The following is a 55,945-nucleotide window of genomic DNA, read 5'->3' as shown; positions in this document are numbered from 1 at the left end:
GTTCCTTGGTGAGGGTGGCTACGGCGTCCACGCCGCCGTCGCGAATGGCGGCCACCAGGGCGGTACCGACGATCACGCCTTCTGCGTATTCAGCGATCTCACGGACCTGCGCGGCGGTGGACACACCCAGGCCAACGCAGACGCGTTCGGCGCCAGCGGCGTGGGCTGCTGCCACAACGTCCTTGGCGGCGGTGCTGACGGTGGACCGGGCACCGGTGACGCCCATGATGGACACGGCGTAGACAAAGCCGCGGCTCGCGTCCACTGTCCGCTGCATCCGCTCGGGGGTGGAGGACGGTGCCACCAGGAACACGCGGTCCAGGCCGTACTTGTCCGAGGCTGCCAGCCATTCGGCGGCTTCATCCGGGATCAGGTCCGGGGTGATGAGCCCGGCGCCGCCGGCCTCGGCCAGTCGGCGGGAGAACTCGTCCACGCCCATCCGGACCACGGGGTTCCAGTACGTCATGACCAGGACGGCGGCATCGGTTTTGCTGGTGATGCCGGCGACGACGTCAAAGACCTGGCGGACCGTGAAGCCCTTGGCCAGCGCTTCGGTGGTGGCAGCCTGGATGACCTGCCCGTCCATCACCGGATCGGAGTAGGGAATCCCGATTTCGATCAGGTCGGCGCCGTTTTCGGCCAGGGCAATGCCGGCCGCAATGGTTGCCTCAACGCTGGGGTAACCCGCGGGAAGGTAGCCGATCAGGGCGGCCCGGCCTTCGGCGCGGGCCTTGTCAATGGCTGCCGCCGCTTTGCTGGTGGCTTGTGCGGTGCTCACAGCTGTTCCCCCTCTTTGCCGATTTCCGACTCGGCGGAATTCTTGTCCAACAGGTCAAACCATTCAGCGGCGGTGGCCACGTCCTTGTCGCCGCGGCCGGACAGGTTCACAATCACGATCCTGTCCTGGGCCGTGCCGTTGCCGGTCTCAGCGACCTCGGCGGCCAGCCGCTGGCCCACCTTGATGGCGCCGGCCAGGGCGTGCGCTGACTCGATGGCCGGGATGATGCCCTCGGTCCGGCACAGGATGCGGAACGCTTCCATGGCTTCGGTGTCGGTGATGGGTTCGTAGCTCACCCGGCCGATGTCGGAGAGGTAGGAGTGCTCCGGGCCAACACCCGGATAGTCCAGTCCGGCGGAGATGGAGTGCGATTCGATGGTCTGGCCGTCGTCGTCCTGCATCAGGTAGGACCGGGCGCCGTGCAGCACGCCGGGCTTGCCCAGGGTGATGGTGGCTGCGTGCCGGCCGGTCTCCACACCGTCGCCGCCGGCTTCGAAGCCGTAAATCTTGACGGAGGGGTCATCCAGGAAGCCGTGGAAGATGCCAATGGCGTTGGAGCCACCGCCGATGCAGGCGACGACGGCGTCCGGCAGCCGGCCCACCTGGTCGAGGATCTGCGCGCGGGCTTCCTCGCCGATCACCTCGTGGAAGTAGCGGACCATCGCGGGGAACGGGTGCGCCCCCGCGGCGGTGCCCAGTAAATAGTGGGTATTGTCCACGTTGGCCACCCAGTCGCGGAGGGCGTCGTTAATGGCGTCCTTGAGCGTCTGGGATCCGCTGGTGACGGGGATGACGGTGGCGCCCAGCAGTTCCATCCTGGCCACGTTCAGGGCCTGCCGGCGGCAGTCCTCGGCGCCCATGTAGACCACACATTCCAGACCCATCAGTGCCGCGGCGGTGGCGCTGGCCACGCCGTGCTGGCCGGCGCCGGTTTCGGCGATCACGCGGGTCTTGCCCATGCGCTTGGCGAGCAGCGCCTGGCCCAGGACGTTGTTGATTTTGTGCGAGCCGGTGTGGTTCAGGTCTTCCCGCTTGAGGAACACCCGCACTCCCCCGGCGTGCTCGGCAAAGCGCTTGGCTTCGGTGAGCAGCGAGGGCCGGCCGGAGTAGTTTTTGTTCAGGTCCGCGATCTGGGCCCGGAAGTCAGGATCGTTTTTGGCCTTCTCGAACGTCTCCTCCAGTTCGTCCAGGGCGGCGATGAGGGATTCGGGCATCCAGCGTCCGCCGAAACTGCCGAAGTACGGCCCCGGGGCGTGGCGCAGGGAACCGCCCTGAAGGAAGGCTTCCGTGGCATTGTTATCAGCGTTGCCTGAGGGTGCGTGGGCCATCAGTCCCGTCCTGTTCAAATTGGTGGGTCAAGGGAAGTGTGGTGCGCCGGGCTGACCCGGCGGCGGGGTGCCGCACCCGGAGGGCACGGCGGCCTGGGGCTCAGCGGCGCGAAGCAATCGCTGCGGCGCCGGCCGCGGTGAATTCCGCGATCCGTTCCTGGGGCGTGGCGTGGCTGACCAGCGCCTCACCCACCAGGATGGCGTTGGCACCGTTGGCGGCGTAGTGGGTGACGTCGGCGGCATCGCGGACACCGGATTCGGCCACCACCACTGCCCCGGCCGGGATGCGGCCGGCAAGCGACGCAAACACGGAACGGTCGACGTCAAGCGTCTTCAGGTTGCGCACGTTCACGCCGATGATGCGTGCGTTTGCCGCGGCGGCCCGCTCGATCTCCGCTTCGGTATGCGTCTCCACGAGCACATTCATGCCCAGTTCGGCGCTGAGGGCGCTGAACTCGGCAAGCTGGGCATCGGACAGGGCTGCGACGATGAGCAGGACCAGGTCCGCGCCGTGGGCGCGGGCTTCCCAGATCTGGTACTCGTCCAGGGTGAAGTCCTTGCGGAGCAGCGGCACGTCCACGGCGGCACGGACAGCATCGAGGTCCGCGAGGGACCCGTTGAAGCGGCGCTGTTCGGTCAGGACGCTGATGACGGCGGCGCCGCCGTCGGCGTACTGCCGGGCCAGCGAGGCAGGGTCGGCGATGCTGGCGAGGTCACCCTTTGAGGGGCTGCGGCGTTTGATTTCCGCAATGACCTTGAGCTGTTCCCGGGACGTCGAGGTGCCGCCGAGGGCCTGCCAGGCGTCCCGGACGGGCGGCGCCTGACGGGCCCGGTCCTGCAGTTCGGACAGGGACACCAGGCGTTTGCGGCTGTCCATGTCCTCCCTGACACCGGCGTTGATGTCGTCGAGAACAGTTGCCATCAGTGGCCGGAGTTCTTCAGCTTGCTGCCTTCGACGCCGTAGCCGGCCTTGCGCATGGCGTAGCCCAGGATCAGGCCAACCACCATGACTGCTGCGCCGGCGATGAAGATGGGGGTGCTGGCAATAACGAAGGCGATCGAGGCGATGAGCGCGCCAACCAGCATCACGATGACGCAGGTCCAGGCGGCGGGGCTGTTGCCGTGGCCGAGTTCCTGGCTGTGGTCGACGGCGCCGGGGGCCACCACTCGGGTGCCGGACGGGGAAACGGACGCGGGTGCTTTGCTCATGGAAATCTCCTCAGGGTGAATACTGCTTACATTCTGCCATTTTTTGGCGGCCCACCGCGTATCGGCAGGCCGCCGTATGCCGTCCGGCGCATGCCCGCTGGCTTACTGGGCCCCCGCCGGCGTGGTTCAGGTGGGGTCGTCGCCCCGGGACAGCCGGTCCCAGCTGTCGATCTCGTCGACGGGCCCGGCCGGCGCCGCAGTTCCGGCTGCAGCGGGCTGGTCATATTTGGTGCGCGCCTTCCAGTGCCGGCTGGCGGGCAGCACCAGGAGCCCGGCCACGGCCAGCAGGCACCCGGCCACCACGGCCAGGATGGGGAAGACTGTCAGGTCCACCTGCGCCTGGCTGCCGGTGACGCCGGTGGCGGCGGCAATGGAACCCTGCGACGCGGCAAGCGGGTCGGCCAGGACGGTGGCCGCCGCGGCGACGATGCCGGCCGAGGCCAGGACGATGATGGCGGTGATGATCCACCGGGCGATCCTGCCGGCAATCGACGCTGCCAGTCCTCCGGCCAGGGCCACCAGGGCCAGGGCCGTGACGGTGGTGGCCGCCTTGCTGCCCTGGACCGCCAGCGCTTCCAGGGAGCCGCCGGCCTGGCCCACCGTGCTGGGATCCAGGGTGACGGTCATCCACGTTTGGGTTGTAGTGCCGAAAACGCCAAGGGCGAGGACCGCGATGAGCAGCACCAGCGTGGACTTCCGGGCCCAGGCCGGAGCACGGGTGGCCTTGGTGCTGGTGGCGGGTGCGGCGCCGGCCATCAGGAATCAGCTCCGTCGGCCAGGGTCTCCGCCGAGATGTTCCGCAGCGATCCTGCCGTGTGCACGGCGCGCAGCGGGGCCGCCGCCTTGTTCACCGTTTCGAGGGCCTCAGTGGCGTTGACGGAGTCCGCCACGATGCCGCCGCCGGCCTGGACGTAAGCGCGGCCTTCCCGGACCAGGGCCGAGCGGATGGCGATGGCCATGTCCATGTCGCCGGCGAAGTCCAGGTAGCCCACCACGCCGCCGTAGATGCCGCGGCGGTGCGGTTCGAGTTCGTCCAGCAGGCGCAGGGCGCGGGGCTTGGGCGCGCCGGACAGCGTGCCGGCAGGGAATGTGGCCTTGAGGACGTCGTAGGCCTTGGCCTGCGGGGAAAGTTTGCCCACCACGGTGGAAACCAGGTGCATGATGTGGCTGAACCTCTCCACCTCCATGAACTGGGTGACGTCCACGGTCCCGGCCACACAGACCTTGGACAGGTCGTTGCGGGACAGGTCCACCAGCATCAGGTGCTCGGCCCGTTCCTTTTGGTCTGCCAGCAGCTCCTCGGCCAGGGCCTTGTCCGCTTCAACGTTTTTGCCCCGTGGCCGGGAACCGGCAATGGGGTGCGTGATGACGTCCTCGCCGGTGACGGTGACCAGCGCCTCGGGTGAGGAACCCACAATCGAGTATTCCCGGCCGTCAGCATCCTCAAGGCTGAAGATGTACATGTAGGGGCTGGGGTTGGTGTTGCGCAGCACGCGGTACACGTCCAGGGCGGAGGCGTTGCATTCCATTTCAAAGCGTCGCGAGATCACCACCTGGAAAACCTCACCATCCACGATGGCTTCCTTGCCGCGGTCCAGGGCGGCAAGGTATTCGGATTCGTCCCAGCGTTCCTGCACGCTGGCGGCGAAATCGAGCGCGGCCGGTTCCAGGACGGTGACGGGCTGTGCCACGGGGGTGCTGACCTTCGCGAGCAGCGCCTTCACCCGGGCAACAGCGTCATGCCAGGCGTCGTCGACGCGCTCGGAGCTGTCGTCGAAGTTGATGGCATTGGCGATCAGCAGCACGGTGCCGTCCACGTTGTCGTGCACGGCCATGTCGGTAACCAGGTTCAACGCCATTTCCGGCAGGTGCAGGTCATCCTCCGGCGGGCTCACCAGGCGTTCCCAGTGCCGCACGGTTTCCCAGCCCAGGAAGCCCACCAGGCCGGAGGTGAAGGGCGGCAGACCATCAAAGCGGTCGGTACGCAGCGCCTCGATGGTGTCCCGGACCGCGTCCACGGGGTTGCCGTCCACGGGCACACCGGCCGGGGGCTCACCCAGCCAGTGGGCGCTGCCGTCCTTGGTGGTCAGCGTGGCACGGGACCTGGCGCCGATGAACGAGTAACGGGACCAGGCCCCGCCCACGGCCGCGGACTCCATCAAAAAGGTTCCGGGCTGGCCCTGGGCCAGCTTGCGGTACAGGCCAATGGGCGTTTCGGCGTCGGCAAGGACTTTGAGCCGGACGGGAATGACACGGCTGTGGCCGGCGAGTTCGCGGAACTCCGCCAGGCTGGGGCTGATGGTTCCAAGATCCTGCATGGCTATGGGTTCCGCCTGTTCTTGTGCGGGCCGGATGCGCCGGCCCTTGGAGGTGGGGTGCAGAGGGGGTGCCGTGGTTCCGGGGAACGGCCCCGGAGCGTCAGTTGGCGGTGCCGGTTTCGACGGCGAGGTCCCTGCCGTCGAAGCAGGTGCGGGTGCCCGTGTGGCAGGCCGCGCCCACCTGGTCCACGCGGACCAGCAGGGCATCGCCATCGCAGTCCATCGCCACCGATTTGACCCATTGCACGTGGCCGGACGTATCGCCCTTGCGCCAGTATTCCTGCCGGGACCGGGAGTAGAACGTGACCCGGCCGCTGGTCATGGTGCGGTGCAGGGCTTCATCGTCCATCCAGCCCAGCATCAGCACCTCATTGGTGTCGTACTGCTGGACAATGGCGGCCACCAGGCCCGCGCTGTCGCGCTTCAGGGCGCCGGCGAGGGAAGCGGGCAGCGGGCTGCCGGCAGGGACCGGCGCCGGGTCCGCGGAAGGGGCTTCGGGCGTGGCGGAACCGGGGAACGGGGCGGGGGCGGGCTGCTCAGACATCAGGTCAAGTCTAGTGCCTTCGCCGTTGCCGGATCGGATGTGAACGGCGGCACGCCAGCGGCGGGGCCGGCGGTGCCCAAGTACGCGCGTCTCGTGCTAGTTTTCCAAGTGATGCATTTCGTCGAACCGTCCCGAGAAGTCCTGGCCGAGACCCTGCTTGCGGCCGGCCCTGATGCGCCCACCCTCTGTGCTGGCTGGCGCACCAGGGATCTTGCCGCGCACCTTTACCTGCGCGAACGCAAGGCCGCTGTGGGGCTGGGCCTGATCATCAAGCGCCTGGCCAAGGCGTCAGATGCGGCCACGTCCCGGCTGGCTTCGAAGCTAACGTCCGCCGAGGACTACGCCGGACTGGTCAACACCTTCCGCGCCGGCCCGCCGGCGCTCTCTCCCATGAAGATCCGGGCGCTGGACGAAAGCTCCAACCTGATCGAATACTTTGTCCACACCGAGGACGTCCGCCGCGCCGTGGACCGCTGGGCGCCCCGCGCGCTGGACGAGGCCTACTCGGACGCCCTCTGGGATGACCTGGTGAAGCGTGCCGCCATCCTGTACCGCGGCGTGGACCTCGGGATCGTCCTGGTCCGTCCGTCCGGTCCCCGGCACGTGGCCAAGCGTGCACCCGTGTCGGTGGCCATTGTTGGCGAGCCGGGCGAACTGCTGATGCACGCCCACGGCCGGACGCGCCATGCCCTGGTCACCTTCGAAGGCCAGCCGGACGCCGTCGCGCTCCTGCAGTCAGCCGAAGTAGGCCTCTAGCCTTACGTTGCGCTATCACTTAGGGTCGCTAAAACGGCCTTTTGGGGACCAAAAGTGATAGCGCAACGGGTTAGCGGACCTCGAAGCCTGCCGCGCGGATGGCGTCCTTGACCTGGGACATCATGTTGTCCGGTCCCCAGTGGAAGATCGAGGCGGCCAGGACAGCATCGGCACCGGCAGCAACCGCAGGCGGGAAATGTGCGGGCTCCCCCGCGCCGCCGGAGGCAATGATGGGCACCTTGACGGCGGCCCGGACCAGCCGAATGAGCTCCAGGTCGAAGCCGTCCTTGGTGCCGTCCGCGTCGATGGAGTTGAGCAGGATCTCCCCCACCCCGCGGTGCGCAGCCTCACGCGCCCATTCGATGGCATCGATGCCGGTTCCGGTGCGGCCGCCGTGGGTGGTTACTTCAAAACCCGAGGGCGTGGGCTGCGAGCCGGGACGGGTGCGGCGGGCGTCGACGGACAGGACCAGGACCTGGGAACCGAAGTGCCGGGTGATTTCGTCGATCACTTCCGGGCGGGCCACGGCAGCAGTGTTGATGGCGGCCTTGTCTGCCCCATAGCGCAGGAGCTTGTCCACCTCGGCGACGCCGCGGACGCCGCCGCCGACGCACAGCGGGATGAAGACTTCCTCGGCGGTGCGGCGGACCACGTCAAAGGTGGTTTCGCGGTTGCCGGAGGAGGCCGTGACGTCCAGGAACGTCAGTTCGTCGGCGCCGGCGTTGTCGTAGCGGTGGGCCAGCTCCACGGGGTCGCCGGCGTCGCGGAGGCCCTCGAAGTTGATCCCCTTGACGACGCGCCCGGCGTCCACGTCAAGGCAGGGAATGACACGTACTGCTACCGCCATGGGAGGCTCCTGGGGTTCGCTGGTGGGTGCTGCTGCGCGGAAGGATCAGATGCGGCAGGCGTGGATGCTGCTGACCAGGATGGCGCGGGCGCCGAGGTCGTAGAGCTCATCCATAATCCGGTTGGTGACCTTCTTTGGCACCATGGACCGGACAGCCACCCATTCGGAGTCCCGCAGCGGCGAAACGGTGGGTGACTCCAGGCCGGGGGTCAGCGCTGCGGCCTGCTCCACCAGTTCCTTGCGGATGTCGTAGTCCATCAGCACGTACTGCCGGGCCACCAGGACGCCCTGGAGGCGCCGGATCAGGACCTCGATTTCCTTGGCGGTGCCGTTGGCGGCGCCACCGTCGCCGGTCCGGCGGATCAGGACGGCCTCGGACTTGAGGATGGGCTCGCCGAAGATTTCCATCCCGGCGGCCTTGAGGGTGTTTCCGGTTTCCACAACGTCAGCGATCGCATCGGCCACGCCCAGGCGCACGGAGGATTCCACGGCGCCGTCCAGGCGGACCACCTTGGCGTCGATCCCGCGTTCGGCGAGGTAGTTGCGGAGCAGGCCGTCGTAGCTGGTGGCCAGGCGTTTGCCGGCCAGCTGCTCAGCCGAGGCGAAGTCGCCCACGGGACCGGCAAACCGGAACGTGGAGGCCGCGAAACCCAACGGAAGCAGTTCTTCGGCTTCCACCTCCGCGTCCAGCAGGAGGTCGCGGCCGGTGATGCCGACGTCGAGCGTTCCCTGCCCCACGTACACGGCGATGTCGCGGGGGCGGAGGAAAAAGAACTCGATGTCGTTGTCCGGGTCCATCATGACCAGCTCGCGGCTGTCGCGCCGCTGCCGGTAACCGGCCTCGGCGAGCATGGCGGACGCGGCTTCGGACAGGGAGCCCTTATTGGGGACGGCTACTCGCAGCATGGGAATCTTTCTGGATCAACGGGTCTTGGGGTTCAGGCAATGCAGGCCACAGCAGGCACGGCGGCAGGGTGATGCGCGCCGGGCAGGTGGCTACAGATGCTTGTAGACGTCTTCCAGGGTCAGGCCTTTGGCGAGCATCAGGACCTGCAGGTGGTACAGCAGCTGGGAGATTTCCTCGGCCGCGGCTTCATCGGATTCATATTCGGCAGCCATCCAGACTTCGGCTGCTTCCTCAACGACTTTTTTGCCGATGCCGTGAACACCGGACTCCAATTCAGCGACGGTGCGGGAGCCTTCCGGGCGGGTGGCTGCCTTCTCGCTGAGCTCAGCGAACAGCGTCTCGAAATTCTTCACGCCCACCAGCCTACTTGCTGCGGCCCGCACGGCGCGTCCCGGGCCGTTGCATGACGGGCGCGATGTGAGCGAATACACACCGCGCCCGGAGATCTGCTACGTGTACTGCTTCAGGACCAGGGCGGTGGCCAGGGCAGCGGTGACGGCCTCGTGGCCCTTGTCTTCCTTGGAGCCGGCCAGGCCGGCGCGGTCCAGGCCCTGCTGTTCCGTATCGCAGGTCAGCACGCCGAAGCCCACCGGAACCCCCGTGGCGACGCTGACGTCGGTGAGTCCCGACGTGGCGGCCTGGCAGACGTAATCAAAGTGCGGGGTACCGCCGCGGATTACGACGCCGAGCGCCACCACCGCGTCAAAGTGCGGCGCCAGCCGCGCGGCAGCCACGGGCAGCTCGAAGCTGCCGGGTACACGCAGCACCGTGGGCTCTGCGATGCCGGCGTCCTTGGCGGCGCGCAGGGCACCGTCCAGGAGGCCGTCCATGATGGTGGTGTGCCAGCTGGCGGCAACAATCGCAAGCCGGAGCTGCGACGTTTCCGCCGGGTTGAGTGTGGTCAGGTCGATTTCGGGGGCGCCGTGTCCGCTCATGGGTAAGTGCTTTTCCGTTCAGTTCGTTGCGTCGGTGGGGTCGTTGAAAGGGGTGCCGGGGCTGGTGACAGGCAGCGGGACAACTGTGGTGTCCAGCAGCAGCCGGTGTTCCATCCGGTCTTTTTTGGTGCGCAGGTAGCGGATGTTCTGCTCCCGTGAAGGTACTTCGGTGGGGACCATCTCCACCACGTTGACGCCTGCGTGGGCCAGCCGGTGCTGCTTGTCCGGGTTGTTGCTCAGGAGCCGGACCTCATGCAGGCCCATCTCCGCCAGGACCTGCGCGGCGGCGTTATAGGACCGGGCATCCACGGGCAGGCCAAGCTGTTCGTTGGCTTCCACGGTGTCGAAGCCGGCTTCCTGCAGCGCGTAGGCCTTGATTTTGTTGGCCAGGCCAATGCCGCGGCCTTCCTGGCCGCGGAGGTAGAGAAGGGTGCCGCCCTGTTCGTGGATCATTTCCAGGGCGTAGGCAAGCTGTTCGCCGCAGTCGCACCGGTAGGAGCCGAAGACGTCGCCCGTGAGGCATTCGGAGTGGAGGCGCACCAGGGGGGCTTTGCCGTCGCTGGGCGGGGTGGGTGAGCTGACGGCGAGGTGCTCCACGCCGGTCACCAGGTCGGTCCAGGCCTGCGCCACAAAGTCACCGTAGGCGGTGGGCAGCTGCACTATGGGCCCGCCGCTGACCGGATGGGCCATGGCTGTTCTGCCGGTCCGTCCGCGGTGGCCGTCACTGCTGGCTGCGGATGCCGTCATCGTTTCTCCTTTGCTCCGCCCGGAACATCCCGGACGTTGTGTGCGGGGGCGTCCCCGGCCCCTGCTTCAAGATATGCCACCAGGTCAGCGATGGAGACCAGGGGGCAGCCGTGCTCTGCCGCGAAGGCACGGAGTCCGTCCAGGCGCATCATTTCGCCGTCGTCGTACACCACTTCCGCGATCACGCCCACCGGAGCGAGTCCGGCCAGGCGGCACAGGTCCACCGCGGCCTCGGTGTGGCCGGGGCGTTCCCGCACACCTCCCTCAACGGCCCGGAGCGGGAAAATATGCCCGGGACGGGTCACCGATTCCGGTGCGGACTGCACATCCGCCAGCACCCGGGCGGTCAGGGCCCGGTCAGTGGCGGAGATTCCTGTGCTGACACCGAGGGCAGCGTCGCAGGACACCGTGTACGCGGTACCTTTGGCGTCCTCGTTGACGGCCACCATGGGCGGCAGCGCCAGGGCGTCGGCCCGTTCGCCGCTCAGCGGGACGCAGATGACGCCGGAGCTGTACCGGATGGTCCAGCCCATCAGGGCGGGAGTGGCGAACTCGGCCGCGAAAATGATGTCTCCCTCGTTTTCGCGGTCCTCGTTATCCACCACCAGGACGGGTTTCCCGGCGGCCATGGCCGCCACGGCGTCCACAATGGCGGACAGGCCCTGCGGCGGAACCGGTGCCAGCCCGGGGGCGGCCAGTGCCGACGGGGCAGCGGCCGGGGTGCCGGCCGGATCCACGTGGACGACGGCGCTCATCGGGTTTCCCCGGTGGCGTCGCCGTCAGTGGTGGTCCGGAAAGCCAGGAGGCGTTCGGTGTACTTGGCCAGCACGTCCACCTCCAGGTTCACCGGGCTGCCGGTGGACTTGGCGCCGAGGCCGGTTTCGGCCAGCGTGGTGGGAATCAGTCCCACCTCGAACCACGGGTCCGGGTGGTTTGCTTCGCTGACGGCCGTAACGGTGAGCGAGACGCCGTCAATCGCGATGGATCCTTTTTCCGCGATGTAGCGGGCCAGGTTGCCCGGCACGCCGAAGCGGAGCCGTTCCCAGTTGCCCAGGGCCTCGCGTTCGCGCAGGCTGCCGACGCCGTCAACGTGGCCCTGGACCACATGGCCGTCCAGCCGCCCGCCGGCCGGGACGCAGCGTTCGAGGTTCACGGCGTCGCCGGCGGCCAGGCCGCCGATGGTGCTGCGGATGAGGGTCTCCCCCATCACGTCGACGCTGAAGTCCTTGCCGTCGATGGCCGTGGCGGTGAGGCACACCCCGTTGACGGCGATGGACCCGCCGAGGGCCAGTCCTTCGGTGGTGCCGGGGGCATGCAGCCGCACGGTGGCGCTAATGTCGCCGTTGCGGTCGACTGAGAGCACATGTCCCTGCTCGGCGATAATTCCGGTAAACATCAGTTGCCTCCCTGGGCTTGCTCCGCGGAAGTGCGGGCGTTCTCTGGTGCAGCGGTGCGCTGCGGTCGTAAATGCAAACGGAGGTCCCGGCCCAGCGTCCGGACGGATCCGCCGTCGGCCTGGTCCCATTCCCAGTGCTGGGCGTCCGCCAGCGTGCCAATGCCCAGTCCGGCCAGGGCGGGGGTGCCCGATCCGAGCAGGGTGGGGGCCAGGTAGACGATCAACTCGTCCACCAGGCCGGCGGTGAGGAAAGCACTCAGGATCCGCGAGCCGCCTTCCACCATCACGTGGCGGGCGCCACCTCCGTACAGCAGCCCAAGGGCCTCGGCCGGATCGCGGGTGGGCAGATGGACTGCCAACCCGTCGGCGCCGTGGATCGCAGCGCCGGCCGGGACGCCGCGAAGGCCCATCACGGCGCGGACCGGCTGCCTGGCCGCAGGTTCCCCCTGGCTGTCCCTCGCGGTGAGGCGGGGATTGTCCACCAGGACCGTTTCGGTGCCCACCAGGATGGCGTCGATGCGGCTGCGGATGGCGTGGTTGTCCGCCAGGGAGGCCGGGCTGGAGATCCACTGGCTGGTGCCGTCGTCGGCCGCGATCCGGCTGTCCAGCGTCTGCGCAATATGCAGCGTCACGAAGGGCCGCTGGGCTGCCACCGCTTCGAACCACTGCCGGTTCAACTCAAACGCTTCCACGCCGGCCAGTCCGCTGCGGACGCTGATGCCGGCGGCGCGGAGGGTTGCGGCGCCACCGGCGGCCGGATCATGGGGATCGTCCACGGCGTACACCACGTCCGTGATGCCGGCCGCGATGATGGCCTCGGTGCAGGGTCCGGTGCGGCCCACATGGTTGCACGGTTCCAGCGTGATCACCATGGTGCAGCCGGCCAGGTCCACGCCCGCCGCCGAAGCCCGTGCGATGGCGTCGGCTTCGGCGTGCGCGGTTCCGGCGCCCCGGTGGTACCCGGTTGCCAGCGTGGTTCCGTCCGGACCGACGACGACGGCCCCCACCAGGGGGTTGGCGCCCCTCGGGCCCAGCAGCGCGGCGTCCAGGGCCTGCGCCATGGCCTGGGCCTCCGCAGCCCGGAAGGGCGCGGCGACGGCGTTTTCGGCGGGCATCAGAGCTTCACCCTGGGGTCCGGGAAGCCTGTTTCAACCGAGGCCGCGGGCGTGCCGCCTGCGCTGGCGGAGGACGTGGCGTTCCGGGATGCCTTCCACCAGACAAAAAATCCGGTCAGCGTGAAGAACCCGTAGAACAGGTACATAAACGCGCTGGCGTAATAGCCGGCGCTGAACAGGAGGGGCACGCCCACGATGTCCACGGCCACCCAGACCAGCCAGAATTCGGTCCAGCCGCGGGCCATCCCGTAGGTGGCCAGCAGGGAACCGGCGAAGGTCCACGCGTCTGCCCACACCGGCGGGTAGGAGCCCAGCCGGTCAAACAGCGGCGTCAGGGCCAGGGTCCCGGCCACCATCGCGGCGCCCAGAATCCACCGGGTGCGGGTGCTGGCCCATTGGGGCACGACGGCGGTGTTCCCGCCGCCGGCGTCGCGGCGTTGCTTCCAGCGGTGCCAGCCGTACGCTGCCACCACGATGAACATCACCTGCCGGCCGGCCTGGCCCCACAGCGTGGCGGGTGTCGCGGAGCCAAAGACGTTGCCCAGGAAAACCGTGAGCAGCAGGAGGTTGCCGGCGATGCCCACCGGCCAGGCCCAGACTTTGCGGCGCATGCCGCCAAAGGCGCTTGCCAGGCCAAAAATGTTGCCCAGCACTTCTCTCAGAATCAGGACAGATCCCCCAACGGGGATCTGAGCGTCAAAGAGCCATCGCAGGAGGTCCATGTGTGTGTCGTTCCTTCCCGTTCGAACCGCGATGGCTCCGGGGGTATACGACAGCAGAGGGCTGCGGCGCCCCAAAAAAGGACACCACAGTACAGCTGTACGTGCTTCTCTCATCCAGACTTTAACTGTCGGTACCGGAATTTCACCAGTTCAACCGTCCGCCGGGATTTTCCGAAGAAAAGCACCGGCTCGCGGGTCGCGGACTATCACCGCCGGTTCGGACTTACACCGACCCCGGAGCACGTATGTGTGTTGCTATTGTGCCATAACAGCAGGGCGCCGCCGGCTATTCCGTCGCTCCGCGTAACGAACGGCTGCCCCGCTCCCGCAGCCGCGTGATGGCTGCCTCCGGGTCCGCTGCACCGTACACGGCGGAGCCTGCCACAAAGACGTTGGCGCCGGCTTCCGCGGCTCGGATGATTGTTTCTTCGGTGATGCCGCCGTCCACCTGGATGGCCACGCCGATCCCCGAACCATCGATCGCGGCCCGGGCACGCCGGATCTTGGGCAGGGTCAGGTCAAGGAAGGCCTGGCCGCCGAATCCGGGCTCAACGGTCATGATCAGGAGCATGTCCAGCTCTTCGAGCATGTCCAGGTAGGGCTCCACCGGGGTGGCAGGACGGAGGGCCATGCCGGCCTTCGCACCCCTGCTGCGCAGCTCGCGGGCCAGCTTGACCGGCGCAATGGATGCCTCCGCGTGGAAGGTGACCGAGGCCAGGCCGGCATCGGCGAACCCCGGCGCCCAGCGGTCGGCGTCGGCGATCATCAGGTGGGCATCCAGCGGAACCGGGCTGACGGCCTGGATCCGCTGCACCACCGGCAGCCCCAGCGTCAGGTTGGGCACAAAATGGTTGTCCATCACGTCCACGTGCACAGCGTCAGCCGTGCTGATGCGCTGCAGTTCCGCCTCGAGGTTCACGAAATCTGCGGAGAGGATGCTCGGGTTGATGCAGCATTGCGTCACGGGGGCGCCTTTCAGTGGCTGGCTGGGAGGAGGGGGTGCCGTAAAGCCGGCGGTCAGGCCTTTTTGCGGATCAGCGCCAGGAACATGGCGTCCGTGCCGTGCACGTGCGGCCAGAGCTGGGCGGTGGATTCGTGGCCTGCACCGAGGTTGCCGGTGAGGCTGACGGCATCCAGCGCAGACCCTGCGTCGAGCAGTTCCAGGTCGTCCCGCTTACGCATGGCGTCGGCCACCACGGCTTTGGTCTCTGCCGGGTGCGGCGAGCAGGTGACATAGGCAACCACTCCCCCGGGACGGACCGCGGCCAGTGCCGAGGCCAGCAGTTCCCGCTGCAGCGAACCTAGGTCCGCCAGGTCCTTGGGTGTGCGCCGCCATCGGGACTCGGGCCGGCGGCGCAGGGCGCCAAGGCCGCTGCACGGCACGTCCACCAGAACACGGTCAAAAGTTTCCGGCTGTTCGGTGCCCACGTCGCGGCCATCACCGGTGCGGACCTGCCAGGTCTCCCGGGGTACGGCGGACAGTGCCTGGCTGACCAGTTTGGCCCGGTGCGGTGCGGGTTCGTTGGCCAGCAGGGTGGCCCCACGCTGGCCGGCAAGGGCGGCCAGAAGGGCGGCTTTCCCACCGGGTCCGGCGCAAAGGTCCAGCCATCGCTCGCCGTCGGCGCCCGTCCCTTCCTTGTGTTGAGCGTCCGGCAGGTCCAGATCCACGGCGGCCATGGCGCGGGCCACCAGCTGGGACCCCACGTCCTGGACGCGGGTGGTGCCTTCCCGCACAGAGGTCAGCCGGCCAAGGTCACCGCCGCTGGAGAGGGCAGAGCCTTCCACCAGTTCGCCGGGTGTGGCGCCGCCTTCAAGCGCTTCGGCCAGGCTTCCCAGGCCGGGCAGCGCCACCAGGTTGACCACCGGTGCTGCGTTGTCGGCTTCGAGCAGGCCGGTGATTTCCGACGCCGGCCTGCCGTGGATCACCAGGGACTGCCGCATGGCGCGCACGATCCATTCCGGGTGGGCGTGCCGGAGCGAGGCGATTTTGGTCTCGTCGGTTTCGCCGGCCACGAGGAGGTCCAGCCAGCCGTCAAGGGTGTGCGCCGTGACCTTCCGGAGCACGGCGTTGATGAGCGCTGATGGTCCGGCGCCGATCACTGCGCGGGCCAGGCCCACTGTCTGGTCAAGTGCCGCGTGCGCCGGAACACGCATGGCCAGGAGTTGGTGGACACCGATGCGCAGGGCATCGAGGATGGCGGGATCCAGCTGGTCGAGGGGCCGGTCCACGCACCGTGCCAGGATGGCGTCGTAGGTGCCCTGGCTGCGGAGCGCGCCGTAGCTCAGCTCGGTGGCGAACCCGGCGTCACGCTTCTCCAGCTTGTGCTGGCGGATCCTGGCCGGCAGCACCAGGTTGGCGTACGCGTCCTCGGCTGCCACCGCCCGCAGGACTTCGAAGGCCACCAGCCGGGCGGGATCGGCCCGGCGGGTGCGCTGGGCCGGTGCGTTTTCGGTAAAGCTGCGCTGCGGTCCGCGGTTGCGTTCGCGGCCCTGGGCGTTGCGCCTGTTGGCGTCGCGCGGACCGCCGTTGCCGCGGCCGCCGCGCGGGACACCCTGCCCGGCGTTGCCGCCGCCTCCTGGATTGCCGCCGGAGCCGCTCATTCAAACACCACGCTTTCAAGGGAAGCCATACCGCGTGCCCAGTCGGCAGCGGCCATCATCTTTTTGCCCGCAGGCTGGATCCGGGTCAGTTCAACGGCGTGCGAACCGGTTCCCACCAGCACCGACTTGCCGTGGAGCGCCACGGCACCCGGGGCCAAGGCCGTCACGTCGGGGCGGAGCAGGACCGGCTCGAGCTTGATGCGCTGCCCGTCCAGGAGGGTCCAGGCCCCGGGTTCCGGCGCGACGCCGCGCGCCTGCCGGTTCAGCGCCAAGGCAGGGTGGCGCCAGTCGAGGTGCCCATCCTCGAGCGTCAGCTTGGGTGCCAGGGTGACCTCACCGGCCTGCGGCCGGGGCGACGCAGTGCCGGCGTAGATGGCGGAGAGCGTCTGGGCCAGCAGGACTGAGCCGCTGTGGGACAGCCGTGCCAGCAGTTCGCCGGCCGTGTCTGCGGGAGCTACGGCCTCGGTGAGGGTGCCGAACACCGGTCCCGTGTCCAGGCCCTGTTCCAGCTGGAACGTGACCGCCCCGGTGATGTCGTCCCCTGCCATCACGGACCGCTGCACGGGCGCGGCTCCCCGCCACGCGGGCAGCAGGGAGAAGTGCAGGTTGACCCAGCCGTGCCGGGGAATGGTGAGGGCTGCGGGCGGCACCAAGCCGCCGTAGGCCACGATGGCCGCCACATCGGGGGCCACGGCAGTGATGGCGGCAATGGCGTGTGCGTCCACCCGGGCTGCGCGGATGACGTCGATGCCCAGCTCAGCGGCGCGCGCCGCAACGGGGGAAGGGGTGAGGACGCGTTTCCGGCCGATCGGGGCGTCCGGCCGCGTCAGGACCGCAACAACGTCAAAGCCCGCGCCCACCAGGGCCTCGAGGGACGGGACGGCGACGGCAGGGGTGCCCGCAAAAAGGACCCTCACCCTTTGGTGCCCGCGGCGCCGGCGCCAAAGGCGGCCCCGCCGAAACTGGATCCGACGGTTTTGGCGCGCTTGGCTGTGGTCCGCTCCGTCACGGCGTCGTAGTTGGCGTTGCGGATGGACCGGAGGGCCGCCTTGCGGTCCTCACCCTCGAGCCTGTCCGTAAAGAGGACCCCGTCCAGGTGGTCGTTTTCATGCTGGAAGCAGCGCGCCAGCAGGTCCTCGGCGGCCACCTCCACCGGATTGTTGTCCTTGTCCACGCCCGTGATGCGGGTGGTCCGGAACCGCTTGACCGGGAATCCCAGGCCGGGGATGGACAGGCAGCCTTCCACGTGGTCCGCTTGGAAGTCCTCGCTGTTTTCGAGGACGGGATTGACGATGTGCCCCTCCACGCCGTTGATGCGGTACGTGAAGACCCTTTTACTGACGCCGACCTGGGGTGCGGCCAGCCCTGCGCCGTCCACATCCTCCATGGTCTCGGTCATGTCCGCCACGAGTTTGGCCAGCTCCGGCCCGAAATCCGTCACGGGATCGGCAACTGTGCGCAGCACAGGATCGCCGATGATGCGGATATTCAGAATAGCCATGCGCTGTTTTTCCTCACGTTGAGCGGCAAAGGGAACCCATCCAGTTTAGGTGCTCGCGCCTGGCTAGCCGGTGCGGGCGTGGGCCAGCGCCGGCGGGGCGATGGTGAGCAGTGCCGTGCCGGCGCTGACGGTGTCCGCGTTCAGCTCCCAGACGCGGCGCAGCGCGCAGAATTTCCACCAGTGGTGCTTCAGGACCTCGGGGTTGGCCCGGACGGGCCGGACCTCGGTTTCCCCGATGGCCACGGCCAGCAGGATGGGGTCGTCGCCGTGCTGCCACGGCTCCCAGGTGCCGGCTTGGGCGTCCAGCAGGCTTTCCTCGGCCTTCATGCCGGCCACCAGCTGCATCACCACTTTGTCGTCCAGGGGTTTGACCTGCCCGTCCCGGGTGGTGCCTTTGGTTTTGTAGTCGATCAGGCAGACCCGGCCGTTGATGCGGGCCACGAGGTCCAGCGTCCCGGCGTAGCCCACGGTGCTGTTCCACACCGTGATCTCCGGTGCGATGGGTTCCACCTTGAACAGTTCCCACCATTCATCGAACCGGACGGCGAAGGATTCCTCGCCGTTGGCTGCCAGCGCCTCCCGGGTTTCCTTCATGGTGTGCGGCCGGCCCAGTGCCCGCAGGGCCACCTGCTCGCAGTAGTTGTGCACCCTGTCCCCGCGGCGGGCGGCGTCATCACGGTACGTTTCGGCTGCCTTGGCTGCACGGTTCACGGCCTGCCGGATCTTTGCCGGACTGCCCAGGCTGTCTGCCAGCAGCGGGTCCTTGGCCAGGCTGCTTGCCCCCATGTAGCCAAACCAGCCATCGAGGCCGTGCGGCTGCTGACCGATGACATTGGTGATGGACGGCACGGCAAACTGCTCCGAGGTGGACCGCGCATACATCCGCCCGTATTCGGTGGCGTGGGCGAGGAGTGGATCTGTCATACAGGAAACTCTTTCACAGGGGGCCGACAATATCTCCGGGGTCTGGCACCGGGCACAAAAAAGGTCCGTCCCCGCTCTCAACGAGCGGAAACGGACCTTCTGCGGTGGGCGATACTGGGTTCGAACCAGTGACCTCTTCGGTGTGAACGAAGCGCGCTACCACTGCGCCAATCGCCCTGATGCACTTGAATGCTAGCCGACGCCGGGGGCATTTGAAAAATCGGCCGACGGCGGCCGGTTCCGCACTCCCCTCACGGTACCAATGAGAGGTGGCGCGTCAGGCCAAAGCAGTCCCGACTGGTCGTCGCCACCCTCTTTGCGCTGTGAACGGCGTCGGGAATTACATGACTGTAATTTTCAAGTTCCGCGCCATTACTGGGAAGGAAGGCTGCCACCGCCGGAAGCTGACCCGCGATTTGGAGAATCCCGGAACCTCCTATATTGTTTTTACTCGTTGGAACGCGAGGAAATGCCGGGAACGGCAGCGAATCATGCCTCCAAAATGCGGACGTAGCTCAGCTGGTAGAGCACCACCTTGCCAAGGTGGATGTCGCGAGTTCGAATCTCGTCGTCCGCTCGCAGGACACTGTCATGGCAATCATTCTTCGGAATGGGCGCCTACACGGTGGGTTGGCCGAGAGGCGAGGCAGCGGCCTGCAAAGCCGTTCACACGGGTTCGAATCCCGTACCCACCTCGGTTAAAAACCATGGCTTTCCAGGTCACACTGGAAGCAATGGGCGATTGGCGCAGCGGTAGCGCGCTTCCCTGACACGGAAGAGGTCACTGGTTCGATCCCAGTATCGCCCACTCGGCAAGGTAACTTGCCTCCTTGCAGTTGGAACGGTTCCGGCCGGAAAACTGCAGACGCGGACGTAGCTCAGCTGGTAGAGCACCACCTTGCCAAGGTGGATGTCGCGAGTTCGAATCTCGTCGTCCGCTCTGAAATCCCATTGACCGGTTTTCCCGGTTCCGGGCGATTGGCGCAGCGGTAGCGCGCTTCCCTGACACGGAAGAGGTCACTGGTTCGATCCCAGTATCGCCCACACTTGCAGCAGCTCTTCCGGAGCTGCTTTTTTTGTGCCCTTTCGACACCCGCCAGCCACTGGCATCCGCTGCGGGCGAACAGCTAAACCCACTGTTTTCCTTGGCACCTGCTGGTTCCGGGGCTAGGATCGAAGGCGGAGGAGCGACCTGGCTCCGCGATTGAAGGGAGGTGCTCGTGGGACTGATTGACGATCTAAAGGGCAAGGCTCAGGGTCTTATCCATGGAAACGAGCAGGCCATCAAGAACGGCATCACCAAGGCCGGCGATTTTGTTGATACCAAGACGGGCGGAAAGTACGCCGGTCATGTGGACAAAATCCAGGATGGCGCTTCCAAACTCGTGGACAAAAACGGTACCCCCGGTCAGGCACCTGCCAATGAGCAGGTTCCGCCGGCCCCTGTGAACCCGGTTCCGCCGGTCGACAGGGCTCCGTAAAGGATTCGGCCAGGGTTTTGCCCTAGCACGTCAAGGGGGCGCGGGTCCCGCCGGGAGGCGGCGCCCGCGCCTTTGGCGTTTAATCAGGCAGCTACCGCCCAGCGGGACCGATTCACCGTCCGCCCGGCCGCGCCGGTAACCTGCCCTCATGGCGAAATTACCCGCACCACCGCGGCAGCAACCGGCACGCAGGCTTTCCGGAATGGATTCCCGTCCGATCGTGGCCGGAACCGTTACCGCGCTGGTGGGCTTCACCTCATCGTTCGCCGTGGTCCTGGCGGGCCTTCGTGCGGTGGGCGCGGATGCCGGCCAGGCCGCATCCGGCCTGCTGGCCGTAACGCTGGCCGTTGGCTTGGGCGTCCTGGTCCTGTCCTTCCGCGCCAAAGTGCCGGTGACCCTCGCCTGGTCCACCCCCGGGGCGGCCTTGCTGGCAACGTCGGGAGCGGTCGACGGCGGGTGGCCGGCCGCCGTCGGCGCCTTCCTGGCGACGGGGGTACTGATCGCCATGACGGGCCTGGTGCCCGCCCTCGGCCGGCTGATGGCCAGGATTCCCACGTCGCTGGCGCAGGCCATGCTGGCCGGTGTGCTCCTGCAGCTGTGCCTGGCACCATTCAAGGCACTGGGCAGTGTTCCCCTGTTTGTGGCCCCGGTGATCATCTGCTGGCTGGCCATGATGAAGTTTGCGCCGCGCTGGTCTGTTCCGGCGGCCCTGGTGGTGGCGCTCGGGGTCATCGGGATCTCGCTGGCCGCCACGGGTACAGGCCTGGGCGACGGCGCCCTCCTGCCTGCCCTGGTGTGGACGGCGCCCGCTTTCAGCCTCCAGGCCATGGCCGGGATCGCCCTGCCGCTGTTTGTGGTGACCATGGCATCCCAGAACATCCCGGGCGTGGCGGTGCTCCGGTCCTTTGGCTACGAAACCCCGTGGCGGCCCTCGATGCTGGTCACCGGTGCAGGGACGGTGCTCGGGGCGCCCTTCGGCGGCCACGCGATCAACCTCGCAGCCTTGAGCGCCGCCCTCGCAGCGGGGGAAGAAGCGGGCGCTGACCGGAGCCGGCGCTGGCTGGCCGGCTTCACCTCCGGGCTGGCCTACCTGGTGCTGGCAGCCTTCTCGGCCGCCCTGGTCACCCTGGTCAGCGCGGCACCAGCCGGAATGCTCGAAGCCGTAGCGGGGCTTGCGCTGCTGGGCACCCTGGCAGGCTCCATCTCATCGGCCCTGGCGGACCCGGAAGACCGGATCGCTCCGGCCGTTACGTTCCTGATGGCAGCGTCCGGGCTGGCCTTTGCCGGCATCGGCTCTGCCTTCTGGGCCCTGGTGGCAGGGCTGGTGGTGCGCGCAGCACTCCGCCCGGACAGGCAGGCAGCGGACTGAAACCGGCGGCCGCCTGCAGCAGACGGGTCAGGACGGTTCGTGGTTCTGGCCTTCCCGGGCCAGTGCCGTGAGCCGGGAAACCGCACGGAAGTACTTCTTCATGTACCCGCCGGTCATCATTTCCTCGGTGAACAGCTTGTCGAACGGCACGCCGCTGGCGAGGATGGGCACGTCCTTGTCGTATAGCCTGTCGGCCAGGACCACAAACCGGAGGGCCACGGACTGCTCGGTGATGGTTTCCACGTTGCGCCACACGATCCCGTCGATGCCGCTGATCAACTGCCGGTACCGGCTGGGGTGCACCCCGGCCAGGTGCGCAAGCAGGGTGCTGAACTCATCGTCGGCCACCGTCTTGCCGGCAAACTCTGCTTTTACGTGGGCCGAGAGGTCGCTGTTTTTCAGCGGGGCGGGGGCGGCGGGCAGGCCGCGGTGCCGGAAATCCTCGCCGTCGATCCGCAGCACGTCGAACTGGTCCGCCAGGACCTGGATCTCGCGCTGGAAATCCACGGCGGCGAACCGGCCGTCGCCCAGGGAACCAGGCAGGGTGTTGGACGTCGCAGCGAGCTTCACGCCGGCGTCGGCCAGTTCCCGCATCAGGCGGGACATCAGGACGGTGTCGCCCGGGTCGTCAAGTTCGAACTCGTCAATGCAGACCAGTTTGTAGCTGCTCAGGGCCTCCACGGTCTTGCGGAAGGACAGCGCCCCCACCAGGTTGGTGTACTCCACAAAGGTGCCGAACGCCTTGGGGCCCGGGGCCAGGTGCCAGAGTGAGGCGAGGAGGTGGGTTTTGCCCACACCGAATCCGCCGTCAAGGTAGATGCCCGCACGGGATTCGTCCTTTTTGCCGAACAGCTTCTTGAACAGGCCACCCCCGCCGCCGGTACCGACGCCTTCGGCGAAGCCCTGCAGGGCGTGGACAGCAGCGGCCTGGCTGGGCTGGTTGGGATCCGGCCGGTAGCTTTCAAAGGACACCTGGCCGAACCGCGGCGACGGGAAGAACCCTTTGAGGAGTTCATCCACCGACACCGCCGGTGTGCGGGCGGCGAGCTGTTCGATCTGTACCAAGGTGGTCCGTTCTGCTGGTGGGTGGTCCCGGGAAATGATACCGGCAATGCCCGGCGCGGACGGGCGCTGCCGCCGGGGGACCACGGCGGCGTGACCAAGGCAACATTTCGCCCTGTTAACGGAATACGGACATCGTTCCGGGCGCTGGCTAGGGTGGGAGCAGGTCCCAATGCTGGTCCCGCGGTGCTCCCGTGTTCTCAATGAAAGGCCAAAACATGCCCTACGCGGTTGAACAGAACGACAAGTTCGCAGCCTACGCCCACCCCGAACGCCTGGTTTCCACCGAATGGCTCGCCGCCGCCCTGGCCGACGGCGCCGTGGAGAACGGCGGCCTGGTGGTGGTGGAATCCGACGAGGACGTCCTGCTGTACGAGACCGGCCACATCCCCGGCGCCGTAAAGATCGACTGGCACACCGACCTCAACGACGACGTCACCCGTGACTACGTTGACGGCGCCGCGTTCGCGGCCCTGGCCGCAGCCAAGGGCATCTCGCGCGACAGCACCGTGGTCATCTATGGCGACAAGTCCAACTGGTGGGCAGCCTACGCCCTCTGGGTATTCACCCTCTTTGGGCACCAGGACGTCCGCCTGCTCGACGGCGGCCGGGACAAGTGGGTGGCGGAGGAGCGGGAACTGACCCGGGACAGGCCGTCCCCGGCAGCCGGCACGTACCCCGAGGTTGAGCGCAACGACGCCCCCATCCGTGCGTTCAAGGACGATGTCCTGGCACACCTGGGCAAGCCCCTGATCGATGTCCGCTCCCCCGAGGAGTACACCGGGCAGCGGACCCACATGCCCGCTTACCCGGAAGAGGGCGCCCTGCGCGGCGGCCACATTCCCACCGCAGCGTCCATCCCGTGGGCTCGGGCCGCCGCACCTGACGGCACGTTCCGGGACCGCGCCGAGCTTGAGGCCCTGTACCTCGGCGAGGCCGGGCTCACCGAAGGCGACGATGTTGTGGCGTACTGCCGGATCGGCGAGCGTTCCAGCCACACCTGGTTCGCCCTCAAGTACCTCCTGGGCTTCGAGTCGGTCCGCAACTACGACGGTTCCTGGACTGAATGGGGCAACGCCGTGCGCGTCCCCATCGTCAAGGGCGCCGAGCGCGGCTCCGTGGCCGTCACAACGGGAGTCTGACCCGCCGTCGACGTAGACTTGGGCTGATGACTACTCAAGCCCTGCCTTCCGCCCTGGCGGCAATCGTTGACGACTTCCAGGCCCTCACCGAGCCTGAACGGCTGCAGCTGCTGCTGGAATTCTCGGAGGGACTCCCCCAGCTTCCGGACCGGCTCAAGGACCACCCCGAGCTGCTGGAGCAGGTGGTGGAGTGCCAGTCGCCGCTGTTCCTGACCATTGAAACGGAAAAGAACGCCGGTCCGGCCAGCCCCGTCCACTTGTACTTCAAGGCACCGGTCGAAGCCCCCACCACGCGGGGCTTCGCCGGGGTCCTGCACGAGGGCCTGGACGGGCTCTCCGCGGAGCAGATCCTGGCGGTGCCGGATGACATGCCGGAGCTGCTGGGCCTCACGCGGGCCATCACGCCGCTGCGGATGCGCGGCATGACGGCCATGCTGGGCCGGATCAAGCGCAAGGTCTCCGCAGCGTCGGGCATCGGCCGCTGACGCAGCCTGATGGCACGGAAGAACACCTCACAGGGAACTCCTGCAACAGCGGCACTTGCCGCGGCAGGGGTTCCCTTTGTGCTGCACCCGTATACGCATGATCCGGCAGCGCCCAGTTACGGGACCGAGGCGGCGCAGGCCCTGGGCGTGGACCCGGCCCGGGTTTTCAAAACACTCATGGTGGATGTTGAAGGCAGGCTGGCCGTGGGCATCGTCCCCGTCAGCGGGACCCTGGACCTGAAGGCCATCGCAGCTGCCCTGGGAGCCAAAAAAGCCGCCATGGCTGACCCGGCTGCGGCCCAGCGCCGCACGGGCTACGTGCTGGGCGGCATCTCGCCCCTGGGCCAGCGGCTGCCCTCCCCCACCGTCCTGGACAGCAGTGCCCTGGCTTTGGCCACCGTGCTGGTCTCCGGCGGCAGGCGGGGCCTGGACATCGAACTGGCGCCGGCTGACCTGGTCCGGCTTACGTCTGCCGTCACGGCGGCCATCGGCTCGCGTGCCTGAGCACCAGGCGGCACGTCCACCGGAGGGCGGGCCGGACGGCCGGCCCTCCGGTGGACGTGAGCGCAGGCCGGGCGGCAGGACGCCGGTGGTCCTGGGTCCGTTCGCTTTTATCAAAGGCTGGCTGATTGCCGTGGTGCTGTGGGTGGCGGGCCTGTGCATTGTCCAGGTGACGCAGGAAATTATCTCGTCCCGGCAGGCTGATGGCGGCGCGAACTTTGTGCCTGGCATGATCATGATGCTGGTGGTCTACGGTTTCGGGACCGCGTTGTTGGTGGCCACGCCGCTGGCGGCCCTGCTGGCGTTCCTGCTGCGGCCCGTGCAGAACCAGTGGCTGCATGTGGCGGCTTTTTTCGCCGTGCCAACCCTCACCTATTGGGTCCTGGGCGGCCTGCTGGGGCTGGGCTGGACGCTGGCTGCGCTGGGTTTCTGGGCCACGGTGGGTGCGTCCGCCGCGGTGGGACGCCTTGCCGTGTGGCGAAACGTGACGGCGTGGCAGGACGATGCCCTGCAACCCGGCGGAAGTTAGCCCACTGCCCGCAGGACGGGCCCGTCAGTTGGCCCCGGGGTTACGGCGGGGTGCCAGCTGCTGCCGCAGCCACGCCTTCACCAGCCGCTCCCAGCGTTCCGGATCCACGTTCCATTCCTTGGTGTGCCGGGCCCGGCTGAACGGCTCGAACGTCACCATCTCCGGGTTCCGCTCGGCCAGCAGGGTGGATGGCGGGTAGGGGACGTACTCGTCGTCCACACTGTGCAGGATCAGGGTGGGCGTCCGCAGTTCCACGGCCCGGGACACCCAGTCCATGGCTTTGAGGTCCACGGGGGCTGACAGGCCGGTGAGCCGGCGGCCCAGTGGGTGGCCGAGCATCAGCTGCCCGTAGCGTCCCACCAGGGAAGGAATGCGGTTCAGCTGGGCGTGGTGGGCCAGGACGTTGACCCAGTCGATCACCGGTGCATCCAGCACCATGGCGCGGATGAGGTGGCGGTAGCGGGAGAGGTCCGCGGTCTGCAGGCAGATGGCGCCGCCCATCGACCAGCCGAAGAGCACAATTTCTTGTGCACCGTTCGCCAGCGCGTACCCGATGGCTGCCTCGATGTCCTGCCATTCGGTGGAGCCGAGCCCGTACCGGCCGTCGTCCGCCGACGGTGCCAGCCCGTCGTTGCGGTAGGACACCAGCAGGCTGGTCAGCCCCAGTTCCAGCGCCGGGCCCACGGCCCGCAGCGCCTCCTGCCTGCTGGCGCCCCTGCCGTGCACCATGATGGCCCACGTCCGGGGGTTGCCCCCGGCCCGGACCAGCCACGCTGGGGCCTGGCCCCGGTCAACGTCAATCAGGACGTCCTCCGCGGGATACCCCGCGGCGGCCGGGTCAGGGTGGAGCGCACCGCTCCACCAGCCCCAGCGGGCCTTTTCCAGGTCGCCGCTGTACACCGCTTCAACCTCCCGCAGCACCGTCCGTTCGGCCGGCGAGTAGGAAATGATCCGGCCGATGCGCGCGTGCCCTTTGCCGCCGTCGAAATAAAACCCGTACGTACCCTCCACGGTGGTGTCGTCGCTGGCGGCGAAGATCACCTGCCGGGCCTGCCCGTCCCGGATGACGGCCAGCACTTCCTGGTCCGCCGTACGCTGCCGGGCGGGGGTGATGACCCGACGGGCAAAGTACACGGCGAGCGCCGAAGAACCGGTGGCCAGCAACCCTGCCAGGGCTCCGCCGCCGATCGTGCCGCCAATGGCCCATTTGGTCCGCAGCGACATCCTGGCGGGCTCCGGGGAGGCGGCGGTGCGGGAACGGCGGGTGCGCTGCGAAGAAGCCATGCTCCTATTCTTACCGCCCCCTGCGGTGTTGCCCGCATTTTGCCGGCGGTGCGTGCCGCGGCCCGGGCGTGCGGCCCCAGGTGCGCAGGACTAGGCTAAGGCCATGAGTGATCCCATCGTCATCCTGACCGAAGAACCCCTGGGGGCGGACGACCGCCTGAACATCGAGCGCCTGGTGGACGGAGCTGATTCGACGCTGCTGCTGCTTGTTCCTGCCAACACGGAACGGCATCTGCTGGTGGACTTCCTGGAGAACCTCTCCATGCTGGACATTGCCAAAGCCTTCAGGGACCTCACCTCCTCGACCCCGGACCCCGGTACGGAACGCGCCCAGGCCGCCGAAACCCTTGCCGTCTCCCTTGAGGCGTTGTCGGGCCTCGGCTCCGGCGTCACCGGCGAGGTGGTGGACGTCCGCCCGGTTGACGCCCTGGTGGCAAAGGTCCGCGATTCCGGCGCCACCCAGGCCGTGGTGATCACCCGCCCGCACGCCGTGGCGGACACCTTCCACACCGATTGGGCCAACAAGGCACAGGACCAGCTGGGTGTTCCCGTCCTGCACCTGTACGCGGGTTCGGGATTTATCGGCGACTCCTGAGCGTTGCAACGACTATGAGCATCTTCGGCAACAGCATTTTCAAAAAACAGGCAACCACCGCGGTCCCCGCCCCGGCAGGAACCGGTGACGACGCAACCCCCGCAGGTCCCAGCGTTGAAAAGAGCGATGCCCAGTGGCGGCAGGAACTGACTCCCGAGGAGTACCAGGTCCTGCGCAAGGCCGGCACCGAGCGCCCCTACACGGGTGAGTACTGGGACACCCACACCTCGGGCGTCTACCAGTGCAGGGCCTGCGGCACCGAGCTTTTCACCAGCAACGAGAAGTTCGACTCACACTGTGGCTGGCCTTCCTTCTGGGCCCCGCTGGCGGACGGCACCGTCCGCTACATCCACGACCGGACCCTGGGTATGGAGCGCATCGAGGTGCGCTGCGCCACGTGCGACTCGCACCTGGGCCACGTGTTTGAGGGTGAGGGCTACAACAACCCCACTGACCAGCGGTTCTGCATCAACTCGGTATCGCTCAAGCTGGTGGAAAAGGAAACCGGCCTACCGGCCAGTCCCGGGTCAACGGGCGCCTGATCCCTTAGCGCCGGGCCGGTCTCACCAGACCGGCCCGGCTACTGAGCAATAGTATTTCTTAGGCTAAGCCGTATTTTAGATTAGTTCTTCTGGTTGCTTGCTACGCTTTTTGCAGACCTAAAGCAATCAGGAAGGCAGCCTCCGATGACTGAAACCATCACCACCGCCATCGCCGGGATTTCCGCCGACAACCCGGACTGGACCGCACTCAAGGCGGCGGCCGGCACCCTGCAGGCCCTGCAGGCACAGGACGGTTCAGTCCCGGATCCGGCGGACCATCCCGCGGCGGCAGCACAGGTCGAGGACATCATTGCCGCGATCGGCGCCCTGGCCCCGGCCTTCCCGCACGATGCCCGGTATCTGGCCGCTGTGTGCACCGATTTCGACGCCTGGGCTGCGGCCGGCTTCGCCGTGCCTGACTTCCTGGCATCCCTGCTGGCCTTCCAGCCACAGGAGCAGCGCGTGAACGGCCTGCAGCACCTGGTCATCTTCCCGATGTACACCCAGAACGGCAGCAGCAGCCGCTTGGTCGAAGCAGTCCTCCTTGAAGTGATCTGGCCCGAATTCATCGCCGCGCTGGAAGCCGGGGACTACTCCAACAAGCTGTTTGTCCCCATCCGTTTTGTGGACTTCACCGCAGGCTACGACACCAACTCCGCGGTCCTGTTCCCCGAAACGGTTGCCGTCAGCACCACTCCCACGTTCACGTGGGGCGCCATTTTCGCCGACCGCGAGGCAGTGCGGTTCCGCCGGGTCCTTAAAGCCGCCGCAGGCATCACGGGCCTGGAACTTCCGGCGGGTGCCGCGGAACTGCTCGCGGACCAGGACCTCACGGAGGCCACCTTCGTGATGTGGGACCTGATCCACGACCGCACCCACATGCGCGGCGACCTGCCCTTCGACCCGTTCATGATCAAACAGCGGATGCCGTTTTTCCTGTACTCGCTGGAGGAACTCCGCTGCGACCTCACGGCGTTCCGCGAGTCGGTCCGCATCGACAAGGACGAAAATGCCGATCCGGAAGCCCGCCGGCACGCCAGGCTGGTGCAGTACGCCATCATCTTCGACAGGATCTTCCGGTTCGCCATCACCGGCAGCCGGGTCCGCAACTACGACGGCCTGGGCGGCCAGCTCCTCTTCGCCTGGCTGCACCAGCGGCACGTGCTGCATTGGACGGACACCCGCCTCAGCATCGACTGGGACAACGTCGCGGACGCCGTGATCGCCCTGGGGACCACCATCGACGACCTGTACTGGCGCTCCATCGACCGGCCCAAAACCGCGCACTGGCTTGCCGCCTACCAGTTGGTGGCCGGCACCCTCACGCCCAACCCGGCATCGGCCTGGGCCAAGGGCCCGGACGCCCTGCCGCTGGACGGTCCGCCGCGGGGCCTGACCGACCAGGTCCTTGACGATGAATTCCCGCTGTCCATGTTCTACGAAGCATTGGAGAAGAAGATGCGTCCCGTCATCGAATCCACCGCGGGGCTCACGGGCGGGTCGCCGCTGTGAGCCTTGGGTCCACGCCGGCAACCGTCCTGGTCACCGGCGGCAGCGGCCCCTCCGGCGTAGCAGTCGCCCGGGCCCTGCACGCCGCCGGGCACCGGGTGTGCACCGTTGGTTCCGATCCGGACCGGATCGCCGACGCCGCCCGGCAGGCGGGTGCCGGCGTCACCGCCTTCACCTGCGAGCTTTCAGTGCCCGACGACGTCCGGCAGCTCCGCGCGGACGTCACGGTGGCCGCCGGGCCGGTGGACGCCGTGATCCACCTGGTGGGCGGCTGGCGGGGTGCCAAGGGCATCGCGGACCAGACGGACGAGGACTGGGACTTCCTGGCGCGCGGCGCCATCACCACGCTCCGCAACGTCTCCCGGGTGTTTTACGACGACCTCGCCAAGTCTTCGGCCGGCAGGTTCGCCATGGTGTCCTCTACCGCGGTGACCCGCCCCACGGCGGCAACTGCCAGCTACGTGGCCGCGAAGGCGGCGGCCGAGGCCTGGACCATGGCCATGGCAGACGGGTTCCGGCGGGATGCCGGCCCGGGGGACGAACTGCACGCGGCCGCCGTCGTCCTGGTGGTCAAGGCCCTGGTGGACGACCAACTGCGCAGCAGCCATCCCGACCGGACCTTTCCCGGCGCCACCGACGTCGCGGACCTGGGTGCCGCCGTCGTGAATCTCTTCACCACTCCGGCGGACCAGCTTAATGGCACCCGGCTGGTCCTGGCCCCCTGACCCCCGGCAGCCGCGCAACCCGCAGCCGCGGTCCCGCACCGCGGCGCCTGCGGCTGTCCCTAAACTGAAAGTGTGAGCAAACCTTTGACAACCACAGCCGAATCCGCCACCGCCGCGCGCCTCCACAACCCGGACATCCGCGGCTTCGCATCCGATAACTATTCCGGCGTGCACCCGGAAGTCCTGGCTGCGCTGGCGGCCGCCAACGAAGGCCACCAGGTCTCCTACGGCGAGGACGACTACACCGCCCGGCTGCAGGACCTGCTGGCGGAACACTTCGGTGCAGGCATCGAATCCTTCCCGGTCTTCAACGGAACCGGCGCCAACGTGCTGGCGCTGCAGTCGCTGCTGCCGCGCTGGGGCGCCGTTGTCTGCGCGTCCACCGCCCACATCAACATGGACGAGAACGGCGCGCCGGAACGCATCGGCGGGATCAAGCTCCTGCACGTCCCCACGCCTGACGGCAAGCTGACACCGGAACTGATCGACCGCGAGGCTTGGGGCTGGGGCGATGAACACCGGGCCCAGCCGCTGGCCGTCTCCATCACGCAGACCACCGAGCTGGGGACCTGCTACACCCCGGAGGAAGTGGCGGCCATCGCCGAACACGCCCACGCCAAGGGCATGAAGCTGCACATGGACGGGGCCCGGCTGGCCAACGCCGCAGCCCACCTCCAGGTTCCGCTGCGGGCCTTCACCAGGGACGCGGGCGTGGACATTCTCTCCTTCGGCGGCACCAAAAACGGCCTGTTGTTCGGCGAGGTGGTGGTGGCCCTGAACCCGGAGGCGGCCTCAGGCCTGGTGTACCTGCGGAAAATGAACATGCAGCTGGCTTCGAAAATGCGGTTTATGTCCGCCCAGTTCATCGCGCTGCTCGAGGACGGCCTGTGGCTGCGCAGCGCGTCGCACGCCAATGCCATGGCCACCAGGCTGCGCGCCGCCGTCGACGGCATCGACGGGGTGCTGCCCACGCAGAAAACCGAATCCAACGGTGTCTTCGCCGTCCTCCCGGAGGGCGTGGCTGACCGGCTGCGTGCCTCGTTCCGCTTTTACGACTGGAATGAAGCTGCACGGGAAGTGCGGTGGATGTGTTCATTCGACACCACCGAGGAGGACATCGATGCGTTTGCCGCCGCGATCCGCCATGAACTTCGGGACTACCGCCAGGGCAGCTAAGCGCTGCCAACGGCGAGCCTTCCGGCGCTCACCTGCACCGTTGCGTACTCTGCGAAGGTGAACGCACTTGACCAGGTTCCCCCGGACTTCCTCCGGGCGTTGGGAACCCTCAGGAAAGCCCAGTGCCGCAAGGAACTGCGCCTGGCCGAGATTCCGGCCCCGGCCCGCCTGGCGCCCTTTGCCGTGGCGCTGGGCGCGGAGGTCATGGCCCACGGCGCCGGCACAGCCGCCACCGCCCTGCACGGACCCGCCGCAATGGCCCTCGCGGCCGCGGCGGGTTCCGCCGGCGATGACGATACGGAACTTGCCACCGGCCGCTTCATCCTCCTGCACGACCCCGACGGCTCGGCCGTGTGGGACGGCGAATTCCGCATCGTGACCTACATCAGGGCAGAGCTGGAAGCCGAGATGGGCAACGACGAGATGCTGGGAACGGTTGCCTGGACCTGGCTGGTGGAAGCGCTGGAAAACCACAAGGCCGACTACCGGGCAGCCGGCGGCACCGCCACCCGCGTCCTGTCCGAAAGTTTCGGCACCCTCTCCGAACGGCCCGGCACCATCGACATCGAACTCCGCGCATCCTGGACGCCTGCCACCGCCGATGTGACAGCGCACCTTGAGGCCTGGTCCGACATGGTCTGCACGTTCGCCGGCCTGCCGCCGCTGCCGGACGGCGTCACCTCTCTGCCCCACCGGCGCCGGAACTAGGATGCCGAACCGTCCCCCGACAGTCCCCAACCGGGCCGCCCGGTAAACTGGAAGCATCATGACCCCAAACATTCCGGAAAACACCACGGCCGGCGACCCGGCTGCTGAGACCGCACCCCACATCACGGTGGAGGGCTTCGAAAGCCCCATCCCCGAAGTCATCGAGCTCGACACCCCCCGCGAGGGCGTCCCCCTGGTCATCGAAACGGCCGCCGGACTGGAACGGTGCGCCGCGGCCATCGCCGCCGGCACGGGGCCTGCCGGGGTCGACGCCGAACGGGCGTCAGGGTTCCGCTACGGCCAGCGTGCCTTCCTGGTCCAGATCCGGCGCGAAGGCGCCGGCACCTGGCTGATCGACCCCGAGCCGTTCGACAACCTGGACATCATCAACGACGCCCTCTCCGGCGTCGAATGGATCCTGCACGCCGCCAGCCAGGACCTGCCCTGCCTGTCAGAGCTGGGCATGTGGCCGGAGCGGCTCTTCGACACCGAACTCGCCGCCCGCATCGCCGGGCTCCCCCGCGTTGGCCTGGCCGCCGTGATTGAGCAGCTGCTGGGCTTCGGCCTCGCCAAGGAGCACTCCGCAGCGGACTGGTCCACCCGCCCCCTCCCCGAGCCCTGGCTGCGGTACGCGGCCCTGGACGTGGAGGTCCTCGCCGAGCTCCGCGAGGAACTGATCGAACTGCTGGCAGCCGACGGCAAACTGGACTACGCCGAGCAGGAGTTTGCCGCAATCCTGGCAGGGGGTGTGGCGCCGCCCCGGGTTGACCCCTGGCGGAAAACCTCCGGCCTGCACCAGATCCGGGACCGGCGCCAGCTGGCCGCTGTCCGCGAACTTTGGCTGGAACGCGACTCGCTGGCCCAAAAGCGCGACGTCGCCCCGGGCCGGCTTATCCCCGATTCGTCCCTGGTGGCGGCAGCCAAGGCCATGCCCACCACCGTCCCGCAGCTCCTGGGCACCAAGGGCTTCCACGGCCGCGCTGCCCAGCGTGAAGCACCGCGGTGGCTGCGCTGCATCGCCACCGCCCGCGCCATGGAGGACCTGCCGCCGCTGCACCTGCCCACCAACGCCCCGCCGCCGCCGCGCGTCTGGGCCGACAGGGATCCCGAGGCCGCAGCCCGGCTGGCCACGGCCCGCCCGGCCCTGCAGGAGCTGGCGGAGAAGCTGAACCTGCCGCTGGAAAACCTTTTGACCCCGGACACCCTCCGCCGGGTGTCCTGGCGGCCGCCGGCCGAGATCACGGCGGAGGGCGTCGCAGCCGGTCTGCTGGCCCTGGGTGCCCGCCGCTGGCAGGTCGAGCTGACGGCGCCCCTGATCACCGAGGCGTTCCTCAACCCGCAGCCGCTTCCCCCCAAGGAACCGCGGCAGCCCGTGGCTGTCGCGGGACAATAGCCGCCTCCCCAGGGCCCTTGCGGCCTAAGTTACTCACGAGTAACATCGAGTTTACCGACGCCCGGCACTGCCGCACTCCGGCATGCGGCCGGCGCACCGTCTCGATGAGGAGTAATACGTGAGCCACCACGGAAACGGCGCAGCCCAGCGCACCGTCCGCGACGTCGTTTTTGTCGACGGCGTCCGCACCCCCTTTGGCCGGGCGGGAGAGAAGGGGATCTACGCCGGAACCCGCGCCGATGACCTGATCGTGAAATGCATCCGCGAACTGATGCGCCGGAACCCCGCACTGCCGGCAGAGCGGATCGACGAGGTGGCCATCGCCGCCACCACCCAGACCGGCGACCAGGGGCTCACCCTGGGCCGCACCGCCGCATTGCTGGCCGGGCTCCCCCGCACCGTGCCCGGCTTCGCCATCGACAGGATGTGCGCGGGCGCCATGACCGCCGTGACGGCCACTGCGGGCGGCATCGGATTCGGCGCCTACGACGTGGTCATCGCCGGCGGCGTGGAGCACATGGGAAACCACCCCATGGGTGCCGGGGCGGACCCCAACCCGCGTTTTATGTCCGAACGGCTGGTGGACCCGGCAGCCCTGAACATGGGTAACACCGCAGAAAACCTGCACGACCGTTTTCCCGCCATCACCAAGCAGCGGACCGATGCTTACGCCGTCGCTTCACAGGAGAAACTGGCCGCCGCCTACGGTGCAGGCAACATCCAGCCGGACCTGGTTCCGGTGGCCACCAAGAAGCCGGGCCAGGGCTGGACGGTCAACAGCGTGGACGAGCCGCCCCGCCCCGGCACCACCCTGGCCGACCTTGCAGCGCTTCGCACCCCGTTCCGCGCCCACGGCCGGGTCACGGCCGGCAACGCAGCGGGCCTGAACGACGGTGCCACGGCCGCACTGCTGGCGTCGTCGGAAGCCGCCGCCGAACTTGGCCTGCCCGTGAAGATGCGGATGGTCAGCTTCGCGTATGCCGGCGTCGAGCCTGAGGTTATGGGCATCGGGCCCGTCCCCGCCACCAAAAAGGCCCTCCGCAACGCCGGGCTGGACATCTCCGACATTGGTCTGTTCGAGATCAACGAGGCTTTCGCGGTCCAGGTCCTGAGCTTCCTGGACCACTTCGGCATTGCCGACGACGACCCCCGGGTCAACCGCTACGGCGGTGCCATTGCCGTAGGGCACCCGCTGGCATCCTCCGGGGTGCGGCTGATGACCCAGCTGGCACACCAGTTCGAGGCCGACCCTTCAGTCCGGTACGGCATCACCACCATGTGCGTGGGCCTGGGCATGGGCGCCACCGTGATCTGGGAAAACCCGCACCACCCCGACTACAGCGGCGCCGCACCCACCGCCGCCGCAACCGCAACCGCCGCCGAAGGAGCCACCGCATGAGCGCCACCGATTACCGGGAACTGGCAGCCCTCTTCCCCGACGAGACCATTACCCACTCCTACGTCCAGGACATCGAGCTCCCAGCTGCGGGCGGTAAGCCGGGCGGCGGAACGTTCGCCCTGATCACGCTGGACAACGGTCTGGACCATACAAAGCCCACCACGCTGGGGCCCAATACCCTCATTGAACTGGGACAGGCCCTGGAGGCCCTCCGGGACCGGGCGGCCCGCGGTGAGATCGTCGGCGTCGGCGTGACCGGAAAGCCCCACTACCTGGTGGCAGGCGCCGATCTTTCCGCCGTGAAGTCGCTGGAGCAGCGCGAACATGGCCTGTGGATGGCCCAGCTGGGGCACGATGTCTACTCCACCCTAGCCAACCTGGGGGTGCCCAGTTTTGCGTTCATCAACGGCGCTGCCCTGGGCGGCGGGCTGGAGGTGGCGCTGCAGTCCACTTACCGCACCGTTTCCACTGGCGCCGGCGCCCTGGCCTTGCCGGAGGCCTTTATCGGCCTGGTGCCCGGCTGGGGCGGCGTCTACATCCTGCCCCGCCTGATCGGCCCCGAAAACGCCGTCAAGGTCATGATCGAAAACCCGCTCAGCAACAACCGGACCCTGACCGGCCAGCAGGCCTTCGGGCTGGGCATCGCTGACGCCCTGTTCGAACCCGCCGATTTTGTGGAGCAGTCCCTGGCGTGGGCAGCGCGCGTGATCTCCGGTGACGTGGTGCCGGAGCGTCCCGACGCCGTCGACCCCGCCGATCCTGCCACCGCCGGACGCTGGGACGCCGCGGTGGCAGCGGGCCGGCACCTGGTGGAAGCCAAAACATCCAACGCCGCGCCCGCGCCGGGCAAGGTCCTGGACGTGATGGCGGCCAACCGCACCATGACGCAGGCCGAGTCCGCGGCACTGGAATGCGAAACCCTGGCCGACCTGATGCAGACCGACGAATTCCGCTCCACCGTCTACGCCTTCCTGGACCTGGTCCAGAAGCGGTCCAAGCGTCCAGCAGGCGCCCCCGACCGCAAGCTGGCCCGGCCCGTCACGAAAGTGGGGGTGGTGGGCGCGGGCCTGATGGCCGGCCAACTGGCCCTGCTCTTTGCCCGGCAGCTCAAGGTTCCGGTGGTCCTGACGGACATTGACCAGGCCCGGGTGGACAAGGGCGTGGGCTATGTACACGCCGAAGTGGACAAGCTGCTGGCGAAGAAGCGAATCAGCCAGGACGCCGCCAACCGGACCAAAGCGCTGGTGACAGGATCCGTGTCCAAGGCCGCGTTTGCCGACGCCGACTTTGTCATCGAAGCGGTCTTCGAAGAACTGAACGTCAAAAAGCAGGTCTTTGCCGAGCTCGAAGGCATCGTGTCGGACGAGTGCATCCTGGCCACCAACACCTCGTCGCTGTCCGTCACGGCCATGGCGGCGGACCTGCAGCATCCCGAGCGCCTGGTGGGGTTCCACTTCTTCAATCCGGTGGCTGTCATGCCGCTGCTTGAAATTGTCCGGGCCCCGCGGACCGACGACGCGGTCCTGGCCACGGCCTTCGAACTCGCCAAGGGCCTGCGGAAGACGGGTGTGCTGGTCAAGGATGCGGCGGCGTTTGTGGTCAACCGCATCCTCCTGCGCCTGATGGGAGAGGTCACCGCTGCGCTGGACGAAGGGACGCCGGCTGACACCGCCGACACCGCACTGCGGCCCATGGGCCTGCCCATGTCGCCCTTCACCTTGCTGGCCATGGTGGGCCTGCCGGTGGCGCACCATGGCCAGGAATCCCTGAACACGGCCTTTGGCAGCCGCTTCCCGGTCTCTTCCAACCTGCAGAAACTAATCGATAGCGGCGTCAAGGGACTCTGGGAAGACGTGGACGGCACCCGACGGATCCCCGATTCGACGCTCGCCCTCATGTCCTTCGGGACCCAGCCGTCCACGGCCGAACAGGTGCTGCGCCGCACCCAGGACGCCCTGGCGGAGGAGATCGGCCTGATGCTCGCCGAAGGCGTGGTGGCCGGGCCGGAGGACATCGACCTCTGCATGATCCTTGGCGCGGGCTGGCCAATGTTCCTGGGCGGCATCACGCCGTACCTGGACCGGGTGGGGGCTTCCGAGCGGGTCAACGGCAAGCGGTTCCTGCCGGCCGGTGTGGCGTCCAGCGTCGCGGTGGGCGCGGACGCCTGATCCGGGCCGGGTTTCCGGTGCCGGGCCGGGATTCGGTGCCGGCCGGGTTTCCGGTGCCGGGCCGGGATTCGGTGCCGGGCCGCGTTTCCGGTGCCGGCTTAGCCCGGAACCAGGCTGCCGCCCGTCAACCGGAGAATGCGGTGCGCCGCCGTCCGGGCGTACTCCACATCGTGGGTGACCAGCACGACGGCGGCGCCCGCCTCCGCGGCCGACCTCACCGCGGCGTCCAGGACCGCCAGCCCGTTGCCGTCCAGCCCGACGGTGGGCTCGTCCAGCGCCAGGACGGCTGGCCTGCGCGCCAGGACTGTGGCCAGGGCCAGGAGCCGCTGGTGGGAGCCGGGCAGTTCGGCGGGGTGCTCCCCTGCTGAATCCGCCAGGCCCACCTGGGCCAGGGCAGCCAGTGCCCGGTCGCCGCCTGGAGCCTGGCCGTCCCGGGCGGCGTCGATGCGGCCCAGGGGGCTCAGGCGGTCCAGGCGGTCCAGGCGGTCCAGGTGGTCCAGGCCGAACTGCACCTCGCGCAGCAATGACCGTTCAAACAGCTGGTCGCGCGGGTGCTGGAAGAGCAGCCCCACGTGAGCGGCCGTGCGGCCCACCGGGACGCCGGCAATATCTGCGCCGTTCACCAGCACCTTGCCGGTCACAGGTCGCAGGAGTCCGTTGAACATCCGCAGCAGGGTCGATTTCCCGACGCCGTTGGGCCCCGTGATGGCAACAATCTCGCCCGGGTGCACCTCAAGGAAAAGGTCCCGCAGGATGGACCCCCAGGCTGGTTGCACGCCAGCGTCAACGGCTGCGTTCCGGGTTGTTTCCAGAGCTGGGTCCGTTGTTGCCGGTTCTGCTGGTGTCTGTTTTGTTGTTGTGGGGTCTTCCAGTGTCGGTTCCGCCGGCGCCCGGCGCCAACGGCTGCGCCAGGGCCGTCCGGCCGTTGCCCGCGCTGCAGTTGCGGGCGCTGCGGTTGGGGGTGCGTCGAACCCAAAGGTGACGTCCGTAAGCTGCAGTGCCGGTGCGCACTTGCCCTGCAGACGTGGTGCTTGCGGGTTCCGGACGCCCGGGGCAGCCGGCACCGGAGTTGCGGCGAAGGATCCGCCGGCCGCTGGGTGACCTGCCCGCGCAACCGACGTTCCGGCGGCGACCCCGCCGGTGCCCTGACGACCTGCCGCGCGGCGGATGCCCGCCGGCAGCAGGGCGGGCGCGGACATCAGCCCGTCAGGTGTCCCGCTGGTTACCACGGTGCCTCGGTCGAGGATCAGCCAGGAGTCCGCGTCAAGGAGCGGCGGGTCGATGGCCTGGCCCAGGATCACCACGGCAGTTCCGGCCTTGTTCAGGTTGCGCACAAAGTCAGCCAGACCCGCCGAGCCAGCAGCATCCAGCGAAGCGTACGGCTCATCCATCAGCACCAATGGCGGGCCGGTGATGACGGCGCAGCCGATCGCCAGGCGCCGGAGCTGACCCCCGGAAAGCCGGTCAGGGCGGCGGTCCAGGAGTGCGGAGAGTCCCAGCAGGCCAGCAGTCCGGGTCACGGCTTCGCGCATGGCCGCTGGCGCCGTGCCCTGGTTTTCGAGCCCGAACGCCAGCTCCTCGGCCACGGTGGCCCGGACAGTGGACAGGATGGCTGCCGCGTCCTGGGGAACGAAGCCCACCTGGCGTCCCCAGGCGGCGGGATCGATGCGGGGGTCCGCGGCGGTCCCGCCAAACGCGATCCGCGTCCCGGAAACCTCGAGGTGGCCCTGCAGTGTTCCCCCGCTTCCGGGCAGCAGCCAGCCGGCCAGGAGCCTGCCCAGGGTCGATTTTCCGCTGCCCGAGGCGCCCAGTATCGCTGTCAGCGAGCCAGGCTCTACTGCTAGATCAATGTCCTGCAGGGCAGCTGCCGTATGGTCGGGGTAGGTGAAGTTGCGGATGCTGGCTGCCAGGACATGCCCGGCACCTGCAGCTGCAGGTGCACCTGCTGTGGCGGGCGTCCTGGCCTCCGGTTCCTGCCCGGCACCTGCAGCACCTGCTGTGGCGGGCGTCCCGTCCCGGGGTTTTTGCCCGGCGGCACCGAGCCGTTGTGGTTCAGCCATGGCTACGCTCCCCCGCTTCCGGGCCACAGCCGCCATGCCACAGCAGCGGCGGCCGCAAGGACCAGGGCGGGACGCAGCAGCCGCTGAGCGGCAGAGTCGGGCACTTCCCGGTAGCTGGTGCGTGGTCCCGGCGCACCAAAGCCCCGGGCCTCAAGCGCTGCGGCACGGGTGCCGGCATCTTCCACCAGGGACAGCACCAGGGGCACTACCTGCTGCCGGAAGGCTGCCAGCCGGGCCACCGGCCCGCGCCGGATCACCAGGCCGCGCGCTTCCTGGGCCTGCCGGATGTGGTCCACGCGTGCGGCGATGGCAGGCAACAGCGTAAGAGTGGAAGCCAGGACAAAGGCGAACCGGCCCCGCACACCGCGGGCGGACAGCGCGGCCACCAGGTCCGGCACGCTGACGCTGAACGAAAACAGCAGGAGGACCAGCACCACTGCCGAAAGCTGCACTCCCCGCCCGCCAGCAAACGCCAGCCCTTCAGCGGTCACGCGGACAGGACCCCACTGCGCCAGCACGGTCAGCCCGCCGGGAAAGGAAAGCCCATGGACCAGCAGCAGCGAAAACCCCAACGGCACCAGGATGGCCACGGCGGTGGGCAGCAGCCGGCGGGCCGAACCGCTGACGGCCGAAATGCCAACCGCCACGACAGCAACGGTGAGGGACAGCGGCAGGCTGGCTGCCGCCGTCGTCATAACTGCTGTGCTGCCGGCAGCGGCAAGCAAGGTCAACGGGTGTAGGCGCACTGGCGTCAGCTACCGGTGTTCGGGGGTTCGGTGGATCACGGGCCTGCTGCTCAGGCAGCCCGGTCCGTGGTGTCGCCGGCCAGGACGCGGTGCCTGCGCAGGAAAGGGAACTGCATCCGGGCCCGGCGGGGCAATGCGTAGACCAGAACCGCCACCACGGTGAAAACGATGGCCTTGTCCATGGGGTCCGAGATCAGGGCCTGCTTGGTGATGGCCGCCAAAAGTGTGTCGCCCATGGCGCGGAACGCACCCACAATCGCACCGGTGGCGACGCCGGAGGTACCGCCGAAGACAAATGCGGCCACCGGCGCCGAGACCACGCCGCCGATGATGCCCGTCACAAAACCCGCCACCGGGGCGAGGTAGAAGCGGCGGAAGAAGCCGTGCCGGGCGGCCAGGCCTGCCAGGGCGCCGATCAGGGCGGCGCCGGCAGCAAACGGAAGCACCGTGGGATTAAAGAAGGACCAGATGATGCTGCTGAGGGCGCCCGTGGCGGCACCGGCGGCCGGGCCTGCCAGGACGGCGATCAGCACGGTTCCCACCGCGTCAAGGTAGAACGGGACCAGGGTGCTGCCCACAAACTGGCCCAGCACGATGTTCAGCACCAGCGCCACCGGGATCAGGGCCACGGTGGATGCCGGCAGGGTGGGCAGGACTGCGGCGATCAGCAGGACCGCGCCCACCAGGAACCCGGAGAGGGCAATGAGGGCCGGGGCACTGCCGGGGCCGCCGGTGATGTCAGCGGGCTGGTTCAGCACCAGGTAGATGTAGGTTCCGGCGATGGCCAGGGCACCGGCGGCCTCCAGCAGCCTGCGCTTCCGGGCTGCGCCGGGGCCGGCTGCGGGCAATGTCAGGGAGGGCGATGACATGGGGTTTCCTTCAGGGGTGCGGGCACGGGGACCGGAATTGCCGGGCCGCGCGGAACGCCGCCTATGTCACCTCGGCAGCGGCCTGCGGACAATGCGTCCGGCGGGCCGCCCACCATTCTACGGGCCGGGCGCGGCATGCTGCGCCGTCCTGCCATAAACTGCCGGAGGAAGGCCGGGCGGACCCGGAGCCCATTTTTACCCCCGGAAAGACGGATACATGCCCCACTATGACCTGGCCATCATCGGCTCCGGATCCGGCAACTCGCTGATTACGCCGTTTTGGGACACCAAGCAGGTGGCCCTGATTGACGGCGGCGTGTTCGGCGGAACCTGCCTGAACGTGGGCTGCATCCCCACCAAGATGTACGTCTATCCGGCGGGCCTGGCGGCGACGCCTGCCGAGGCTGCGCGGCTCGGGGTGGATATGAGCCTGGACAAGGTGCACTGGAACGGCATCCGCGACCGGATCTTCGGCCGGATCGACGCCATCGCCGAGTCCGGGCGGAAGTACCGGGCAGATGAACTGGACAACGTGGACCTGTACCAGGAGTACGTGCGGTTCACGGGGCCGCGCACCCTCGTGGGCACGTCCGGCGTCGAAATCACCGCCGACCAGGTGGTGGTGGCGGCAGGGTCCCGGGCGGTTCTGCCTGACGTACCGGGAATCGACCTGCCCCAGGTGCACACCTCCGACACCGTGATGCGCATCGACGGGCTGCCCGCCAGGGTTGTGGTGGTGGGTGGTGGCTACATCGCCGCCGAGTTCGCGTCCGTCTTCGCCGGATTCGGCTCCGAGGTCACCCAGGTGAACCGGTCAGGCCGGCTGCTGCGCGGCATCGACGCCGACGTTTCAACGCGCTTCGCCGCCGCGGCCGCCGCCCGCTGGAACCTGGTGCTGGACCACTCCCTGGAAGCCATCAACGATAACGGCGACGGCACCGTGACTGCCGTGTTCAAGGCCGCGGACGGCAGCCCGCTGCGCCTCGAGGCGGACGTGGTGCTGATGGCCACCGGCCGGGTCCCCAACTCCGACCGGCTGGACGTGGCTGCGGCCGGCTTCGACCTCACCAGCAACGGCACCCTTGCCGTGGACGGCAACCTGCGGATCCTGTCGGAGGGCAAGCCAGTAGCGGGCCTCTATGCGCTCGGGGACATCGCCAACGAATACCAGCTCAAGCACGTTGCCAACCGGGAAACCCGGGTGGTGGCCAACAACCTGGAAAACCCGGACCGGATGCGCAGCATCGACTACACCGCCGTCCCGTTTGCCGTGTTCTCGAACCCGCAGGTGGCATCCGTTGGCTTGTCCGAGGAGGACGCGCGGGCAGCAGCGGAACCGGGCACCGACATTGTGGCGGCAGTCCAGGACTACGGCAGCACGGCCTATGGCTGGGCCATGGAGGACGAAGAGGGCGTGGTCAAGCTGGTGGCGGAGAAGGCCACCGGCCGGCTGCTGGGAGCGCACATCATGGGCCATGAGGCCTCCATCCTGATCCAACCCCTGGTCCAGGCCATGGTGGCCGGCACAACAGTCCACCAGTTGGCGCGCGGCCCGTACTGGATCCACCCCGCGCTGACCGAAGTGGTGGAGAACGCGCTCCTCGCCTTGGACGTGGACGTCCCCGCAGACGCGCCCCTGTAGGCCGGTCCGTTGCCGTCGTCGGAAAGCCTTCAGCCCAGCCGGGTGGCGAGGCGTCCGACGGCGGCCACCAGCTCCGTGAAGGCCTGCTCCGGGTTGTTTGCCGAAACGATCCAGGCGTTGGGCGGTGCATTCCATAGCGCGCGGTAGTCCGCAACGGTGGTGCCGATCAGCAGTGGCGATTCCGTTTCGACGTCCACCGTGGCCAGCCGGGTGGCGTGTTCCAGGGTTCCGGCTGCCACCCCTGCAGCGAAGAAGTCGTGGACGTGGGCCAGGTAGCCCTGGTCGTAGTGCCGGTGGAATTCGAAGTAGAACCGCAGTGCGTCGGACAGGTGCCGGATCAGCGCGTTGCTGCTGGTGCTGGCCTGCCCCTCGGGCTGGTCCGGCAGGACCAGTTCGGGAACCGCTGCGCCGGCCGCTGCCGCAAGCTCCTGCACGTGGCGGGGATGCAGCTCCATCCGCTCGGTGGTGTCCAGTGAGCAGATGACGGGCAACCGGTCCAGGGGTTTGCCCCGGTATGCGGCAAACACCTCCTTGGCCGCGTGCGGATCAACGTGGGTGTTCCATTCCGCGGTGGGTGTGGTGTTTCCCTGGTGGTAGAAACTGCCGCCCATGATCACCACCCTGGCCAGCAGGTCCGGCAGGTCCGGTGCCCGGCGCAAAGCCAGCGCAAAGTTGGTCAGCGGCGCCGTGATGAGCGCCGTCAGCTCCCCCGGCCTGGCCCGCGCGTGTTCAATCCACAGGTCAACGGCGTCGCGGTCCGAAACGGCACCGTCGGGTTCCGGCAGGACGGCGTAGCCGATTCCCTGGGGGCCGTGGGTTTCCGGCGTTGTGACCAGTGGAATGGACAGCGGCACCCGCGCGCCAACCGCCACCTCGACGCCGGGCCGCCCGCACAGTTCCAGCAGCGCCAGGGTTGTGCGGGCCACCTGGTCCGCGTCCACGTTCCCCGGCGAGGCCGTCACGGCCACAAACTCCGTGTCAGGGAGTGCCGCGAGGTAGGTGATGGCCAGGGCGTCGTCGATCCCGGTGTCGACGTCGAGGAGGTAGGACGTCATGGTTGCCTAGAAGAGTGCCACCTTGGGGACAGCCGGAAAGATGCTGTCCAGTTCGGCCAGGTCAGCCGTGCCGGGCTGCCAGTCTGCCGCGGCGGCGTTCTGGTGCACCTGTTCGGGCTTGGTGGCGCCGGCGATCACGCTGGCAACCGACGGCTGGGCGGCGAGCCAGGAGAAGGCCACCTCGATTTCCGTCAGGCCGCGTTCCTTGGCGAACCGGCTGTAGGCGCCCAGCTGGTCCCAGTCGGCGTCGTTCACCAGGTTGGTGCGGGTGTGGCTGAGCCTGGAACCGTCCGGGGCGTGGCCGGGCGAATATTTGCCGGTCAGCAGGCCGTTGGCCAGGGGGAAGTAGGGCAGGACACCCAGGCCAAACTCCTCTGCTGCGGGAGTCACCTCCAGTTCGGCGCGCCGGTCCAGGAGGTTGTAGTGGTTCTGGGTGGAGATGAACCGGGTGCTGCCCAGTTCGCGGGCCACGTACTCGGCCTGGGCGATCTGCCAGCCGGAGCGGTTGGAGTGCCCGATGTAGCGGACCTTCCCACTGCTGACCAATGCGTCGAGTGCTGCAAGCGTCTCATCAATGGGCGTAAGCGGGTCCGGTGTGTGGAACTGGTAAAGGTCGATCCAGTCCGTTCCGAGCCGGCGCAGGGACGCGTCCGCGGCCTGGATGATGTAGCGCCGGGATCCCCGGGCGCCGAAGTCCGGTCCGCTGGCGCCCTTCATGTCCATGCCGAACTTGGTGGCCACCACGGCGGCGTCGCGCCGGCCGGCCAGGGCCTTGCCCAGCATGGTCTCGCTCAGGCCGGGTTCGCGGCCGTAGGCATCAGCGACGTCGAAAAAGGTGATGCCGGCGTCGAGTGCTGCGTGCACCACGGCGTCAGTGCCGGCCTGGGACTCGGTGGCGGTGTTGGCCCGGCCAAGGTTGTTGCAGCCCAGCCCCACGGTGGAGACTGTCAGTCCGGATTTTCCGACGCGGCGGTACGAGGTCACAGGCGGGCTCCTAAAGGGTGAAACTGTTGGCGGGCTTGGCGGAATGCTTGAGCTTGAAGGTGCCCGGTTCGTTGAACGCGGCGGCACCGATGCTGAGCTTGGTGAAGTCGAGGTCTTCGCCGCGGGCGCAGACCTTGATGGCGTTGACGGCCTTGTTGACGTCCGGCACCAGGCAGAAGATGTTCAGCTTGAAGGCGGTGAATTCCGAGCGTTCCACAGTGCCCAGGCCACGCCACGCCAGATGGCTGATAAAGGCGTCCGTGGCCTTCTCCTCAAGGTAGCGGTCCCGTTCGGTGCCTTCACGGGTTTTGAGGGCAAACTGGGCCACCACCCAGGACAGCTCGGATTCGGGAATTTCGGCATAGCCGTCTTCGGCGCACTGTGCCGCGAACGCGTCCAGGAGGCCGTCGGCTTCGGCGCTGCCGGGCACGTCGGTTTCCTCTGTTTTGCTTTGGTGGCCCACTACGCCGTAATTCATCACAAACTGGTTGTAGTCCTCATCGAACCAGGCTTCCCGGAACTGCAGGACACCTGCCTCGTCGCGTTTGTAGACCCTGACAATTTCACTCATGTGCGTCCCTTGGTAAACCATGCGGCATCGGTGCCATCGAACGGCGCCTGCTGCGCCGAGACGGCCTGGTAAAGCTCCTGGGTGGACTGCTGCAGCGATGCTGCCAGCCCGTCCGGATAATCCATCTGTTCGCGGTGTTCGGCGAATTCGTCCTCGTCGTCGATAAACACCCCGCGGCTGTCCATCCGGATCACGTCAAGGTCCATGTCGATCACATGGAATTCCATCACTCCGCGGCGGATGGGCTGCCATTCGTGGGCCACGGCGAGGTCGATGTAGACGCGCATCCCGTGGGGGTGGGCGTCGTCGTAGAACGTGGCCACCCAGTCCCCCTGGCGCGGAACCAGCAGGACGGCGTCCGACTCGGTGTAAAACGCGAGGCCGGGGCGGGAGCAGAATTCGTTGGTGCCCTGGAAGATCCACCAGCCGTGCTCGTCCTCGCCCAGATAGCGTCCGGGCACCACCCAGTGGGCGGTGCCGTCCCATTTCCGGTTGCGGGCCACCACCAGCTGTCCCGGTTCCAGGCCCACCGGAACGCGGGTGGCGCCCGGCTCCCCGTGTCCGGCGGGTGCCCCCAGGACTCCGGGGTACTGCAGGATCTCCCCGCCCCTCACAGGATCGGCAGGCTGCCGGTGGTGGGGTGCTCCTGGCCCGGCAGCGGGCGTGCGAACGGCACCTTGGTGCCCAGCACCTGGGCAACAACGTCATGCGTGATCTGCTGGGCTGTCAGGCCCACGCGTTCCATCACCTGGCCGCGGGTGCCGTGGTCCAGGAATTCAACGGGCAGGCCCACTTCGTTCAGGGCTGTGTCAACACCGGCGGCCCGCATTTCCTGGCGGATCCTGGAGCCTACGCCACCGGCCCGGACGCCGTCCTCGATGCAAATGACCAGGCGGTGGTGCGAGGCCAGCGCGATGATCGAGCGCCGCACGGGCAGGACCCAGCGGGGGTCAACCACCGTGGTGCTGATGCCCTGCGCGCCGAGCCGGTTGGCAACATCGAGGGCGAGTTCCGACATTGCGCCGACGCTGACGATCAGGACGTCGTTTTCGGTGGCGCCCGACGGGCGGCGGGACAGGACATCCACGCCGTCGCTGAGCCGCTCAAGGGCCTCGACCTCCGCACCGACGGAGCCTTTTGAGTAACGGACCACGCTGGGCGCGTCGCTGATGGCCACGGCTTCGCGGAGTTCCTCGCGCAGCCGGGTGGCGTCACGGGGCGCTGCCAGGTGCAGGCCGGGGACGATCTGCACCATTGACATGTCCCACATACCGTGATGGCTGGCGCCGTCCGGTCCGGTCACACCGGCCCGGTCAAGGACGATGGTCACGCCCGCTTTGTGCAGGGCGACATCCATCAGCAGTTGGTCGAAGGCCCGGTTGAGGAACGTGGCGTAGACAGCGACCACCGGGTGCAGGCCGCCGAAGGCCATGCCGGCGGCGGACGTCAGGGCGTGCTGTTCGGCGATGCCTACGTCGATCACGCGGTCGGGGTGCCTGGCCGCGAACTTGTGCAGGCCCACGGGGATGAGCATGGCGCCCGTGATGCCCACAACGTCTTTGCGTTCATCGGCGATCGCCGCGATTTCGTCGGCGAAGACGGACGTCCAGGACTGGGCGCCGGCGCTGCCCGTAGGTTCGCCGGTTTCCGGGTCGATGATGCCCACGGCGTGGAACTGGTCCGCTTCGTGGGCCCGGGCCGGGGCGTAGCCGTGGCCTTTTTCGGTCATGGCGTGGACAATCACGGGGCCGGCGTAGTTCCTGGCCGTGGACAGGGCGTGTTCCATGGCCTGCAGGTTGTGGCCGTCCACCGGGCCGATGTACTTCATGCCGAGGTCCTCGAACATGCCCTGGGGTGCCCACCAGTCCTTGATGCCCTTTTTCATGGCATGCAGGCTCTTATAGGTGAACTGGCCGGCAGGGCCGCCGTTCTGCAGCTTCCGCTTCCACCAGTCCAGGGCGCCTTCGTACGCTGGCGCGGCGCGGAACGAGTCGATGGTGGGCCGCAGGGACGCCAGGTAGTCCGCGAAACCGCCTACGGTGGGCGCGTAGGACCGGCCGTTGTCGTTGACCACGATGACTACGCGGCGGCGTTTGTCGGCGGCGATGTTGTTGATGGCCTCCCAGGCCATGCCGCCGGTCAGGGCACCGTCGCCCACCACGGCGACGACGTGCCGGTCACCTTCGCCCGTCAGCTGCCGGGCGCGGGAGATGCCGTCCGCCCAGGACAGGGAGGACGAGGCGTGGGAGCTTTCCACGATGTCGTGGACGGATTCAGCACGTGACGGGTAGCCGGACATGCCGCCTTCCTGGCGGAGGGTGCTGAAGTCCTGGCGTCCCGTGAGCAGCTTGTGGACGTACGACTGGTGGCCGGTGTCAAACACAATGCTGTCGCGGGGTGAATCGAAGATGCGGTGCACGGAAAGCGTCAGTTCCACCACGCCGAGGTTCGGTCCGAGGTGGCCGCCCGTCTGTGAGACGTTTGTGATCAGGAAGTCCCTGATCTCGGAGGACAGCGTTTCCAGCTGCTCCCCGCTCAACTCGTTCAGGTCCTGCGGTGTCCGGATGGTGTCCAGGATTCCCAAATGGCCCCTCCTTCGGGTGGTAGACGTGCCGCTTAACTCTAACGCCTCGGCCCACCCGAACAGCCGAAGCCCCGGCTGGTCGGTGACCGGCCGGGGCTTCGGGGTGGTGCCTGCTGGCAGGACCTGCGCTAGTTCGCGGAGATCTGGCGCAGCACGTACTGCAGGATGCCGCCGTTGCGGTAGTAGTCCGCTTCGCCCGGCGTATCGATGCGCAGGACGGCGTCGAACGACTTCGAGGAGCCGTCTTCAGCCGTCGCCGTGACCTTGAGGGTCTTCGGCGTGGTGCCCTCGTTCAGGGCGGTGACGCCCTCAACGGAGAACGTCTCCGTGCCGGTCAGGCCCAGCGTGGCTGCGGACTCGCCGGCCGGGTACTGCAGCGGCAGGACGCCCATGCCGATGAGGTTGGAGCGGTGGATCCGCTCGTAGCTCTCGGCGACGACAGCCTTGACGCCCAGCAGCGCGGTGCCCTTGGCGGCCCAGTCACGCGAGGATCCCGAACCGTATTCCTTGCCGGCCAGGACCACCAGCGGGGTGCCGGCAGCCTGGTAGTTCTGCGCGGCGTCGTAGACGTAGGATTGGGGACCGTCGGCCTGGGTGAAGTCGCGGGTGAAGCCACCCTCAACGCCGTCCAGGATCTGGTTCCGGATGCGGATGTTCGCGAACGTGCCGCGGATCATCACTTCGTGGTTGCCACGGCGTGAACCGTAGGAGTTGAAGTCCTTGCGCTCCACACCGTTGGCCAGGAGGTACTGGCCTGCGGGGGTGTCGGACTTGAACGAACCGGCCGGGGAGATGTGGTCGGTGGTGACCGAATCGCCCAGCTTGAGCAGCACCCGGGCACCGGCGATGTCCGTCACCGGCGCGGGTTCTGCCTGCATGCCCTCGAAGTACGGGGGCTTCCGGACGTACGTGGAGTTCGGATCCCAGGCGAACGTGTCGCCGGCGGGGGTGTCCAGGGCCTTCCAGCGGTCGTCGCCGTCGAAGACGCCCTCGTAGCCGCGGGCGAACATGTCGGAGTCGATCGAGGAATCGATAACCTGCTGGACCTCGACCGGGTTGGGCCAGATGTCCTTCAGGAAGATCTCGTTGCCGGCTTCGTCCTTGCCCAGCGCGTCGGTGTCGAAGTCGAAGTCCATGGAACCGGCCAGGGCGTAGGCGATGACCAGCGGCGGGGAGGCCAGGTAGTTCATCTTGACGTCCGGGTTGATCCGGCCTTCGAAGTTGCGGTTACCGGAGAGCACTGCGGTGACGGAGAGGTCGTTGGCCTGGATGGCCTCGGAGATCTCGGCGTCCAGCGGGCCGGAGTTGCCGATGCAGGTGGCGCAGCCGTAGCCCACGATGTAGAAGCCGAGCTTCTCCAGGTACGGGGTGAGGCCTGACTTCTCGTAGTAGTCGGTGACTACCTTGGAGCCCGGCGCCACGGAGGTCTTGACCCACGGCTTGGAGGTCAGGCCCTTGTCCACGGCGTTGCGTGCCAGCAGTGCTGCGGCAAGCATGACCGAGGGGTTGGACGTGTTGGTGCAGGACGTGATGGAGGCGATGGAGACCGCTCCGTGGTCCAGCTCGAATTCGCGTCCGTCAGCCGTGGTGACGTGCACCGGGTTGGACGGGCGGCCCACCGCACCGTTGGCGGCGGATTCCACGCGGCTGGTTTCGGTGGTGTGCGAATCAGCGTGCGTGAACGACGGGGCGTCCGAGGCCGGGAACGACTCGTCCAGGGACTCGTCGACGCTGCCGTCCTCGATGGCCACGTAGTTGTGGATGTCCTTGCGGAACTGCTCCTTGGCGTCCGTGAGCTCGATGCGGTCCTGCGGACGCTTCGGGCCGGAAATGGACGGCACAACGGTGGACAGGTCCAGCTCAAGGTACTCGGAGAACTTGATCTCACGGGAAGGATCGTGCCAGAGGCCCTGTTCCTTCGCGTAGGACTCCACCAGGGCGACGTTCTCTTCCGCGCGGCCGGTGAGGCGCAGGTAGTCGAGGGTGACGTCGTCGATCGGGAACATGGCGGCCGTGGAGCCGAACTCCGGGCTCATGTTGCCGATCGTGGCACGGTTTGCCAGCGGCACCGCGGCAACGCCTTCGCCGTAGAACTCCACGAACTTGCCCACGACACCGTGCTTGCGGAGCTGCTCGGTGATGGTCAGCACCACATCAGTGGCGGTGGCGCCGGCCGGGATGGACCCGGTCAGCTTGAAGCCCACAACGCGCGGGATCAGCATGGAGACGGGCTGGCCCAGCATGGCAGCCTCGGCTTCGATGCCGCCAACGCCCCAGCCGAGCACGCCCAGGCCGTTGACCATGGTGGTGTGCGAGTCGGTGCCAACGCAGGTGTCGGGGTAGGCACGCAGGGCGCCATCCACCTCGCGGGTCATGACGGTGCGGGCCAAGTATTCGATGTTGACCTGGTGCACAATGCCGGTTCCCGGCGGAACGACCTTGAAGTCATCAAAGGCCGTCTGGCCCCAGCGCAGGAACTGGTAACGCTCCCCGTTGCGCTGGTATTCGATCTCCATGTTGCGCTCCAGCGCGCCGGAGTTACCGAATGCATCGATCTGGACCGAGTGGTCAATGACCATCTCGGCAGGAGCCAAGGGGTTCACCCGCTTGGGGTCTCCGCCCAGTTCCTTGACCGCTTCACGCATTGTCGCCAGGTCCACCACACAGGGGACGCCGGTGAAGTCCTGCATGATCACGCGTGCCGGCGTGAACTGGATTTCTGTATCGGGCTGGGCATTTGGATCCCAGCCTGCCAGGGCGCGGACGTGATCGGCAGTGATGTTCGCGCCGTCCTCGGTCCTCAACAGGTTTTCAAGCAATACCTTGAGGCTGAACGGAAGGTTTTCTGCACCTTCAACGGAGTTCAACCGGAAAATTTCGTATTCGGTTCCGGCTACATTAAGTTTGCCTTTTGAACCGAAGCTGTCCACAGTGCTCATCGCAGGACTCCTCTCGCAACAGTTTCATCTTTGTCGCGCGGTTGACCGCTTGCTAGTTAGGAAGCCCTAATTAGTCCGGGCTCGAAAATTGCACACGGCCGGCCGTGGAAACGGAGCGCGACGTGGGACTACTTAGCCCCATAGTAGTGGTATCAGCCGCGCGGAGTCAGCAGTGCCACCGTCTCCAGGTGGTGGGTGTGCGGATAAAGATCGAACCCGCGCAGCCCGGCAAGCTCCCAGCCCTCCTGCTGGAAGTAACCCACGTCACGGGCGAACGACGCCGGATCGCAGGATACGTAGGCAATGGCCCGGGGTGCCGCGGCAACGAGTTGGCGCACCACGTCCTTGCCGGCGCCGGCGCGGGGCGGGTCAAGGACCAGGGCGTCGAAATTCCGCGGCTTCTGGCGCAGGACGCGTTCCACACGCCCCTGTTCGATCTCCACCTGCGGTGCTGCGTGCAGGTTTTTGCGGGCGTCGCGGCTGGAGCCGGTGGCGCCTTCGACGGACAGGACCGAGCCTGTCTCACCCACCGCGTCCGCCAGGACTGCGGTGAACAGCCCGGCCCCGGCGTACAGGTCAGCCACCACTGAGCCAGGCGCCAGGAAGCCCCCGCCGTGCAGGAATTCTGTGACAGCGCCCACAAGCGCTCCGGGCGCGTCGCGGTGGATCTGCCAGAAGCCTGCACCGGTGACCCGGTACTCGTGGCCGACGGCGGTTTCCTGGACCCAGGTGCGGCCCCGCAGCTGCTGGACTTCTTCGGTCTCCGGATCAAGCGCGGCGACGGACACGTCATCGGGAAGCTGGGCGGCGATCCGGCTCAGCCGTTTGGGTGTGGTTCCAGCACCCGGCGCCAGGAGCACCAGCGGGCGGGAGCCGTTGGCGGGTGCCGCGACTTCGACGCGTTCGATGCCCTGCAGGTCGATGTCCCAAAGGTTCAAGGCGTTGACGGCGTCCGTGGCCAGGGGCATCCCGCGGACGGGGACGATATGCGTGGAGCGGTGCGCGTGCATGCCCAGCTTGCCGCCGGTGGTGACCGAGAAGCTGGCCCGCGTGCGCCACCCAAGGCCTGTCCCGCCGTCGGCCGCTTCACCTGCCGCTTCCACGGCGTCACCGGACCAGCCAGCCACGGGCCCGTCGATGCCGGCGAGCCGCTGGAGCTGTTCGTTGAGCACCTCGGCCTTAAGCCGGCGCTGCCGGGCCAGGGTAATGTGTCCGAACTCGGCGCCGCCCACGGGCGGGTGGCCGGCCCCCCAGGCCCGGCCGGAGTCGGCTGCGCGCCAGAAATGCTCCACCCGGTCCGGGGACGCCTCCAGCACCTCCACAACGTCGGCCCGCCAGAACTTGGCCTTCTCCCCCGCGTCCGTCAGCCGGACCCGGACTTTCTCGCCGGGGATGCCGTGCCGGACAAAAATGACCCGGCCCTGGTGCCGCGCGACACAGTGGCCGCCGTGCGCCACGGGGCCCACCTCGAGGATGAACTCCTCTCCGGCGTGCGCGCCGGAGTCAGCGGGGGCGGGATGGGTGGAGGTCTTGCCGGTCATTACACGTCCTGGAGGTTCTTTGCTTCTTCGGATGATTTGAGCTGCCACGGCACGCTGGCCACCATGACCCCGGGCTCGAAGTGAAGGCGGGTCTTGATGCGCAGCGCTGTCTGGTTGTGCACCAGCTGCTCCCACCACTTTCCCACCACGTATTCGGGGATATAGACCACAATCAGGTCACGCGGGGAATCCAGGCGCATCTGCTTGACATAGTCCATGATCGGGGTGACGGTTTCGCGGTAGGGGCTGGCGAGGACCGTGAGGGGAACAGGGATTTCGAGCTTTTCCCAGTCCGCCACGGTGTGTGCCGTTTCGCCGGGTTCAATGTCCACCGTAATCGCATCGAGCCGCGAGGGCCGCGAGGCGCGGGCGTAGGCCAGTGCGCGCAGGACGGGTTTGCGGACGTGGGAGACCAGCAGGACGGCGTGCACGCGGGTGGGCAGGGCGCGGGGCGAGGAGTCTTCGTCCACGGCCAGTTCCTTGGCCACGTTGTCGTAGTGGGCGCGGATGCTCCACATGATCAGGAACAGGACAAACATGGCCAGCAGGGCAATCCAGGCGCCCTGCTCGAACTTGGTGATCAGGACAATGACCAGCACCAGCGCCGTCATGCCGAAACCGATGCTGTTGATGGTGCGGGACTTCGCCATCCTGCGCCGGACGGCTTTGTCCTTGGCCAGTTTCAGTTCCCGGCCCCAGTGCCGGATCATGCCCAGCTGGCTGGCCGTGAAGGAAATGAACACCCCCACGATGTAGAGCTGGATCAGCTTGGTGACGTCGGCATTGAAGGCGATGATCAGCACCAGGGCGCCCGCGGCGAGGGCCAGGACGCCGTTGCTGAAGGCAAGCCGGTCGCCGCGGGTCCGCAACTGGCGGGGCAGGTAGCCGTCCTGGGCCAGGATGGAACCCAGCACCGGGAAGCCGTTGAACGCGGTGTTGGAGGCGAAGACCAGGATAATGCCGGTGGCGGCCACCACGATGTAGAACGGGATCGAGCCGGGGCCGAAGATGGTCTGGGCGATCTGGCTGATGGCGGGGTTCTGGATGTAATTGTCCGGCAGTGGCAGGCCGTTGAGCAGGAATTCCGTGGCCGGGTCCAGCACGATGTGGACCTTGGTGGCCTGGGCCAGGTACATGATGCCGGCCAGCATGGACGCGCCGATCACGCCCAGCAAGAGAAGCGTGGTGGCCGCGTTTTTGCTTTTGGGCTTTTTGAAGTTGGGCACGCCGTTGCTGATGGCCTCCACGCCGGTCAGGGCGGCGGCACCCGAGGAGAAGGCCCGCAGGAGCAGGAAGGCGCCGGCGAGGCCCACCAGGCCTTCATCGAAGCCGGGGGCGGGCACGATCGTGAACGCCGCGGACGGCGCCTCGCCGAGCTGGCCGGTGGCCGCCTGGTAGACGCCGACGCCGGTCATGCCCAGGATCGAGGCCATAAAGATGTAGGTGGGCACGGCAAAGACGCTGCCCGCCTCCTTGACGCCGCGGAGGTTCACCAACGCAAGGATTACGACGCCGATGGTGGCGATGAGGGCTTGTTGCCCGTGCAGGGCGGGCACGGCCGTGGTCAGGTATGCGGCGGCCGAGGACATGGACACGGCCACAGTCAGGACATAGTCCACCAGGAGTGCGGACGCGACGGTGAGCCCGGCGTATTTGCCCAGGTTCTCGTTGGCGATCTCGTAGTCGCCGCCGCCCGAGGGGTAGGCGTGCACGTTCTGCCGGTAGGAAGCCACCACCGTCAGCAGCACCACCATCACGGCCAGGCCCACCCACGGAGAGAAGGCCACCGCGCTGACCCCGGCCAAGGCCAGGGTGAGCAGGATTTCATCCGGCGCATAAGCCACGGAGGAGAGGGCGTCGGAGGCGAAGACCGGCAGTGCAATCCTTTTGGGAAGCAAGGTGTGGGCCAGGCGGTCGTTCCTGAAGGGCCGGCCCACCAGCACGCGTTTGACGGCGTTCAATATTGTCAGCACTCCACAAAGCTAGTCTGAATCAAGAGCTGTGTCATGGCGGCCCGGGGAAGGCGATTAACGGCGGCATGCCGGTAGAGTTCTAGCTGCACGGCCCGGGCTTGAATACAGAGGAGAATCGGTGGCGCATTTCGTGATCATGGGATGTGGCAGGGTGGGGGCGACGCTGGCGCACACGCTGGAGGACGCCGGCCATTCCGTCGCCATCATCGACCAGGACGACAGGGCCTTCCGCCGGCTCCGCCCGGGATTTACGGGCCGCAAGGTGACCGGCGTCGGATTCGACCGGGACACCATGAAGCAGGCCGGTGTTGACGACGCCTACGCCTTCGCTGCTGTCTCCAGCGGCGATAATTCGAACATCCTGGCCACGCGGGTGGCCCGGGAGACGTTCCATGTGCCGCATGTTGTGGCCCGGATCTACGATCCCGGCCGCGCGGAAATCTACCAGCGGCTGGGCATCCCCACCGTAGCTGCGGTCCGCTGGAGCGCGGACCAGGTCCTGCGCCGCATCCTCCCCGAACAGCACCTGGCCGGTGACTACCGTGAGCCCTCAGGGCGCCTGGTGCTCGCGGAGGTGGACCTCGACGCCGGGTGGATCGGGCACCGGATCAGCAGCATTGAACAGGCTGCGTCCGTCCGGGTTGCGTACCTGACCCGCTTCGGGGAAGGCCTGCTGCCCGACGCCGGGACCGCCTACCAGGACGGCGATACCGTGCACGCCATGCTGCAGGTTGACCGCAGCGCCCAGGTCGCCCAGATCCTGGCCAAAGCCCCCGCCAAGGAGTTGCAGTGAAAGTGGTCATCGTCGGCGCTGGCAGCGTCGGATCCTCGATCGCCCGGGAGCTTTTGTCCCACAAGCATGAGATCCTGCTGATCGACCTGAAGCCCGAAGTGATTGGCCGCAGCGGCCTGCGGGGAGCGCGGTGGCTGGTGGGCGACGCCTGTGAGCTGAGCACACTGCAGAACGCCAAAATGGAGGACGCCGACGTGGTGGTGTCCGCCACCGGTGACGACAAGGTCAACCTGGTGGTCTCCCTGCTGGCCAAGACCGAGTTCGGCGTGGGCCGCACGGTGGGCCGGGTGAACAACCCCAAAAACGACTGGATGTTCAACGATTCCTGGGGTGTGGACGTGGCCGTCAACACCCCGCAGTTGATGACGGCGCTGGTCGAGGAAGCCGTGGAAATTGGCGACCTGGTGAGGCTGCTGACGCTCCAGACGGGGGTGTCCTCGATTGTTGAGTTCACCGTGCCGCACGACTCGCACGTGATCGGCCGGACGGTGGGCACCATTGAATGGCCGGAGGATTCCACCCTGGTGGCGATCCTGCGGGACCACGCCCCCATCACGCCCAGCCGCGACGATGTGATCGATGGCGGGGACGAGCTCTTTTTTGTCACCACCATCGCCGCCGAAGACGAACTGCGGGCCTTGCTGTCCGCAGAGTCGGCCGGCACGGAGCCAGCCGATGCTGATCCGGACGGAGCTGACCGGACCGGCACTGATCGGACCGGCGCTGATCGGACCGGCGCCACGGGTCAGCATGCGCCGGAGGACGGGTTCGACGGGTAGCCCAGCGGGTTATTGCGGTGGGGTTGGGATGCCTGCTGTTTGCCTGCTAGACGATATGAAGTGTGGCGGGCCGGCCCTGAGGTAGGGGCCGGAACCTCGGGTTCAAAGAGGTTCGTGGGTTGCCGGTCGGCTCTTTCCGCACGCAGGTGCGGGGTGTGAACTGGCAGAGCCACATTTGAACGTCTGGAGGTTCCAGCCATGAATAAGCGTACTTACGTGGGTTTGGATGTCCATGCCCGCAGTGTGAAGGGCTGCGCGATAGACCAGGAAACCGGTGAAATCCTCCGTCAGAGCCTGGCCGGCAGCGAGGCCGGGGTTTTGGAGTGGGTTTCGGGTTTGCGTGGTCCTGTCCTTGTTGTTTATGAGGCAGGCCCGACCGGTTTCGGGTTGGCTCGGCGGCTGGCCGCTGCAGGGATCGAGTGTTTGGTTGCAGCGCCGTCTAAGCTGCAAAGGCCTTCCGGGGACCGGGTGAAAACAGATGCCCGGGATGCTGAGCATCTTGCCCGGCTGGCGCTACTTGGACAGATCACGCCCGTGCGGGTTCCTGGGAACGCCGATGAAGCAGCCAGGGATCTCGTCCGTGCTCGTGAGGACGTCCGGGCAGACCTGATGCGGGCCAGGCATCGGATCTCGAAGCTTCTCCTGCGCCACGGTTTGGTTTACTCCGGGGGCAATGCCTGGACCGACGCCCACCACACCTGGCTGCACCGGCA

54 protein-coding genes, 6 tRNA genes and 1 riboswitch (1 of these 61 cut by a window edge) are annotated in these 55,945 nt (G+C 67.7%); of the genes, 25 read left to right on the top strand and 35 right to left on the bottom strand.

From position 1 onward, the window contains the following. The 7 genes from trpA to hisI all read right to left on the bottom strand — a co-directional run. On the bottom strand, positions 1–778 hold the 5' portion of the coding sequence (gene trpA / locus ACU18_RS03150; RefSeq protein ID WP_050684080.1) for a tryptophan synthase subunit alpha. 32 nt of this gene lie to the left of the window's left edge; 778 of the gene's 810 nt are visible here — the first part of the coding sequence; its start codon is at positions 776–778; its stop codon lies off the left edge, out of view. Beyond that, a complete protein-coding gene (trpB, locus tag ACU18_RS03145; RefSeq protein ID WP_050684079.1) occupies positions 775–2,106 on the bottom strand; it encodes a tryptophan synthase subunit beta in 1,332 nt (443 codons plus the stop codon). The genes trpA and trpB overlap by 4 nt, the downstream gene beginning before the upstream one ends. Before the next feature lie 100 nt (positions 2,107–2,206). Continuing rightward, entirely contained in the window at positions 2,207–3,028 is an 822-nt protein-coding gene (trpC, locus tag ACU18_RS03140; protein ID WP_050684078.1) for an indole-3-glycerol phosphate synthase TrpC, read from the bottom strand. Beyond that, positions 3,028–3,315: an HGxxPAAW family protein gene (locus ACU18_RS03135; RefSeq protein WP_050684077.1), complete on the bottom strand. Its 288-nt coding sequence runs from the start codon at positions 3,313–3,315 to the stop codon at positions 3,028–3,030. Before ACU18_RS03135 ends, trpC begins: the two co-directional genes overlap by 1 nt. Positions 3,316–3,441: 126 nt before the next feature. After that, positions 3,442–4,071 carry a Trp biosynthesis-associated membrane protein gene (locus ACU18_RS03130; protein ID WP_050684076.1) on the bottom strand — a complete coding sequence of 210 codons (630 nt, stop codon included), beginning with the start codon at positions 4,069–4,071 and terminating at the stop codon, positions 3,442–3,444. After that, positions 4,071–5,633 carry an anthranilate synthase component I gene (locus ACU18_RS03125; protein WP_050684075.1) on the bottom strand — a complete coding sequence of 521 codons (1,563 nt, stop codon included), beginning with the start codon at positions 5,631–5,633 and terminating at the stop codon, positions 4,071–4,073. The genes ACU18_RS03130 and ACU18_RS03125 overlap by 1 nt, the downstream gene beginning before the upstream one ends. A gap of 100 nt (positions 5,634–5,733) precedes the next feature. Then, complete coding sequence (gene hisI / locus ACU18_RS03120) at positions 5,734–6,177, bottom strand: phosphoribosyl-AMP cyclohydrolase (protein ID WP_050684074.1); 444 nt, start codon at positions 6,175–6,177, stop codon at positions 5,734–5,736. Between the two features lie 111 nt (positions 6,178–6,288). Between hisI and ACU18_RS03115 the strand changes: the two genes are divergently transcribed. After that, positions 6,289–6,933 carry a TIGR03085 family metal-binding protein gene (locus ACU18_RS03115; RefSeq protein ID WP_050684120.1) on the top strand — a complete coding sequence of 215 codons (645 nt, stop codon included), beginning with the start codon at positions 6,289–6,291 and terminating at the stop codon, positions 6,931–6,933. A gap of 70 nt (positions 6,934–7,003) precedes the next feature. On the opposite strand, the gene hisF is transcribed toward ACU18_RS03115, so the two are convergent. From hisF to ACU18_RS03040, 15 genes are all read right to left on the bottom strand, one after another. Further along, a complete protein-coding gene (hisF, locus tag ACU18_RS03110; protein WP_050684073.1) occupies positions 7,004–7,780 on the bottom strand; it encodes an imidazole glycerol phosphate synthase subunit HisF in 777 nt (258 codons plus the stop codon). A 45-nt stretch (positions 7,781–7,825) separates the two neighbouring features. Next, complete coding sequence (gene hisG, locus ACU18_RS03105; protein ID WP_050684072.1) at positions 7,826–8,686, bottom strand: ATP phosphoribosyltransferase; 861 nt, start codon at positions 8,684–8,686, stop codon at positions 7,826–7,828. A gap of 90 nt (positions 8,687–8,776) precedes the next feature. Then, positions 8,777–9,040, bottom strand: coding sequence for a phosphoribosyl-ATP diphosphatase (locus ACU18_RS03100; protein WP_009358176.1), 264 nt, complete (start codon positions 9,038–9,040; stop codon positions 8,777–8,779). Between the two features lie 96 nt (positions 9,041–9,136). Further along, positions 9,137–9,622, bottom strand: a complete 486-nt coding sequence (gene ribH / locus ACU18_RS03095) for a 6,7-dimethyl-8-ribityllumazine synthase (protein WP_050684071.1) — start codon at positions 9,620–9,622, stop codon at positions 9,137–9,139. A gap of 18 nt (positions 9,623–9,640) precedes the next feature. Continuing rightward, on the bottom strand, positions 9,641–10,369 hold the full coding sequence (gene ribA / locus ACU18_RS03090) for a GTP cyclohydrolase II (protein ID WP_050684070.1): 729 nt from the start codon (positions 10,367–10,369) through the stop codon (positions 9,641–9,643). Next, positions 10,366–11,124 carry a 3,4-dihydroxy-2-butanone-4-phosphate synthase gene (ribB, locus tag ACU18_RS03085; protein WP_082178155.1) on the bottom strand — a complete coding sequence of 253 codons (759 nt, stop codon included), beginning with the start codon at positions 11,122–11,124 and terminating at the stop codon, positions 10,366–10,368. The genes ribA and ribB overlap by 4 nt, the downstream gene beginning before the upstream one ends. Then, entirely contained in the window at positions 11,121–11,765 is a 645-nt protein-coding gene (locus ACU18_RS03080; protein ID WP_050684069.1) for a riboflavin synthase, read from the bottom strand. The genes ribB and ACU18_RS03080 overlap by 4 nt, the downstream gene beginning before the upstream one ends. Next, on the bottom strand, positions 11,765–12,880 hold the full coding sequence (gene ribD, locus ACU18_RS03075) for a bifunctional diaminohydroxyphosphoribosylaminopyrimidine deaminase/5-amino-6-(5-phosphoribosylamino)uracil reductase RibD (protein WP_050684068.1): 1,116 nt from the start codon (positions 12,878–12,880) through the stop codon (positions 11,765–11,767). Before ribD ends, ACU18_RS03080 begins: the two co-directional genes overlap by 1 nt. Further along, entirely contained in the window at positions 12,880–13,602 is a 723-nt protein-coding gene (pnuC, locus tag ACU18_RS03070; RefSeq protein WP_050684067.1) for a nicotinamide riboside transporter PnuC, read from the bottom strand. The genes ribD and pnuC overlap by 1 nt, the downstream gene beginning before the upstream one ends. Positions 13,603–13,699: 97 nt before the next feature. After that, positions 13,700–13,849: riboswitch (FMN riboswitch) on the bottom strand. Positions 13,850–13,888: 39 nt separating this feature from the next. Beyond that, complete coding sequence (gene rpe, locus ACU18_RS03065) at positions 13,889–14,566, bottom strand: ribulose-phosphate 3-epimerase (RefSeq protein ID WP_050684066.1); 678 nt, start codon at positions 14,564–14,566, stop codon at positions 13,889–13,891. 53 nt (positions 14,567–14,619) lie between these two features. Then, entirely contained in the window at positions 14,620–16,203 is a 1,584-nt protein-coding gene (locus tag ACU18_RS03060) for an RsmB/NOP family class I SAM-dependent RNA methyltransferase (RefSeq protein ID WP_050684065.1), read from the bottom strand. Beyond that, positions 16,200–17,120, bottom strand: coding sequence for a methionyl-tRNA formyltransferase (gene fmt, locus ACU18_RS03055; RefSeq protein ID WP_050684064.1), 921 nt, complete (start codon positions 17,118–17,120; stop codon positions 16,200–16,202). The genes ACU18_RS03060 and fmt overlap by 4 nt, the downstream gene beginning before the upstream one ends. After that, positions 17,117–17,704: a peptide deformylase gene (gene def, locus ACU18_RS03050; RefSeq protein ID WP_050684063.1), complete on the bottom strand. Its 588-nt coding sequence runs from the start codon at positions 17,702–17,704 to the stop codon at positions 17,117–17,119. Before def ends, fmt begins: the two co-directional genes overlap by 4 nt. A 63-nt stretch (positions 17,705–17,767) precedes the next feature. Beyond that, the gene (locus tag ACU18_RS03045) at positions 17,768–18,628 is read right to left on the bottom strand and encodes a cytochrome (RefSeq protein ID WP_050684062.1); all 861 of its coding nucleotides are present in this window, start codon (positions 18,626–18,628) and stop codon (positions 17,768–17,770) included. A gap of 105 nt (positions 18,629–18,733) precedes the next feature. Next, a tRNA-Val gene (locus tag ACU18_RS03040) sits at positions 18,734–18,805 on the bottom strand. A gap of 327 nt (positions 18,806–19,132) precedes the next feature. Here ACU18_RS03040 and ACU18_RS03035 point away from each other — a divergent pair. From ACU18_RS03035 to ACU18_RS03005, 7 genes are all read left to right on the top strand, one after another. Next, positions 19,133–19,205, top strand: a tRNA-Gly gene (locus tag ACU18_RS03035). Between the two features lie 47 nt (positions 19,206–19,252). Then, positions 19,253–19,323 (top strand) — tRNA-Cys (locus ACU18_RS03030). A gap of 41 nt (positions 19,324–19,364) precedes the next feature. Continuing rightward, a tRNA-Val gene (locus tag ACU18_RS03025) sits at positions 19,365–19,436 on the top strand. Between the two features lie 59 nt (positions 19,437–19,495). After that, a tRNA-Gly gene (locus ACU18_RS03020) sits at positions 19,496–19,568 on the top strand. Positions 19,569–19,600: 32 nt separating this feature from the next. After that, positions 19,601–19,672 (top strand) — tRNA-Val (locus ACU18_RS03015). Between the two features lie 176 nt (positions 19,673–19,848). Beyond that, the gene (locus ACU18_RS03010; protein WP_050684119.1) at positions 19,849–20,109 is read left to right on the top strand and encodes an antitoxin; all 261 of its coding nucleotides are present in this window, start codon (positions 19,849–19,851) and stop codon (positions 20,107–20,109) included. Between the two features lie 202 nt (positions 20,110–20,311). Continuing rightward, positions 20,312–21,478: a benzoate/H(+) symporter BenE family transporter gene (locus ACU18_RS03005; protein ID WP_050684061.1), complete on the top strand. Its 1,167-nt coding sequence runs from the start codon at positions 20,312–20,314 to the stop codon at positions 21,476–21,478. A gap of 27 nt (positions 21,479–21,505) precedes the next feature. On the opposite strand, the gene zapE is transcribed toward ACU18_RS03005, so the two are convergent. Continuing rightward, entirely contained in the window at positions 21,506–22,543 is a 1,038-nt protein-coding gene (gene zapE, locus ACU18_RS03000; protein WP_050684118.1) for a cell division protein ZapE, read from the bottom strand. Between the two features lie 215 nt (positions 22,544–22,758). Between zapE and ACU18_RS02995 the strand changes: the two genes are divergently transcribed. Genes ACU18_RS02995 through ACU18_RS02980 form a run of 4 tightly spaced genes read left to right on the top strand, consistent with a single transcriptional unit; the run spans position 22,759 to position 25,197 of the window. Continuing rightward, on the top strand, positions 22,759–23,682 hold the full coding sequence (locus ACU18_RS02995) for a sulfurtransferase (RefSeq protein ID WP_050684060.1): 924 nt from the start codon (positions 22,759–22,761) through the stop codon (positions 23,680–23,682). Between the two features lie 26 nt (positions 23,683–23,708). Beyond that, the gene (locus tag ACU18_RS02990; protein ID WP_050684059.1) at positions 23,709–24,167 is read left to right on the top strand and encodes a SufE family protein; all 459 of its coding nucleotides are present in this window, start codon (positions 23,709–23,711) and stop codon (positions 24,165–24,167) included. Positions 24,168–24,176: 9 nt separating this feature from the next. Next, positions 24,177–24,671: a Cys-tRNA(Pro) deacylase gene (gene ybaK, locus ACU18_RS02985; protein WP_050684058.1), complete on the top strand. Its 495-nt coding sequence runs from the start codon at positions 24,177–24,179 to the stop codon at positions 24,669–24,671. Next, positions 24,664–25,197 carry a hypothetical protein gene (locus ACU18_RS02980; protein WP_157407529.1) on the top strand — a complete coding sequence of 178 codons (534 nt, stop codon included), beginning with the start codon at positions 24,664–24,666 and terminating at the stop codon, positions 25,195–25,197. The genes ybaK and ACU18_RS02980 overlap by 8 nt, the downstream gene beginning before the upstream one ends. 24 nt (positions 25,198–25,221) lie before the next feature. Here ACU18_RS02980 and ACU18_RS02975 read toward each other — a convergent pair whose 3' ends face one another. After that, positions 25,222–26,481, bottom strand: a complete 1,260-nt coding sequence (locus ACU18_RS02975; RefSeq protein ID WP_050684056.1) for an alpha/beta hydrolase family protein — start codon at positions 26,479–26,481, stop codon at positions 25,222–25,224. Between the two features lie 103 nt (positions 26,482–26,584). Here ACU18_RS02975 and ACU18_RS02970 point away from each other — a divergent pair, with 103 nt between their 5' ends. The 9 genes from ACU18_RS02970 to ACU18_RS02930 all read left to right on the top strand — a co-directional run bounded on the left by ACU18_RS02970 (position 26,585) and on the right by ACU18_RS02930 (position 36,696). Further along, entirely contained in the window at positions 26,585–27,076 is a 492-nt protein-coding gene (locus tag ACU18_RS02970; RefSeq protein WP_050684055.1) for a hypothetical protein, read from the top strand. A gap of 14 nt (positions 27,077–27,090) precedes the next feature. Further along, positions 27,091–27,618 (top strand): peptide-methionine (R)-S-oxide reductase MsrB, encoded by a 528-nt coding sequence (gene msrB, locus ACU18_RS02965; protein ID WP_082178153.1) that lies wholly within the window; start codon positions 27,091–27,093, stop codon positions 27,616–27,618. Between the two features lie 144 nt (positions 27,619–27,762). After that, entirely contained in the window at positions 27,763–29,130 is a 1,368-nt protein-coding gene (locus ACU18_RS02960; RefSeq protein ID WP_050684054.1) for a DUF6421 family protein, read from the top strand. Further along, positions 29,127–29,852 (top strand): SDR family oxidoreductase, encoded by a 726-nt coding sequence (locus ACU18_RS02955; RefSeq protein ID WP_050684053.1) that lies wholly within the window; start codon positions 29,127–29,129, stop codon positions 29,850–29,852. The genes ACU18_RS02960 and ACU18_RS02955 overlap by 4 nt, the downstream gene beginning before the upstream one ends. An 84-nt stretch (positions 29,853–29,936) precedes the next feature. Next, on the top strand, positions 29,937–31,028 hold the full coding sequence (locus tag ACU18_RS02950) for a threonine aldolase family protein (RefSeq protein WP_050684052.1): 1,092 nt from the start codon (positions 29,937–29,939) through the stop codon (positions 31,026–31,028). Between the two features lie 57 nt (positions 31,029–31,085). Then, positions 31,086–31,736 carry a DUF3000 domain-containing protein gene (locus ACU18_RS02945; protein WP_050684051.1) on the top strand — a complete coding sequence of 217 codons (651 nt, stop codon included), beginning with the start codon at positions 31,086–31,088 and terminating at the stop codon, positions 31,734–31,736. 58 nt (positions 31,737–31,794) lie between these two features. Continuing rightward, positions 31,795–33,129 carry an HRDC domain-containing protein gene (locus tag ACU18_RS02940; protein WP_050684050.1) on the top strand — a complete coding sequence of 445 codons (1,335 nt, stop codon included), beginning with the start codon at positions 31,795–31,797 and terminating at the stop codon, positions 33,127–33,129. Between the two features lie 118 nt (positions 33,130–33,247). Further along, positions 33,248–34,528, top strand: a complete 1,281-nt coding sequence (locus tag ACU18_RS02935; RefSeq protein WP_050684049.1) for a thiolase family protein — start codon at positions 33,248–33,250, stop codon at positions 34,526–34,528. Beyond that, positions 34,525–36,696 carry a 3-hydroxyacyl-CoA dehydrogenase NAD-binding domain-containing protein gene (locus tag ACU18_RS02930; RefSeq protein ID WP_050684048.1) on the top strand — a complete coding sequence of 724 codons (2,172 nt, stop codon included), beginning with the start codon at positions 34,525–34,527 and terminating at the stop codon, positions 36,694–36,696. Before ACU18_RS02935 ends, ACU18_RS02930 begins: the two co-directional genes overlap by 4 nt. A gap of 98 nt (positions 36,697–36,794) precedes the next feature. Here ACU18_RS02930 and ACU18_RS02925 read toward each other — a convergent pair whose 3' ends face one another. The 3 genes from ACU18_RS02925 to ACU18_RS02915 are packed head-to-tail and all read right to left on the bottom strand — an operon-like array spanning position 36,795 to position 40,371. After that, positions 36,795–38,756: an ABC transporter ATP-binding protein gene (locus ACU18_RS02925; RefSeq protein ID WP_082178152.1), complete on the bottom strand. Its 1,962-nt coding sequence runs from the start codon at positions 38,754–38,756 to the stop codon at positions 36,795–36,797. 2 nt (positions 38,757–38,758) lie between these two features. Next, positions 38,759–39,502 carry an energy-coupling factor transporter transmembrane component T gene (locus tag ACU18_RS02920; RefSeq protein ID WP_050684047.1) on the bottom strand — a complete coding sequence of 248 codons (744 nt, stop codon included), beginning with the start codon at positions 39,500–39,502 and terminating at the stop codon, positions 38,759–38,761. A gap of 50 nt (positions 39,503–39,552) precedes the next feature. Then, the gene (locus ACU18_RS02915; protein ID WP_050684046.1) at positions 39,553–40,371 is read right to left on the bottom strand and encodes a hypothetical protein; all 819 of its coding nucleotides are present in this window, start codon (positions 40,369–40,371) and stop codon (positions 39,553–39,555) included. 217 nt (positions 40,372–40,588) lie between these two features. Here ACU18_RS02915 and ACU18_RS02910 point away from each other — a divergent pair, with 217 nt between their 5' ends. Further along, positions 40,589–42,013 (top strand): mycothione reductase, encoded by a 1,425-nt coding sequence (locus ACU18_RS02910; RefSeq protein WP_050684045.1) that lies wholly within the window; start codon positions 40,589–40,591, stop codon positions 42,011–42,013. Between the two features lie 29 nt (positions 42,014–42,042). Here ACU18_RS02910 and ACU18_RS02905 read toward each other — a convergent pair whose 3' ends face one another. From ACU18_RS02905 to ACU18_RS02870, 8 genes are all read right to left on the bottom strand, one after another. After that, entirely contained in the window at positions 42,043–43,068 is a 1,026-nt protein-coding gene (locus ACU18_RS02905) for a nucleoside hydrolase (RefSeq protein WP_050684044.1), read from the bottom strand. A gap of 6 nt (positions 43,069–43,074) precedes the next feature. Then, positions 43,075–44,052 carry an aldo/keto reductase gene (locus tag ACU18_RS02900; protein WP_050684043.1) on the bottom strand — a complete coding sequence of 326 codons (978 nt, stop codon included), beginning with the start codon at positions 44,050–44,052 and terminating at the stop codon, positions 43,075–43,077. 10 nt (positions 44,053–44,062) lie between these two features. Continuing rightward, positions 44,063–44,623 carry a hypothetical protein gene (locus tag ACU18_RS02895; RefSeq protein WP_050684042.1) on the bottom strand — a complete coding sequence of 187 codons (561 nt, stop codon included), beginning with the start codon at positions 44,621–44,623 and terminating at the stop codon, positions 44,063–44,065. Then, a complete protein-coding gene (locus ACU18_RS02890; protein ID WP_050684115.1) occupies positions 44,620–45,201 on the bottom strand; it encodes a DUF402 domain-containing protein in 582 nt (193 codons plus the stop codon). The genes ACU18_RS02895 and ACU18_RS02890 overlap by 4 nt, the downstream gene beginning before the upstream one ends. Before the next feature lie 32 nt (positions 45,202–45,233). Then, complete coding sequence (dxs, locus tag ACU18_RS02885) at positions 45,234–47,207, bottom strand: 1-deoxy-D-xylulose-5-phosphate synthase (RefSeq protein WP_050684041.1); 1,974 nt, start codon at positions 47,205–47,207, stop codon at positions 45,234–45,236. Between the two features lie 128 nt (positions 47,208–47,335). Next, positions 47,336–50,146 (bottom strand): aconitate hydratase AcnA, encoded by a 2,811-nt coding sequence (acnA, locus tag ACU18_RS02880; protein WP_050684040.1) that lies wholly within the window; start codon positions 50,144–50,146, stop codon positions 47,336–47,338. Between the two features lie 152 nt (positions 50,147–50,298). Continuing rightward, complete coding sequence (locus ACU18_RS02875; protein WP_050684039.1) at positions 50,299–51,687, bottom strand: class I SAM-dependent RNA methyltransferase; 1,389 nt, start codon at positions 51,685–51,687, stop codon at positions 50,299–50,301. Continuing rightward, entirely contained in the window at positions 51,687–53,660 is a 1,974-nt protein-coding gene (locus ACU18_RS02870; protein ID WP_050684038.1) for an APC family permease, read from the bottom strand. The genes ACU18_RS02875 and ACU18_RS02870 overlap by 1 nt, the downstream gene beginning before the upstream one ends. A gap of 118 nt (positions 53,661–53,778) precedes the next feature. Between ACU18_RS02870 and ACU18_RS02865 the strand changes: the two genes are divergently transcribed. The 3 genes from ACU18_RS02865 to ACU18_RS02855 form a co-directional block, all read left to right on the top strand. Next, positions 53,779–54,453, top strand: coding sequence for a potassium channel family protein (locus ACU18_RS02865; RefSeq protein ID WP_050684037.1), 675 nt, complete (start codon positions 53,779–53,781; stop codon positions 54,451–54,453). Further along, on the top strand, positions 54,450–55,232 hold the full coding sequence (locus ACU18_RS02860) for a potassium channel family protein (protein ID WP_050684036.1): 783 nt from the start codon (positions 54,450–54,452) through the stop codon (positions 55,230–55,232). Before ACU18_RS02865 ends, ACU18_RS02860 begins: the two co-directional genes overlap by 4 nt. 198 nt (positions 55,233–55,430) lie before the next feature. Further along, positions 55,431–55,945 (top strand): IS110 family transposase (locus tag ACU18_RS02855; RefSeq protein WP_157407527.1); only part of this gene is annotated, 515 nt, incomplete at its 3' end.

Source organism: Arthrobacter sp. ZBG10 (genome assembly GCF_001238605.1).
Taxonomy (GTDB): Bacteria; Actinomycetota; Actinomycetes; order Actinomycetales; family Micrococcaceae; genus Arthrobacter.
The sequence above is the reverse complement of the archived record's forward strand: the minus strand, read 5'-3'. Positions and strand labels throughout refer to the sequence as shown.

Excerpts from the sequence above, each read along its gene's own strand:
- ACU18_RS02995 (WP_050684060.1), top strand. The coding sequence starts at position 22,759 with ATGCCCTACGCGGTTGAACAGAACGACAAGTTCGCAGCCTACGCCCAC.
- ACU18_RS02970 (WP_050684055.1), top strand. The coding sequence starts at position 26,585 with ATGAGTGATCCCATCGTCATCCTGACCGAAGAACCCCTGGGGGCGGAC.
- ACU18_RS02905 (WP_050684044.1), bottom strand. The coding sequence starts at position 43,068 with ATGACGTCCTACCTCCTCGACGTCGACACCGGGATCGACGACGCCCTG.
- ACU18_RS03125 (WP_050684075.1), bottom strand. The coding sequence starts at position 5,633 with ATGCAGGATCTTGGAACCATCAGCCCCAGCCTGGCGGAGTTCCGCGAA.
- ACU18_RS02910 (WP_050684045.1), top strand. The coding sequence starts at position 40,589 with ATGCCCCACTATGACCTGGCCATCATCGGCTCCGGATCCGGCAACTCG.
- ACU18_RS02895 (WP_050684042.1), bottom strand. The coding sequence starts at position 44,623 with ATGAGTGAAATTGTCAGGGTCTACAAACGCGACGAGGCAGGTGTCCTG.
- ACU18_RS02915 (WP_050684046.1), bottom strand. The coding sequence starts at position 40,371 with ATGTCATCGCCCTCCCTGACATTGCCCGCAGCCGGCCCCGGCGCAGCC.
- ribH (WP_050684071.1), bottom strand. The coding sequence starts at position 9,622 with ATGAGCGGACACGGCGCCCCCGAAATCGACCTGACCACACTCAACCCG.
- ACU18_RS03130 (WP_050684076.1), bottom strand. The coding sequence starts at position 4,071 with ATGGCCGGCGCCGCACCCGCCACCAGCACCAAGGCCACCCGTGCTCCG.
- ACU18_RS02930 (WP_050684048.1), top strand. The coding sequence starts at position 34,525 with ATGAGCGCCACCGATTACCGGGAACTGGCAGCCCTCTTCCCCGACGAG.
- hisF (WP_050684073.1), bottom strand. The coding sequence starts at position 7,780 with ATGGCGGTAGCAGTACGTGTCATTCCCTGCCTTGACGTGGACGCCGGG.
- ribD (WP_050684068.1), bottom strand. The coding sequence starts at position 12,880 with ATGCCCGCCGAAAACGCCGTCGCCGCGCCCTTCCGGGCTGCGGAGGCC.
- trpB (WP_050684079.1), bottom strand. The coding sequence starts at position 2,106 with ATGGCCCACGCACCCTCAGGCAACGCTGATAACAATGCCACGGAAGCC.
- ACU18_RS02990 (WP_050684059.1), top strand. The coding sequence starts at position 23,709 with ATGACTACTCAAGCCCTGCCTTCCGCCCTGGCGGCAATCGTTGACGAC.
- hisI (WP_050684074.1), bottom strand. The coding sequence starts at position 6,177 with ATGTCTGAGCAGCCCGCCCCCGCCCCGTTCCCCGGTTCCGCCACGCCC.
- ybaK (WP_050684058.1), top strand. The coding sequence starts at position 24,177 with ATGGCACGGAAGAACACCTCACAGGGAACTCCTGCAACAGCGGCACTT.
- ACU18_RS02975 (WP_050684056.1), bottom strand. The coding sequence starts at position 26,481 with ATGGCTTCTTCGCAGCGCACCCGCCGTTCCCGCACCGCCGCCTCCCCG.
- ribA (WP_050684070.1), bottom strand. The coding sequence starts at position 10,369 with ATGACGGCATCCGCAGCCAGCAGTGACGGCCACCGCGGACGGACCGGC.
- ACU18_RS02940 (WP_050684050.1), top strand. The coding sequence starts at position 31,795 with ATGACCCCAAACATTCCGGAAAACACCACGGCCGGCGACCCGGCTGCT.
- hisG (WP_050684072.1), bottom strand. The coding sequence starts at position 8,686 with ATGCTGCGAGTAGCCGTCCCCAATAAGGGCTCCCTGTCCGAAGCCGCG.
- ribB (WP_082178155.1), bottom strand. The coding sequence starts at position 11,124 with ATGAGCGCCGTCGTCCACGTGGATCCGGCCGGCACCCCGGCCGCTGCC.
- ACU18_RS03080 (WP_050684069.1), bottom strand. The coding sequence starts at position 11,765 with ATGTTTACCGGAATTATCGCCGAGCAGGGACATGTGCTCTCAGTCGAC.
- ACU18_RS03060 (WP_050684065.1), bottom strand. The coding sequence starts at position 16,203 with ATGAGCGGCTCCGGCGGCAATCCAGGAGGCGGCGGCAACGCCGGGCAG.
- ACU18_RS02960 (WP_050684054.1), top strand. The coding sequence starts at position 27,763 with ATGACTGAAACCATCACCACCGCCATCGCCGGGATTTCCGCCGACAAC.
- ACU18_RS03005 (WP_050684061.1), top strand. The coding sequence starts at position 20,312 with ATGGATTCCCGTCCGATCGTGGCCGGAACCGTTACCGCGCTGGTGGGC.
- ACU18_RS02925 (WP_082178152.1), bottom strand. The coding sequence starts at position 38,756 with ATGGCTGAACCACAACGGCTCGGTGCCGCCGGGCAAAAACCCCGGGAC.
- def (WP_050684063.1), bottom strand. The coding sequence starts at position 17,704 with ATGGCTATTCTGAATATCCGCATCATCGGCGATCCTGTGCTGCGCACA.
- ACU18_RS02875 (WP_050684039.1), bottom strand. The coding sequence starts at position 51,687 with ATGACCGGCAAGACCTCCACCCATCCCGCCCCCGCTGACTCCGGCGCG.
- trpC (WP_050684078.1), bottom strand. The coding sequence starts at position 3,028 with ATGGCAACTGTTCTCGACGACATCAACGCCGGTGTCAGGGAGGACATG.
- acnA (WP_050684040.1), bottom strand. The coding sequence starts at position 50,146 with ATGAGCACTGTGGACAGCTTCGGTTCAAAAGGCAAACTTAATGTAGCC.
- msrB (WP_082178153.1), top strand. The coding sequence starts at position 27,091 with ATGAGCATCTTCGGCAACAGCATTTTCAAAAAACAGGCAACCACCGCG.
- ACU18_RS03045 (WP_050684062.1), bottom strand. The coding sequence starts at position 18,628 with ATGACAGATCCACTCCTCGCCCACGCCACCGAATACGGGCGGATGTAT.
- ACU18_RS03135 (WP_050684077.1), bottom strand. The coding sequence starts at position 3,315 with ATGAGCAAAGCACCCGCGTCCGTTTCCCCGTCCGGCACCCGAGTGGTG.
- pnuC (WP_050684067.1), bottom strand. The coding sequence starts at position 13,602 with ATGGACCTCCTGCGATGGCTCTTTGACGCTCAGATCCCCGTTGGGGGA.
- ACU18_RS03115 (WP_050684120.1), top strand. The coding sequence starts at position 6,289 with ATGCATTTCGTCGAACCGTCCCGAGAAGTCCTGGCCGAGACCCTGCTT.